We start from the raw sequence: 57671 nt of genomic DNA, 5'->3' as shown, positions 1-57671 counted from the left end.
AAAAAATTGCGGTGTTCCTGCGATCCCTGGAGTTTCTAATTGCTCGGACATAGCGTTAGCTCGCGATGCAGGCTTCCGTGAAGTTAAACTATTTCCAGCATCACTATCGGGCGGAGTCGCATTCTTGCGCGCTGTATCGAGTGTTTATCAAGATATGAGGTTTTGCCCAACCGGAGGAGTAAACCAAGACAACAAAGATGAATTTCTAGCTCTAGCCAACGTGGTAGCTGTTGGCGGTACCTGGGTTGTACAGAAAGAGTGGGTAGTCAACCAGGACTGGGAATCAATTACCGAGGCATGTCAAGCTGCCAATAAATAACGATTACTGGTTCTTGATATGTGGTTTTTAGCATGTTTAAGAGTTTAAAATTTAGATATGTAAGAAATGATTAATAGCGGATATATATTATCTTTCATGAAAATGAAATAGTGTTTCAAAAAAGTGTTTTATTGTGTTTTTATGGGTGTTAATATTTTTATGTGGGTATTGTTAAGCCTTTGTGTGATTTGGGCTTAGCAACACAATTTAGTCCTTAAATTCTGCTGGTTCGCTTGGTGGCAATGTTCAGTAGATACTTCCCGTTGTGGACCTGGCAGCGTCATTTTTTGGCGCTGCCATTTTTATTTCCCCTTCATAAAGTTCATGAACTTTATCGAACAGTGTAATGCCACTCCAATTTTATTTTTCCAAACAACCATCTATTAATTGTCTGTTTATAAATAAAAAATTTAGATGCTCGATTGTAGGGTGTTTAGCTCTCCAATGACTGTTTTCCTATGGCTGTTCATCTTACCATGACGATCGTCAGCGGCATCATTAGAGTGATGGGGTCATGAAAAATATTGTAATCTGTTGATGTTTCCACTTTTTTTACAGGTGACTTCTGAATTGAACCTTTCTTAAATGAAATGAGGGCACATAAAAATAATCGATCCAATGGAATAAAAACAAAACAATGTTTCATAAAGTTGTTTTTGATCACAACTGTCAACTTGTTAACTTTTTGTTGGTGTTTCGATCTGCTACTTTTGAATTCGTCCTTTTAGTAAGGCTATGGGTATTTCCGTGGGGGATGAACCATAAAAAATCTAACTTAGGGAGTTCAAGGTTTGAACATACAGCAAACACACACATTACCTATTTTCAAAAAAACACTACTGGGTACGATAATCGGTTTAGCCTGCTTCGGCGTAAATGCAGTTGAAAACGAAACTGATAAACCTGAAGACGTTGAAATCATATCCGTATCAGGAATGAGGGCATCATCTTTTAGCTCTATCAATGAAAAACGTTCAGAAGCCAATTTGGTTGATGCAGTTTCTTTGAAAGATATTGGCGCTCTGCCTGATAACTCGATTGCAGAGACACTTGAGCGTATTTCCGGGGTAACCGCTGATCGATACAAAGGTGGTGCCAGTGAAATTTCCATTCGTGGCTTAGGTCCATTTCTTGGGATGTCGACCATTAATGGCCGTGCTATCTCATCGGGTAGTGGTAACCGTAGCGTTGCATTTAGCCAGTTTCCTTCTGAGCTTGTAAATGGCGTAAAAGTCTACAAGTCGCAATCTGCAGAGCTGCTCGAAGGTGGCGTATCAGGTACCGTTGAGTTAGGTACCATTCGCCCGGTGGATTACGGTAAAGAACGATTGCAGGCAGAAGCAAAAGTTAGCTATTCGGATTACCAGGCCAAGCAAAAAGGCGAAGATGGCATTGGCCACCGGTTGTCGTTCAGCTATGTAAACAGTTTTGAAATTGCAAATGACCAACAGTTTGGTTTTGCCATTGGTTATGCAGGTGGTGAAAACCCTCGTCCAGAAGATTCATTTGTGGGCAGCTCGACATTGCGTCCTTGTAATTCAGACTATGCGGTTGATGGTGGCAGCAATTGTTCATTTAAAGACAGTAACGAAGCTGCAAATGGTGGAGCGCCAGAAGATGGTGATTACTATTTCATCTCCAACATGCAAAGTTACCGCCAGATGGAATCGGTTGAAGATATTGATGCCGTCATTACTGCGGTTCAGTGGCAACCCAACTCAGACATAGATATTAACCTTGATGCTCAATGGTCAGAGCGCTTCTTCTATGAAGATCGTCATGATTTGAGCTTCGATGATGGTCGCCGCAAAATTCACAATTGGACGGTCGATAAGAACAACGTATTGCAAAGCTATAGCGGTGAAACGCGTATTGGTAATACCAACGAATATCGCGAGCGAAACGAAGAATACAAAGGCTTTGGTGCCAACATTAACTGGCAAGTTACCGATGAGCTAAACCTAACTGCCGATGCTGCTTACTCTGGCACTGAGCGTTATCAGGATCGAACCTATGTTCGCTTCCGCAGCAAACGTAAATACTTTAACTGGGAAAAAGGATCGAACGGCGACTTTCCAAACATCACCGTACTCGATGGTTTTGGCGGCGCCCCGTTGGAATCATTCCCTGAAGATATTAAGTCACTGTCGTTCTATAACGATGATAGCGAAGCTCGTCAGTACCGCTTAGATGTAGAAGATGAAATCAAGAGCTTTAAGCTGGACGCAAACTACTTTATTGATGCGCCATTCATTAAGACCATCCGTTCTGGTATCGCTTACTCCACTCGCGAACACCAAAACTATCAGGAAGCACGAGCCTCGCTGAAGCCAGCGGATATAGAGCAGGCGTTAGCAGATACCGAAGAGCTGTGTTCAATTTCTTGGCCGCAAAAAGACTATGGTGATGACTCAAAAGCACCGTTCACTGAATGGGCTACTATCGATACCCGGTGTGGCCATGACATTGTGACCGGTGGCGAAGAGCTAGTAGCAGATGCAAAATCACCATCCGATGGCGACGTCGATTTGACTGAAGACATTACAGCATTCTACCTGATGGCTAACTTTGAAACTGAGATTGGAGACTATTACCTGACTGGTAATGTTGGTGCACGTTATGTGAAAACTGAAATTACCTCGGTAGGTGTATCACAAGCTTATACCTCTGAAGTCAATGGGGAAGGTTTCTACATTCTAACGCCCGTCGATGGTTTTGAACTGCAGCGCTACGACAACAGCTTCAATAACTTGTTGCCAAGTTTGAACATGACCTTGGAAGTGAACGACGATGTGGAATTGCGGTTTGCAGCCTACAAAGCAGTTTCTCGTCCGGATATGTGGTTCTACGGTGCCGGACGTGATGTCAATATTGATGCTTCAGATGAAGGTTACGAGTCAGTTGAAGACGCGCTCGATGACGTGACGTCAAAAGGCAACCCAAACCTTGAGTTGTTGGAATCTAACAACTTTGAGTTTGGTGTTAACTGGTACTTTGCGGACGAAAGCATGTTCTCCATCGCCTTGTACCATAAGGCGTTTGAAGCTCGAATTGGCGCATCTAACGTGATGGATACAGTGACTGTCGATGGTCAGAACTACGCAGCAGAAATCAAAAACACACCGACTATTTTTGACGATGAGTCTGATATCGATGGCTTTGAAGTTACATTAATGCACCAATTTGTAGACTTGCCAGCGCCGTTCGATGGCTTAGGTTTCTCGGGCAGCTATAACTACGCTGATTCCGACTACGAAACACCGGAAGCAGGTTCAAATATCCCTGAAGAAGTACAAGTTCAAGTTGAGCCTGGAAACCTACCGGGCTTGTCAGAACACGTAGCAAATGCCCAACTGTATTGGGAAGGTGAATCGGCTGCTGCGCGTATCGCTTACAAGTACCGCTCAGAATATTTGAAGCCATTTGGTTCGAACTTGGGTCAAACCAACCGTTATGTTGAAGATCAGAAGTCTCTGGACTTGAGCCTGAGCTACAATATCAATAATAACTTTACGGTCAAGGCCCAAGCCATGAATCTGACCGAAGAGCCTGCATTGCAATACCGTGTTGCCCCTGGCGCATACAACCAGGTTGAGCAGAGTGGCCGCACGTATTATGTGAGCTTGCGATATCGCATGTAGTTCTCGGTTCTTTCAATGACCGATGATAAACAGCCACCTGCTTCGCAGGTGGCTACATTCAATCGGTTGAGACTGGCCGTTTCCCCTATGCAATAGCTAATTACCCTTCATCAAACGATCTGCTTGTAAACAGCCTCTTAATTAACATTCAGTTAATTGAGCGGAACAGTGCTACTTGAAGAACGCTTGCAATGGATTGGTATTAATAATAAAAAACAATAAGTTAAGCGTGAATAGGACATCATGACAAATCCAACATTTAGTACAACCAGAATAGCAAAAAGTGCAATACTAGCTCTGATGATAAGTTCATCATTCGCCGCGTCGGCAGCAATAGTCGACGTATATGATGCCGCACAGCTGCAACAAGCTCTGAGAGCTGCTCAAGCGGGGGATGAAATTGTTGTAAATCCCGGCGTCTATGTTGGCAACAAGAGTTCAAGTACCAGTGGCAATTCGAAAGCACATTTCTTTAGTGATCGAAGCGGGAATGAAAGTGCTCCGATTGCACTCAGAAGCCTATCTCCCAGCAACAAACAGATATTGCAAGGGGAGAATGTCGATTCTGGATATGTGTTTTATCTGAAGGGTGATCATTGGGTCATTAAAGATCTTAAATTCTCGACCGCGCAAAAAGGCATCATGCTCGAAGGGGCAAACAACAACCAGATCGATAATGTCGAGGTCTCCAATATTGGCGCAGAGGCCGTGCATTTTAGATACTTTAGTTCTAACAATGAATTGTCGAACTGTTATATCCACGATACTGGTAAACGGGTAGGGGGAGAAGGTTATGGTGAAGGCGTGTATGTCGGAACTCACGATGGCCACACCTCAGAGAAGCTTGATAACAGCAATGACAATCGTATTGGTGGATGTACCATCGGCCCTGACGTTACTGCCGAAGCGTTTGATGTTAAATCGGGTACCAATGGTACCGTCATCGAGTCAAACTACATCTCTGCTAAAGGAATTGTAGGCATATCAGGCAGCCCCGCGGCAGATAGCTTTATTGATCTAAAGGGCACGGACAATATCATTCGCAACAACAAGATGGACTGGCAAAACGATAGCAATTTAGACCACGCCATTTTTACCTATCAAGAGCATCGCAACTCCAACGTTTACGACAATGAATTCACGCTGTCGAGCGGTAGTGCTATTTTCCACATACTTGAAGAAACGGTGCATAGCGTTAACAACGTACGGTTAGATGGCGGCAGCAAAATAGTTCAAGCCGATTACCAAAACAGCAGGTGGGATGACAACCTGGATTCAAGTATCGAAAAGCCAGCCAAGGTCTATAGCTGTTTTGATGAGCTGCCCAACGGATGTGGTACGGTTCCGACGGAACCTGATCCCGACCCAGAGCCTCCAACAGGTCCTTCTGGTTACACCTATGCAGCAGATGAAGATGAGATGGTTGTGGTCAGCGGGCAAATGGATATCGCTTATGGTGCCGATAGCCAGTTTAATTATCTTTACAATCAGACGGCTGGCGTAGAGTGCTCCAGTAGTGTTTTTGGCGACCCAATTGCCAACGTAAACAAAGCCTGCTTTACCAAAGCATCAGAAGTAACGCCGCCACCAAGTGGTGATTGTGCCGGTACTGTTGATATTGTTTGGAGTGAAAAAACAGAGGTTGATTTAACCAGCAACGATTGTATTCGCTTCGACCGAGATGTTGCCGGTGAAACCGTTCAAGCATGGGACAGTGACGCCAATAATTCTTGTGATTTCCGAGGAGAAATTGAGTCGCTAGAAAACAGCTCCGTTGTTGAAACAATGTCATCAAACTACCATGCGTTTTCGACACTCAGCGGTACTACTTTTAAATTGAGTGCTACCAATAATTGCAGTTATTTAAAAGTCAGAGCATACTAGCCTTCAAAACAGGGGAAACCCATTAAGAGCAGGGTTCCCCTCCATTCTTCGATTCGCAGAGAGTTCATGTTTAAGCTAGTTTGGACGGCCTTCAGGCTGACGTGTTAGCTGAATTGAAAATAGTGTTTAGCGTTGTAATAACAAATATTTTCGATAGTTTGCCGAAGTAATTCTTGGTCATGGGGGATTTCTCCTTGCTTAACCCACCGAGCCAACAAGTTACACAGTACCCGTCTAAAGTACTCGTGATGACTAAAAGAAAAAATGTTTCGGGAGCCTGTCAGCATACCGACAAAACGCCCCAAAGCTCCTAAGTTTTTTAGCGTCGTCAGTTGCGCTTCCATACCGTCCTTGTGATCGTTGAAGCACCATGCAGCCCCCAATTGAATTTTTCCGGCAGAGGCGTCGCTATCTTGAAAAGCACCCGCAATACAACCAAGGATGGCATTATCGTTGGGGTTGAGGTTGTACAGAACGGTATTGGGTAGGCATGAGTTTAAATCTAACTCATTCAGCAAGTTAGATATAGCAATGGCAATAGGCTGAGTGTTGATGACACTAAACCCCGTTCCTGGTCCGAGTTGATTAACGTTCACAAGCACGCCAACATGAAGTTGCATACTCCAGCCAAGTTCGAAGTAGCGTTTACCCATTTCATAAAACAATCGAGAGGAAATTTGAATCAACTCAGTTGGCGAGATTGGTTCGCCTTGCCGCAATATCTTGAAGATAACTTCCGCTTGTTCAGGGCTACATGCTTGGTAGTCGACATTAGGCAGACCTAGGTCTGATAGCCGACATCCAACATGATGAAAGTAACTGAGTCTCGATTGAATGGCAGCAAGGTAAGCAGAAAAGCTGTCGATGGATATGTCGCATAGTTCAGATAATTGAGTTAGGACATTTTGGAGCCGATGGACGTCATGAAAACAAAAAAACTCATCCGCTCGGAAAGTCCGCAATACCTGCTCGTTGAAGCCAGCGCTCTTTGAGCGCTAGGTGATATTCAAGATTTGATAGTGGCGAATCGGTCGTGCATAGCGTCTCCACATTTAAGTCAACTAGAACGCTACGAGTACTGTGTTTCTTGTCACGGAACTGGCGATTGCAATGTGACCAAATTGCTGCTTGATTAGTCGGATTGAGTAGTAAATCGCAATCAAAAAATCGTTTTAACTCCAGGTGAGACCATTGATAAAGGGGGGGGCCGATCAGGTAGGGCATCGCCTCACACCATTTTCTGAACTTTTCAATATCGCTTGCGTTGCCAGTTATGTAGTGCTCCGCGATGCCGTTGCTGCGCATCGCGGAGCCAAATGTAGTGATCACTGTGAAGCCAGACGCTGGCAAGGTTCTTATGGTGTGTATCTAGCCATATATTTTTTTTGCTTCAATGTGATTATGAAAATCAATGATGGGTAAATTTGCGGCAAATTCATGATACAAATGCTGAGCGAGACTAGAGCCCAGCAGAAAATTTTCGTGAATGTAACTTTGTTTCATGTTGTTGGGCTCATATGGGAGTTTTTAGCGCTAGAAAAGTTGTGCCTGATAAGAGAGCGCCCCCATCAATGAGCCCCATTATCCTATAGCGTCAATGGGTTTCGATATTAAACCAAAGCTCTTTGCGATCGAGTGGAGCCGATAAAGGAAGCTGTGGATTGTCAATATGGAGTATGTTTCTACTTCCGATATCTATCTTCGATAAGGCTTCTTTAATCATAGGATGATTATAAAACCATTGATCAAAGCTGCCATCATTAACGGCTAAATTAAACGCATTTTCTAAATGTTTTGCCAAAGCCTCATTTTCGCGAGAAGTAAACAAATACATGGCTGTCGGGTATACCAGCATTAGGTTTGGTTCTATCGCTAGGCTTAGTTCAGAGTATTGGGTTAACTCACTATAAATTTCGATGATTCCCCTTGGAAAGTAACCAAATCGCCCTCCGTCCAACATGTAAAATAAAGATTTGTATTTAGTTGGAGTAATGATTGGAATTCCTGCGTATCGGAAGACTGGGGTGCTACCCCAGAATCGGCCCTGGCCTGCGGTAAACCGCTTGAGATCGGCAAGTTTCTTGATGCCTTCAAAGCGGTGTTGTTCACCACTTCGGATCAGAAATATACGATGGCCTAACAAACCTTTGTAAATGGGAATTCGGATTGGACGAAGTTTGGCTTCTATCTCATTGGAGGTGGATAGCGCCGCAAACGACAGATTACCTTGCTGAACTTCTGAAATCTTTCGGCTGCCAACCATGGATTTTACTTCAATTGGTTGAAAGCTGTAATCGTGGTCAATCTTGCTCAGAAGGAATTGGACCAGCTCAAATGGGTATTTGTCTTTGGTCGCTTCAAACGGGATATAACTCAATTGAGTCGCTTGGGCGGTTAGGTGAGGAACAAGGGATAAAACAAATAAAGAGATGCATATTGATAGGTTAGGGTACTTCATATCGGTCGACCTATTGTATCGTTTTGACACACCTGATAGCGCGAAGCGCTAACTTTTCCCTGTGCATGGCTTTATTAATCGAGGTGTGGAAAAGCCAGCTCATTTGATGGCACTAAATGAGCCGGCTTACGCAGTTATGCCGCTGGTGCCTTACCACTTCGCGATAGCGCGAAGCCAATTAAAAATACTCCGAGTGCGCAGCCTGCGAAGACCAAACGTCCCCAAAGCGGGTTAGGGATCAAGGTCATCAACACTAATCCGCTGGACATCGCCATAATGAGGGTACCCAGCTTTTTGCATTGAGCTCGGTCCACTTCACTATGCTGCTGTTCAGCAACAACCTCGCGTTCGATGTCCTTGAAGAACTGTGTGGTTTTTTGGTGATTAGGATCGGTTTCTGGGTTGTAAAACAGCGTCGTTGCCCAGAAAAATCCGGTGGTAAACACCAAGTGAGCGGCGATCGTGATCATCGTTAGCAGCTCTGAGTGTTCCCTTGGTGTGATCTCTTCGACACCAAACCAGCCCATCACTACCAGCGGCGTGAATACATTCAGCACCGACCAAGAAACCAAAGCACCAAACACCACAGTTGCCCACGGTGCCCATTTCGGCGTGTTTTTAATGATCAAACCAAAGCATAGGGGGACCAAAATTGGACCTTGTAGCAGGGTCGTTACCTGCATCATCAGATCAAACAGGCTTAACTCTTTGAGATAGAGGAAATACTGGGCCATCAATATCACCGCAAGGCCATTGATGACGCACACTACCTGACCAGCTCTGAGTTGTTCCTTGTCGCTTGCTTTACCTTGGCGCAAAATGTTGGCGTAAAAACTACGAACGAAAATGCCTGAATTTCGATTGAGCGCCGAATCCATCGAGGACATGGTGGCAGCAAACAAACCGGCCATTAACAGGCCAATGGTACCAATTGGCATGGCTTCGCGAGCGAATACCAGATAAACCGCATCTCTGGCTTTAGCGCCGAGGCTTGAATATTCGGACGCCGCATCAGGGTATAGCGTTGCTGCGGCCCATGGCGGAATAAACCAGATGATGCAGCCAAACAACATCATCAAGCCGGCAAACAACGCCGCTTTCGATGCGTTATGTGAATCTTTTGCCGACAAGAACCGATATGCATCCTGCATGTTATTCAAGCTTTGAAACTGCTTCACGACAAAGAACAAAAATGAGCAGAATATGACCAAGGGGTAGTTCATATCCGGGCCAATCCAAAATTCGTTGGGGAAGCTGCTGACCAATTCCACGGGTCCGCCAACTTTTACCAACGCCACAATGGCACAGGCGATGGACACCATGGCAATGATTAGCGTTTGAATAAAATCGGAAGCCACAACGCCCCACGCGCCACTCAACAACGAAATCAGCAACACCACCAAGCCTGTTGCCCAAATCGTGGTGGAAATATCGGAACCGAATACTGCCGAAGCAAAGACACCCAATCCATTTAGCCAAACCGCAGCGACGACAACACTGAGTGGAATAATCATCCAGGTGAAAAATTGCTCGTTGGTCGCATCATAACGAGCGCGAATACCTTCGGTTGGCGTATCGACGCGCATCTGCCGAAAGCGCTTGGCGAAATATAGGTAAGCAACTAAATAACCAACAGCATTGGCAAAGAAAATACCGAGTACGGCAAAGCCATCACTAAATGCTTTGCCAGCTGCACCGGTAAAGGTAAACGCTGAAAATTGTGTCATGAATGCTGTGGAACCAACCATCCACCACAACATTTTCCCGCCGCCCCGGAAGTAGTCACTGGAGCTAGAGCTGGCCATTTTCTTAAAAGCTAAACTAATGGCCACCATGAGCAGGAAATAGCCAGCCATAACGATGTAATCAAAATTCACGCAACTACCTTTCAAATACAATACAACTTGAATGTGATGATATCGCACTAAAAGGAATGGTGTTAGCAAAATATCAAAACAACGTTTTATTAAATATGATAATATTGATTTTTGAGATGGAAATCACTTCTGGAGCGAGGAGGAGGGAGCAAAAACGTTGTAGATATTCCTTTAGGTTTACCAATCAGGCGAATAGAAAAGTATCGCCCACTTAAAAAGAGCACGCAGGTAAGCTGCTCTTTTTAGTTTGACTTGGAGTATAGATTAAGGCGCTATTGGGCTTTTTCGATATGTTGAAGATTGCCATCTAACGGGGTCATCTTCGGCATCATCAAATGCACTACGCCAAGGATGATTAGGTAGCTCGATCCCGCTATTAGAAAGGCATAAAAATAGCCTGTGTTGCCTGCCTGATCGAGCACAGATCCAAGTAGCGCATCAGCCAGAATGCCAGCAACTGCACCTACCATGCCGCCAATACCCACTACCGAGGCAGTCGCTTTCTTCGGCATAACGTCGGATACCAGCGTGAATATGTTCGCCGACCACGCCTGATGTCCTGCCGCACCAAGGCCGATAAGGCAGATTGCAACCCACTTACTGTCGGTAATTGCAACGAAACAAACCGGCAGGATAATCAAAGCACAAAATAGTAAGGTCACTTTTCGGGCTTTATTGACGGTCCAACCTTTGTTCATGAAAAAGCCGGAAATATAGCCACCAAAAACACTGCCTACATCAGCTAGCGCATAGATGACGAAAAATGGAATGGCGATGCTCTTGATATCTACTCCGAAGCTGTCAGCCAAAAATTTAGCGCCCCAAAACAGATAGAACCACCACACGGCATCGGTGATCTTCGCGACAGCAAATGCCCAAGTTTCCCGAGTTTGGGCTACACGACGCCATGGTAATTTTTCTTCAGACTCTTCTTTAATTTCAGAGTCAGACTGGATGTAAGCAAGCTCTTCTTTGGAAAGCTTGGGGTGTTTTTCCGGCTTTTCGTAAATACGCCACCAGAGCAGTACCCAAATGGAGCTAAGAGCTCCGGTAATCAAAAATGGAATTTGCCAGTTTTCACCGTCGACGGACACAATTGCGCCAACCACAAAAGGAGCTGCGATGGCACCAAAACTCGTGGCCGCGTTAAAAATTCCGGTGGCAAATGCTCGCTCTTTTTTCGGGAACCATTCGCCTACAGTTTTTACCGCAGCAGGGAAGTTGCCCGCTTCGCCGAACCCTAAGCCGAACCGAGCAGCAGCAAAGCCGATAACGCTGAATCCCGGGCGCACCAAGGCGTGGCACATGCCGAAAACGCTCCAAATAGCAATGGATAAGGTGTAGCCTTTTTTGGCACCCAACTTATCGATGATCCCACCCATATATAGCATACCTAGCGCGTAGGCAACTTTAAAAGAGATCATGATGTTGGCGTAGTCGGTATTGCTCCAGTTAAACATCTTTTCTAATGTAGGAGCCATCACGCCAATGATACTGCGATCAAAATAGTTGATGGTGGTGGCGAACATTAACAAGGCCAGAATCCTGAACCTATAATTGCCAATTTTGTGCTTATTCGAAGTCATAGTGAAAACCAGTTAATTTATTGTCATTCTAAATAGTTAGCTTAAATTTCTAGCGAGCTAGCCAACCGCCATCGACGGCAATGGTGTAGCCGTTGATGTAGTTGGATGCTTGTGAAGACAGGAAGACGCATGGGCCTGCGAGATCGTCAGGAGTACCCCAGCGACCAGCCGGAATACGATCCAAAATAGCTTGGTTTCGTTGGTCGTCAGACCGCAAGGCTTGAGTATTTTTGGTGGCCATATAGCCAGGAGCAATCGCATTCACGTTGATTCCATGGTGAGCCCACTCATTGGCCATGGCACGAGTTATTCCGGCTATGCCGCTTTTCGACGCGGTATATGAAGGCACATGGATGCCGCCCTGAAAGGACAACATTGATGCGATATTGATGATTTTGCCACCGCTGCCTTGGCGAATGAATTGGCGAGCAACAGCCTGAGATAAAAAGAATGCCGTTCTTAAATTGATATCCATGACGTCATCCCAGTCTTGCTCGGAAAATTCGATGGCTGCATTGCGCCGAATTATCCCTGCATTATTTACTAGAATGTCCATTTGCCCGAGCTTATCAACGGCCTGTTCAATGATGGATGGTATATCTTTAGTGTAAGTTAAATCGGCTTGTACTGAGATGAATTGGCGACCAGCTTGAGTCACTTTCTCCATTGTGTCGTCTGGGCTAGAAGTCGTCACTCCGACGATGTCGCACCCTGCATTCGCTAAGGCTAGGGCCATTCCCTGTCCCAGTCCTCCACCGCAGCCTGTTACAACAGCGACTTTCCCCGTTAACTCAAATTGATTGTTAGTCACTTCATTCTCCAAAGGGAGCCGTATACGGCATTGTTTACGCTTCAAAATTTTTCTTTGGGACAATACATCAGTGATATTATCACCCTTAAAACTATAATGAAATGACGTTTTATAATAATTAATACTTGGTTTTGATAATTATTGGTGTTTGTTACATCGAGGATTAAACTGAACTCTCAAAGTGATGGATTAGAGAGTTCAGCTGTTTGCAGCTTGGGGAGTTTTTACTAGTAAGTTTGTGGCAGAGATTTGAATGAATCCATTTGTGTTTTCATCTATCTCTAGAACCTATGATCCCTAAGGGAGGTCAAGTAAACGAAACAGTACTTGATTCGAAATCGATCTCGATATGATTGATTAATCCGCGATGATGTAGATTCAGATTTAGCAAATTGTTGTCCCATTTGACTTCTTTGAGTTGATAGCCCTCACTGAAGTCGTGCAGTACGACGTTCCTGAGAGCCTGACTGCGGCTCCGTACCAGCACATATTGCAGATCATTAACTGCTGGGTTGTCAGGTGCGTTTCCTGTAATCAACTGGTCTGCACCTTGATTAAACATTGTCTGGCGATAGGTTTTGCTGGCAGCTGTTTGGTAGTTAAATTGCTGAGCGTTACCGGATACTTCGGCGGTTTGGCATGAATGCATTCGAGCCAGAGGACCTTTCAATGGATTGGTTGTGTCGCGCAATTCAACTGAAGAACTATCGAGCTGACCGCGCACATGCCAAGTCAAATCAAGTTGTTGAGTGTGGGGGTTATCAATTTGATTAATTTCAATTGCGGCCGATCCTAACCAAAGAATGCTGCGGCGAAATTTGACACTTGTGTAACTAGCCGAATCCCAGGCGACTAGGGTATGGCTGTCAACGCTCGCTTCGGGCTCATTCCAATCCGCGACTGTATCGATCCAGCCAAAGCTATCTGTATTGGTATACTTGATTAGCTTTGGATTAATCGGTGGCTGATTCTGTTGATTTATTGCCAGGGTATTATGCGAGGCAGTGTTTTTGTAATAACCATAATGTAACTCTGCGCCATAACCTGTGGTGCCAAGATCCGGTAAAACTTCATGACCTTCCATTATGATAATTAGGCCCAGTCGATCGTAATGATCATGTTCTCCACCATAAGGCGAGTGCTTCAGCAGCAGGCTATTGTTGGAGCTATCGTCATTGAATATGGTAATGCCTGATTCCGCAGAGTGCAGGCTTGTCGCTTGCAAAGGAGGAAGAGCGGGCAGTTCATCTACGCCATATAGCAGTGCATCTATATTGTTGCGATCAGCCTGCTGATAAATACTGACGAGCGCAGAACCATAAAGATCGTCGCCAAATTCACTGTAGGCAAATTCAAATAATTGGCTGTGTTTCAACTTTTCTTGACCAGCAATGCAGTCGTTTAATTTGGGAAAGTCGCCTGTATTTAGAATTAGCTTTAGGGGAAAGCCAATCATGGCTCGATAATTGGCGTTGGCAGCCAAGCTATGTTCCGTTCCTCGTGCCAACTTTTCGAACGCTAGCAGTGCCTCGAGGGCATAATAGTGGTAGTGAACCGAGCCCTCGAACCAAAAGCCGTCAGCCCGAACGCCGTGGTTGAGCTGGTAGTTCATCGCGTATTTGGTATGAAGGGCAAAATCCAAATAGTCGATATCTTCCAAGATCAACCCGATAACACCCACTGTTGCGTTGATTTTCATCTCATGATTGTGCAACTGAGGCGTGCGATGGGCCATCAAAAAATCGGCGCCTTCGCGCAGTAATCTCTGTTCAATGTAACTTTGTTCTGTTCGACTTAACTGTTGCTTGACAAAGTCATATCCCAAAGCAAAATCCAAGTGACAATTGGCTTCGCATAAGGTTTGCGCGTTTGCTTTGCCCGGTCCGTTATATGGAATACCGCCATGTTCTTGGTAATCCGGATAGTACTTCGCGTACTGTATTAGGATTTCCCGAACTTTGGATAGATAGTTGATGTCGCCGGTTATTTGCCAAAGCAACCCTAGCTGCTTACAGGCTTTGGCATTTAGGCCATTCAGCCACCGCCACCAGGCTCCATCATAAGGTTCACCTGTAAATGCTTTATTGTCGACGGGGCAGCAATGCTCGCTCGGTTTGTTGCGATCCCATTGCAAACGAACACCATGATCTGGGCAAAAGTAATAAAGATTCCAAGTTGCTCTACCGTCGGGTGGAACCAGAACATTATGTTCTAGAACGACATTATTGTCTTGGATGAGTTGTTTGATAATTGTATCGGTGGCTTTACTGCGAATGCGCTCCAATTGCGCTGCTGTAAACTGGTGCGTGCCATTTTTCATCTGGGTTCCATCAAGCTAATTTTAAGTATCGTTTTTTAACCGCTGCTTTGGGAACCAAATCCCGAAGTAGTTAATCTTATCACCGGCAATTTAATCAATCAGTTAGCGAACGAGTCGGCGATGAGCAGGCCCGCTTTATCGCATTGCTAAAATAGCAAGTTGTGGATGTCTTCTTGTACCTTTTTATCGGCTTTTAATGCCGCAACCGCATCTCGGTACGCATCAGTTTGATAGGCTGCCTCCGCATAGAGCATGTTGCCGTATGCTTGATAAGGTTTGTAGCCGCCTTTCTCCTTGTAAGGCCAGGCTTTGCCAGTGGCAGCGTAGTCGGCAACAAAGCGATAGCCTTGCTCGAGAGAAATACCCCCCGTTTTGAAGTTCCAAAGATCAACCCCCAGAACGTCAGCATAGCGCCCAAGTAAGCTGTAGGCTTCTAAGTTGAAATTGACATAGTGCCAAGGTTTGGTGCGGGACAACTCTTCTTCTTGCTCGCCGTGGGCATCAAAGTGCGCTTGAATGCGAGTCGTGGTGATCTTTTGCAAACGTGTTTTTGCTTCTTCGGTGTCGCCAACAAAAATGGCAATAGCCACAACTTGGGCATCAAACCAAGTGCCATGATTGTTGAAATAAGCATCTTCTTCTTTGCCGTTTTTGCTGGTCAGCATCCAGTGTTTCAGCTCGGCAAACCATTGCACGATGGCGTTGTATTCTTCATCGGTCAGGGTTGGTCGAATGAGCTCTACGCTATCAATCACGCCAATGAGTAAGCGGCTATCAATGAGGCCAATGCCTCGGCCATCGACAAGACCCGGGATTGCTTGGGCATGATTCATATTAGGATTCATCCGGGTTGCCGGATTGATATACCAAGCCCGCAGTTGTGCTTTGGCCTTTTCGGCATACTTGGGGTCTTCACTGAAGTAATAGGCGAGTCCCAGCGCTTTGACCTCATGGGCCAACTTGATCATGCGCATTTTATCGGTTGCCGCAGTTTTCGTCGCCATGTTGTATTCGCCGTCTCGTTTGACATATGGCAAGCCATCTTCAGTGTCTGGATTCGGCCACCAATAAGGTCCAAAGCTAAAGTAATCATGCGGATCGCCACTGGCAGGAAGCAGTGTTTTGTTGGTGACCGGATCGATAGCTGATTCTAGCGATGCATCGGCTTTTTCGAGCAGCTTTACATACGCTTTATTGGACGGTCCAATGAGCTGTTTGTTTTTTGCAAGGGCAACTGAATCGTAGGAAATAAACCGTAATTGATCGACGTTGTTTGTTGATATACAGGATGTACAAAGTAGGGCCAGGAAAGCCACTAGGGACAGTAGACTTCTCATTTTGGGTTCCTCAAGTTAACCATTGGGCATTTGTTGATCAAAAGGACACAACTAACAATGGCTTTATTGGTGCGCCATCACGCGCGCCGTCAGAGCGATCGCGCATGGTTTTCTCAATTTTTATTATTCAATTAGTTAGCCAAGTAATTCGCGAACATATGCGGTGATCTCAGGCTCTTGGCTGTTGGCAAATAGGCATTGCTGGAAGAGCTCACCAGAAACCGCCGTTTTGACGAGTTCTTGGTCGATTGCGCGCATGGCGTCAAGGAAGCTGTCTTTGACAACGGCCGCTTTTACGTCGTTTAAAATGGACGCATTGCGCTGTTGTGGCTCGGCACGCTCAAGCGGATACCCTTGGCCGCGGTCGCCAGTTAAGAATGCTTTCTCAAAAATGTATCGCACATTGAGCTCTGCACCCCAACCGAACCCTTTGGCAAACGCTAACGATAGCGCGTTACCGTTGTTGATTTGGTTAAACAAGAAGGCATCAGAAGGATCAAGGCAATAGCCGCACACAACCCCGGGGTGGATGTTCAATGACATCATCGCACCTTGGCCGGTACCACAACCAGTGACGACAAAATCGACCGCTTTCGAGTTCAGCAACAGGCTCGCCATAATGCCGAGGTGAATATAAGTCAGGTGGTGGTCGGCCTCATCAGCCATACCGACGTTATAAACATCAGCCTGATCTGCCACTACGGTCTGGAGTTGTTCTAGGATAATCGGATTCTTAGCCGCTTGGCTGTTTTCCATCATCAATGCAATTTTCATATGATTTGTCCTGTGAGCATTTAATGCCCTGTAAAATGGTAAATGTTACTCAACAAAGTCTTTGCGCATTGGCGTGAAGGTATCGAGCAGGGTTCCTGCTTGAGTACAGACACAGCCGTGCATGATGTTTGGCTGTTTATAAATGGTGTCGCCAGCTCGGACGGTTTTCACTTCGTCGCCAACCGTAAACTTGAACTCACCGGACAATACATAAGTCAGCTGTTCATGCGGATGCGAGTGCATAGTGCCAATTGCGCCTTTTTCGAAGAACACCTCAACAGACATAATGTTGTCGTTATGAGCAAGAACTTTGCGGGAGATGCCGTCACCCAGATCTTCGAGTTTTATATCGTGATTAAATACAAACATTGTTAACTCCAGTTGGCTCTAATGTTCCATAGCGAGTTGTTGTTGCTGGCAGCGATTGAGGCGATAGATGGTCACCAAATTGACGCAAATGACCGTCGCTTCGAGCAGTATCCCGCCGATAGAGCCGATGATTAAATTGTTAATGAACCAACAGGTAGAGCCGAGCAGAAAAGCATATCGCATGGCCGTTCCCGTTAGCATAAATAATGCGTAAGTACCTATCATCGAACCTGCTATTGCAAACGCATCAAACCATGATGTTGCTAACCATGTGCCAACAACGAGATTGGTCATCATGAAAGCTAAAGCGACATAAATCGAAGATAGGTAGATAGAGGCATAGGTGCGAAACACCGATATCAATGCGCCAAACGCAGATACCGGAGCACCCATCAATAGGAAGTGAATGAGATGGTTCAAATTGAACACTAGCATCATTACTTTCAACCGACGTGTACGACGCTGAAAAAAAGTAGCGATTCCGAGTGCGAAGCTGATCAATCCGACACTCTGTGCCAAGGACAATTCGAAATTCATCTCATTCACTCAACCGGTTGAGTTAGCGTGCCAGCCATCCGCCATCTACGGCAATGGTGTAGCCGTTGATGTAGTTCGATGCCGCAGAGGCTAAGAAAACGCAAGGGCCGGCTAAATCTTCAGGTGTGCCCCAGCGATCAGCGGGGATGCGATCGAGGATGGCTTGATTGCGCTCTTTGTCGGCACGCAGTGCGGCAGTGTTGTTCGTTGCCATATAGCCTGGGGCGATCGCATTGACGTTAATGCCCTGAGCTGCCCACTCGTTTGCCATCAGGCGGGTGATACCCATTACGCCACTTTTCGACGCAGTGTAGGAAGGCACGCGAATGCCACCTTGGAACGACAACATAGATGCGATATTGATGATTTTCCCGCCTTCGCCTTGAGCTATGAATTGCTTGGCAACAGCTTGGGACATAAAAAATACGGATTTGACGTTGATATCCATTACGTCATCCCAGTCTTTCTCAGAAAATTCTAAGGCGTCATTACGGCGAATGATGCCAGCATTGTTGACCAAAACATCAATGCGGCCAAACTCTGCAACTGCTTTTTCAACGATACCTGGAATATCGTCAAGCTTCATAAGGTTGGCGCGGATATCGACAAACTTGCGACCTGTTTTCGCCATTTTTTCAATAGTTTCTGTTGGCTCAACAATGTTGACACCCACCACATCACAACCAGCCTGGGCCAAGCTCAGCGCCATACCTTGGCCTAAGCCAGTATCGCACCCGGTAACAATGGCAACTTTGCCTTGTAAATCAAATGAATTGAGAATCATTGGTTGTCCTTTAGATATTTTTCAGCGCTAAAACGAGCGTCTTCTTGTTAACTACGAGGGGACGATACAAAATTAAAGAACATTATACAATAAAAAAATGAAACCACGTTTCACAAAAAAGAGTTTATTGTTTCTTTGTTGGGATAGAGCTGATGTTTTTAATTTTATGAAATAGGTTTTTGAAATTACTTTCATATGAGTTATTCCTCAGTATAATGATCGTCAAAGAATGAGGTGGAAGATTTAAATATGGAAAAATCAACACAACCTGAAGCCGTCTCTTCGGTTCTGAAGGTTTTTAATATTTTGGTGGCGCTTGGGGAGCAAAAGGACATTGGCGTCACTGAGTTATCGCAGCGACTGATGACATCGAAAGCCACCACATACCGTTTCCTCCAAACCATGAAAGGGTTGGGCTTTGTGGCACAAGAAGGGGAAGATGATAAGTATTCGTTGACCCTAAAGTTGTTTGAATTAGGTGCCACGGCGCTTGATTATGTGGATTTGACAACGCTCGCTGATGAGCCGATGCGTTTGATATCAGAGCAAACCCACGAGGCAGTGCACTTGGGGGTGCTTGATGCAGACTCGATTGTTTATGTTCATAAATATGGTTCGAGCTACAACCTCTGTATGCAAACCCGAATCGGCAGCCGAAAACCAGTCTATTGCACTGCCATTGGCAAAATTTTAATGGCAGCACGCTCAGATGAAGAGATTGCTGAAGTTTGTCGAGATACACGGTTTGTGAAACGTACCGAGCGCACCATTAACAGCGTGGAAGAGTTTGTCGCAGATATGGACACGGTACGCCAGCAGCATTATGGCGAAGACAACGAAGAGCAAGAGCCAGGGTTGCGCTGCATTGCCGCACCGATTTATGACCGTTTTGGTAACACCATTGCGGGCATTTCAATCTCATTTCCAATGGTTCGTTTTGAAGACGGTTTATTCCAAAACTATATTGATCTGCTTCAGCAAGCAGGGAAGACGATTTCAGCCAAACTTGGCTTTCACGAATATCCAAGCTTGGGCTGACCTTTCTGAGTTAAGAGCATATTTCAAGCTTTACATCGATAAAGTTCGAAATGTGTTCAAACACTGTACAGGCTTGCAAAGCAGATTTAGAGGCATCTAATGTGATGCCTCTCTAATTTTGCAAAAGTTATTCGTATACATTTACCTTTACATTAAGGTAGGCCATATGGTGCCATTTTTACTAAAAATCAACCGATTAACATCATAATTCAAGTCCGGCCCCGGCACCATTTAAAATCAATTGGTTAGGTCACCTTAGTCATTTGATTTATCGCTTCCAAATTGATTTTCCGAATACTTTTCCGAAATTAAATGCTCTTGCTGGCTACCAACTGTCGGTACCCGTTTCACTATGAGTATGCTTGTACTGCAACAGAAGATGCATGTGCTGAGTTGATGTCAGAGACTGGATCAGAAGCGCAAAATGTAGATAGTGATGCTTTAAGTCAGGTTGATGCCTGAATCAACTTCAATGTAGTCAAAAACATTCGGTCGGGTCATGATTTGCGCATAGTGAATGCTTTCTCCCTCCAACTAATCTCTGAAAAGAGTGTAGTGGTACAACTCGCAGACAAGGTCGTTTAGGAGTGTTTGTTGAATGAGGTCTTATCAAAGCTCAGGCTCGCAACAACGTCCACCATTTATCCGCAGTAACCTAACACCTGTCTTATTTGACTGATTTGCTGATTTACCCATTGGGGATTAACGGCTCCCCAATGGTTGATGCGATAGTAGCCATCTTTGTTTGCTCCCACAAATTCGCATTGAATATCTAAATCAGCCATGGCGTTAATGGTGTCTTGCGCTGTCCGCCGCGGGATGCCAATTTCTGCTTCTAACTTTGGAACGGTATTGACACCTTGCTCAATCAAGTGAGCTAGGAGTAAACGCCGATAGAAGCTGGTTTTAGTGCGACTGGCTGACATGGTTATATCCTGTATTTAAGATCAGACTACGCTCAGTTTGACAACTGAGCGTAGCGAAAGCAAACCAACGCTAGTTCATGGCACTTTAATCCTCGCTTCTTACTGCACGATGACTTTGGCGCAAAGGCGGAACGCCGAAAACGCGTTTATAAGCTCTGGAGAATGCTGCTTCGGAGCTATAACCCAGCTCTTCTGCTAGATCGATGAGCGAAATGGGAGACTGTAAAATTCTCATTCGGGCAAGGTTCATTCGCCAATCGGTCAGGTATTGTTTAGCTGAAACCCCCATCACGTTGGTAAAACGGGCAGAAAATCCGGAACGAGACATTCCTGCTTTATTGGCCAACCGATCAATTGTCCAAGTGAACTCTGGTTGGGTGTGCATGACGGCTAGAGCCTTACCTATTTTTGGATCTTTGAGGCCAGCTAACCAGCCGTGACTTGCGCTTGGAGATTGCTCGATCCAATGACGTATGGCCTTAATGACGATAATATCGGCTAAGTTTGCCGTCACAGTTTCCCCTCCTGTTTTGAGTGAGACGATCTCTTCAGCCATCAGCTGTAATAGGGGTTGTAAAGACTTTGGTAATTGACCATTTTCATTGCCCATATGAATGACAGAAGGGAGCTGCGATATGAGTTTTTGCCCTGCCACGTGATCGAAACTAAGCACTCCGCAGGTGAGTAACGTTGTTTTGCCTCCGCCGCCGTAATGGATTAATTCAAATCGTTCAGACAGTTTTTTCACTGGGAGATCAAAAAACGATTCACAGGCTGTTGACGGTTCGGAGTAAAAGCAATGGCCTTCGCCCTTTGGTAATAAGGCTAAATCTCCTGGTAGAAGCTCGATAAGGGGATGATCTGTCAATCTTAAGTAGCAGCGGCCTTGGGTTACGATATGAAACATCATCTTGCCGGCCATTGGTGGCATATCGATACCCCAAGGCGCTGTCAGCTCAGATTTTGCATAAACAATGCCATTGAGACGAAGTGAATACAGGGTTTCACCCAGTACATCGGTCGATTTCGGAATGCTTCGTTGATGATTTTCTGGCGTCATAACACTCGTTTGGATTAGACGAACTGCAAAAAACTATAGATATATAAGCATTAAATATCAAAATTTGTCGCTGTACACTGCTAACCATTACCTGATTCAATCAGACATTTAGTTCTCATCAGGCAAAAACTAAGGGGTAGGCGATGAACAGTGAAATAACAGCAATTGTGGGGTCTACCGGCAAAACCGGAGCCCGAGTTTTGGCGACACTGGCGGCACAAGGTTACGCGACTAGAGGTTTATCTAGAGCAAGTGAGTACGTCTTTGACTGGACCGATAGAGACAGTTGGTCTGCGGCGCTAAAAGGAGTCAGCCGTGTATACGTAACGTACTATCCGGATCTTGCTTTGCCGCACGCTGCATCTGACATCTGCGCATTTGTAGATTTGGCCAAGTCGTTAGGCGTCAAGCACATCGTGCTGTTGTCTGGGCGCGGAGAAGAAGGGGCTCGTCGAGCCGAAGATGTCGTAATTAATAGCGGGCTGCAATGGAATGTGGTTCGAGCAAGCTGGTTTATGCAAAACTTCAGCGAAAGCTTCATGTTAGATGGTATTCAAGCTGGGCAACTATTGCTGCCCGAGACTCGGGCTGAAGAACCATTCATCGATGTCAATGATATTGCAGATGTTGCAGTGGCTGCATTGACTTGCGATGACCTTAGAAATCAGTTGTTGGAGGTTACTGGACCAGAGTTATTGACTTTTGATACTTGTGTCAATGCTATTGCGAAGGCAACCCACCGCCACATTGATTTTCAATCAACTGATATCGATCAGTATTTAACTGTTGCAGTAGCGCAGGGCTTACCCGATGACCTTGCTTGGTTAATCAACGAATTATTTGTCAATGTACTGGACGGTCGTAACGAAAACACCACTCATACCGTAGAGCAGATCCTTGGCCGACCGGCTAAAAGTTTTCTGCAATATGTTGAAACCACGCTTCCGACTGGGGTCTGGTTAGCGCGCGAAGCACTCCAGTTAAAATAGCGCAAAGGAATTCAATTATGATGGTACTGCTTGTGGTTATAACCGGACTGATGGCTGGGACCTATTTCGCGTTTTCCATTTTCATCATGAAATCCCTCGCCGAATTACCGCCGTTGGAAGCGGCGAAAGCCATGAACAAGATTAACGATGTCATTGTGACTACTTTGTTCCTCCCCATTTTTTTCTGCTCAACAATTTGGTTTTCGGGGTTGTTTATTTGGTCTGTGATCAACTGGCAGAATGAACAGTCGATGATGTTGAGTATTGCTGCCGTAATTTATGTGGTGGGAATGCTCGGAGTGACTGTATTTGGCAACGTGCCACTCAATAACCAACTCAAAGTTGGTGCCTTAGATGATTCATCTTTGGTTGAAATATGGCAATTTTACGTGCTGCGCTGGACACGTTTTAACCACATTAGAATGATCAGTTGCATCGCCAGTTGTGCGTTGCTGACTATGGCTCAAGCCGTTTCGGGGCGGTGAACTTCTTTAACTGAAAATATACCAGAACGCTAATACCGTTTCACACATGTATTGTTATGTTGTAACATTGCGCAATATTTAGGGTGTAATATAAATCTAAATGAACCAGTTTGGTTTTAATGGATTGATAACTAAGAAGTAATAAATGAAAAAAGACGTAATTGTGGCCTCGTCATTATGTGTTCGCTTTAACAATCAGACAGTGCTAGATGATGTCAGTTTTTGCGTTGGTGAAGGGGAGGTGTTTGCATTGCTCGGTGGTAACGGTGCGGGAAAATCAACAACGTTAAAAACATTGCTAGGCACAGTGTCTCCCGCAAGCGGTAATGCCTCTGTACAGGGGCTGTCAGTTAATAAAGCTATTGATAATATTCGTCGAAAAGTCGCTTATTTACCTGAGTCGGTCATGCTATATGGGCATTTAACCGGACAAGAAAATATAAAATACTTTTTATCTCTAGCCAATGTCGCACGATCAGATTCTGAAATAAGACAAGCGTTTAGCCGTGTTGCGCTGCAAGAAAAAGCGTGGCATCAACCTATGTCAAATTACTCGAAAGGAATGCGCCAAAAAACAGCGATCGCACTGGCACTGCTGCGCGATGCACCTATCTTGTTTCTCGATGAGCCAACTTCAGGCCTAGACCCAAATGCAATCGATGAATTCAATCAGCTTATTACTGCGTTAGCAGCTGAAGGTACGACTGTTTTCATGGTCACTCATGATGTTTACGGCGCGTGTCAGGTTGCCCATCGAATTGGCTTGTTAGACAACGGAAAAATTGTCGGCATGTTCGAACGAGGTGAGCAGTCAAATATTGACACAGAGGAAGTCCACTCTGCCTTTTCCGCGAGACACAAACGATGAATGTCATCCATCAAATAATGCGCGATGAATGGCGCTATTGGCACAGGACTAAACTTGCGGCCACTATAATTATAATGGGTACTTTGCTCACCGTTGTCGCTGCGATGGTGAATTCAGTGAGTATGCAGCATACGGCGCATGAACGTGAGCACCTTCAGCAGGCTTCTGAATCTCAGTTTTTAGACCAACCTGACCGACACCCCCACCGTATGGTGCATTACGGCCATTACGTGTTTCGCACTCCATCGCCTCTGAGCATTATCGACCCAGGTGTTGATCCTTATACGGGCACTTCTATTTTTTTAGAAGGGCACAGGCAAAACAGCGCGATGTTTGCGGATCAGCGCCAAGCTTCGGGCATGACTCGTTTTAGTCGTTTAACGCCTAGCTTTTTATTGCAAGTGCTCGTTCCACTTTTCATTATTTTGATTGGGTATGCCAGTGTCACCCGAGAAAAAGAAGCCGGCACCATTAATATAATGATCACTCAAGGAGTCAATGTATGGCACCTTTTATTGGGCAAATACGCTGCATTAATCGGTAGTGCAGTATTGATGCTATTACCCTTAATCATCGCTGCGATATGGGCAATGCTACAAGGCGAGTCAATACTGGTGACCAGTGGCTTTGTGGGAGGCTATTTTCTTTATATTTTAATTTGGTGCGGCATTGTTTTAGCGGTGTCGACGTTGAGCTCTAAGAACAGTGCAAGTTTTGCAATCTTATTGGGCTTGTGGATATTGTTTTGCATTTTAGTGCCGCGTATCGGTAGCTCCAGTGCTGCAGCCATCTCACCTGCACCCGGCAAACTAGAAGCGGATTTTGCCGTCCTAGCAGAATTGCGAAAGTTAGGTGATGGGCATGATGCGGCAGATCCTGCATTTGAACAGCTCAAGAAAAATCTATTCACAAAGTACCAAGTCGACAACATAGACGACTTGCCGGTTAATTTCCGTGGCGCGGTTGCACAATATTCGGAAAAAAAATTAACGGATGTACTCAACGTATTTGCAGAAAAGCGGATGCAAGAAGAGTTAACTCAAGCGCAAATCTCTCGTGAATTTGGTTGGCTAACTCCAACAACAGCCATACGTTCTTTTTCGATGACAATTTCAGGTACAAGCCTAGAAACACACCATAGATTTCTGCGTGAAGCTGAAGACCTTAGGTTTGACTTTGTTCAATCGCTTAATAAAGCCCATCGAGACATTCTTAACTATCAAACGGATATGAATCGCAGCAATAGTGAAGCTGATAACAAAGCCGCACGAATTGATGCAACAAACTGGCAGGTCTTATCCTCATTTTCATTCAAACCAGATACAGCTGTAGAGCGCTTAACTCGGAGTTTACCTCACGTATTTCAGTTGCTGTTTTGGGCTGTTGGAATCGGACTTTTGTTGAAGTTTGCAATACGGAGGATTCGCGAATGAGGTTTGTTGCCAATGTGGCTCGAGAAGCTAAGTTTTTTTCTAAACAGCGCCACTTAATTGCACTTTTTTGCATTGCTTTTTTTGTTATCTGTGTTCGCTGTTTGGTCTGGCATTAACGAGTCAAGTCACCAAATAACGACCATTGAAAGCCTGCTAGAAAAAGACAGTATTGATCGGCAAAGTGTACTTGCTAAGCAATCTGATTACGGCAGCGCGGCTTACTATAGTTTTCATTTAACCTATTCAACACCATCGGCGTTCGCTTTTTCCGCGATGGGGCAGCGTGATATTTACCCGTGGAAACATCGAGTTCGAATGTTGGCAATCGAAGGGCAAATATATGAAACGGATGCTGGAAATCCAGAGTTGTCATTCTTGGGGCGGTTTGATTTCGCTTTCCTTGTGAGCGTATTAATGCCTCTGTTTGTCATTTTTCTTCTCCATGATCTGCGTTCTGCTGAACGAGAAGCGGGTCGTTATGACTTACTTGTGACCACCGCTGGGCGACAGCAGAGTTTGTGGATAGCCAGAGCATTCATTTTGTGTTCTACATTAGGTGTCGCGCTGCTGATTCCTTTAATTATCAGCGCCTTAATCACTCAGGTATCGCTGGTTTCGATGTCTCAAATAGTACTCGTGGTGATTGGACACCTGATATTTTGGGCGCTGTTAGCTTTCGTATTTTCGGCAAGCAAATTAGCGATAAAGCAAAGCTCTGCTCAAATTGCGTCAGTGTTACTTTCCATTTGGCTCGTTGTAACAGTGCTTGTGCCGGTAGTGAGTGACCTGGCAATTGACGAAATGGTTCACAGCCCAAGTGGAGGTGACATCGTATTAACCCAACGTGAAGCGGTTAACGATGCTTGGGATCTGCCATTCGCTGCAACATGGGATGAGTTTTTGAAGGTTCATCCTCAATGGAAAGATAACACCGAAATGAGCTCTCAATTTGAATGGAAATGGTACTACGCCTTTCAACAAGTTGGCGACCAAAAGGCGAACTCACTATCACAGGCTTACCGCTCAGCTACGCTTGAAAAAGATAGGTTAGCTGGCCTGTTCGCTTTCGTTTCGCCACCCATGCTGACTCAAAGACTAATGTCGTCCATTGCCGAAACGGATACGCTTGCGGCGATGCGATATGAGCAAAAAGTGCGAGACTATCATCAAGCGTTACGCCTGTTCTATTACCCATTACTGTTTACCGAATCGGATTTTGACTTAGATGAAATGTCTGAGCTACCGCAATTTTCTAACTTTTGAAAACACACACATACATAAAAATATACGGAAAATGAACAACATGAAATGCCATACAAACAAACGACCGATAAAGCTATTAAGTCTGTGCATTGCGGCCGCTTTGTCTGCTCCTGCAGTTACCTATGCTGCAGATAAAGAAACATCAGCCAAAGATGACGTAGAAGTCATTGAGGTCACGAACCTTCGTCAAGCTTATCGTGGAAATGTAAAAGCGATCGATCTGCCGCAATCCGTGGCAACGGTAGATTTTGAAACGCTTGAATTAACAGGCACAACCACACTACAAGATTCACTGGCACTTGTTAGCAGCGTCACTCGACAGAATGACTTTGGTGGCCTTTGGGATATGTTTGCAATCCGTGGCTTTGCCGGCGATGAAAACTTACCTTCGGCTTACTTAGTCAATGGCTTCAGTGCGGGTAGAGGATTTAGCGGCAATCGTGATGTTTCAAACGTAGAATTAATTGAAGTTCTTAAAGGCCCAAGCTCGGCACTTTATGGCAGAGGAGAGCCCGGTGGTACGGTCAATATAACCACCAAGAAACCGCAGTTTAACCAAGATGGATATATTAAGCTTACTGGGGGAAGCTTTAACACTTACCGAGCAGAAGGCGATTATACGAACGCACTGTCAGAAGACTTTGCATTTCGTGTGAATGGAGCATACGAAGATGCGGAAAGTTACCGCGATACGGTTGAAAAGAAAAAGGCTGTGTTGACTCCTTCTTTTTTGTATCGAGTGAATACTGACACGGTACTAAGTTATGAGCTTGAATACCTAGATCAAGAAGCGGACATGGATCGTGGCGTGGTCTATGTCAAAGATAAACCATTTTCAGATTCTAACTTTTATGGTGAACCTGCTGATGGCCCGGTAGAAATAGAAGCAATTGGTCATCAATTGCAACTTCAACACGACTTGTCCAACGATTGGTTCTTTAACGCAGGGCTTAGCTACCGCGATTCATCTTTTGAAGGGAGTGTCACTGAGGCTCGTTGGTACGATCCAGACGAAAACTATGTGGTTCGTCAACGTCGCTACCGCGATTTTGATGCTGAAGATCTTTCAGGGCGTTTAGAATTTAGTGGCTCTACCGAGCTATTTGGTTTAACACACAACCTATTGATTGGTGCTGATGCTTACGAATACGAACTAGACCGTTTAATATTGCGTTACCGCCACTCAGGCGAAGAAGGTGATGGTGCAGACGCTTATGCTATCGACTTTGATAACCCTGTTTACCGCAGTACCTTGCCAAGCATGAAGCAGAATACGTCTGACGTAGAAGAACAAAGCGGGCAAGGCGTTTATATACAAGATCAAATAGACCTTTCGAGTAATTGGAAAGCCATGTTTGGTGTTCGCTATGACCATTTCGAGCAAGACATCACTTACCGGTTAGACAACAATCGTAAAACGAGCACGTCAAACTCCTATGTTAATCCACGCTTTGGTTTAGTTTACTCTTTGTCTGATGATGCTCGCCTTTACGCTAGCTATTCTGAAGGAGCACGCCCTAATTCAGGTGTTAGTGCAGATGGCAATGGTCACGATCCTGAAGAAAGTAAGTCATATGAAATTGGGGTGAAGTGGGATTTGTCTGATCTAGGCTTCAGTGGTTCAGCAGCTATATTCACCACTGAAAAAAAGAATATCTTGGCAAGCAGCCCGAATGGTGACGGCACAACTGAAGCGATAGGCGAAGCAGAAAGCGAGGGCGTTGAGTTAGATATGTCGTATGATCTAACGCCAGAGACTGTCATTTCAATGTCTTATGCTTTTACTGATGCACAAAACTCAAAAGAAATTACACTTTGGGATTGGTATGTAATTCCTGAAGGCGCGCGTTTAGGTAACGTGCCGGAGCACAGTGGCAACATCATGCTTCGTCATTTTGCAGAATATGGCGCGTATAAAGGTAACGGTGGTTTTGTTGTTCAATATGTTGGCACGCAATTGGGTGATTTCCTTGAACAAGATTTTGACTTACCTAGCTATACCTTAGTCAACTTATTTGCCAATGTATCGCTGTCTGACAATATCGAATTAAACTTAAATATTGATAACTTGTTAGGTGAAGAATATTACTCAAATTCATATTTTGAAGCTTGGACAATGCCGGGCGCTCCGCGTTCAGCGAAGGCCAGTGTGAAGTACTCATTCTAGTGTTCGTGTAGATCGAGTTTAACTAGCCCAAACACTCCGGCCATAGCCGGAGTGTATCCAGCACAAGAACTCCATCAAGTTTCATTTTGGAGGGTTAGGTTGAGCGCCTACCCAGCACAATTAATGAAGAGCCATATACTGGACAGTTTTGAAATGAATATGAAAAGCAGTACTTTCAGAAGCTTGAAAGAGTGTAGAGTTCTGGGGTCTTACCAAAGGCTCTTTAAGTTAAACCGCTACAACTCATGCTTAACTAGGCCCATTGGCTCGGTTTTTTCACTTTTAATGGGGGTTGTGAGATACCTTAAAAGCCAATAAAAATAGTGCTAGCTAAGTCGGGCAGGGTGGTACTCATATTGAATAACCAATATCATTGCCGCATAAACCAATGTTGGGCTTCACCAATGGAGCCGTTTGTAATCCCGCTGAGTGTTTTTAAATCAGTGGTGTTGGGCAAATAAACTACAGGATTAGACCATGCCAAAGGCGAGCGAAATAAAAAAAAATCAAAGCATTATATTTCAGGGTAAAAGTTGCATCGTGAGAGATATCGAACGCTCGGTACCTCAGGGCCGAGCAGGCGGTAGCATTTACCGCATGCGCATGTACGATTTGGTCAGTGGGGCAAAGTTTGATGAATCTTTTAAAGATTCAGATATGCTCGATTTTGCCGATGTTGCTAAACGTGCCGCCACATTTTCTTACATCGATGGTGAAGAGTATGTCTTTATGGACAAAGAAGACTATACCCCTTATCACCTCAACAAAGAGAACATTGCCGATGAAGTGTTGTTCATCAATGAAGACACTGATGGCATTCTCGTAATGCTTGTAGATGAGGCGCCGGTGTCGATAGAGTTACCCATGAGTGTTGAACTTGAAGTGGTTGAAACAGACCCTTCAATTAAAGGCGCTTCAGCCACATCGCGGACTAAACCCGCAACCCTTTCAACAGGCCTTATTGTTCAGGTGCCTGAATACATTAGCACGGGTGAGCGGATTAAAGTAAATACCGAAGATCGAAAATTCCAAAGTCGCGCATAGGAATTAGTGTTCGAATATCGCGGCTGTAAGCCACATACGAATTGGCTAAGTTCATGTCCCCAATGATGCAGCTTCGTAATCAAGCCAGTTCTTTCATAGTTGGAACTGGCTTAATTTTATCAACTGAAATTAGGTACTAAAAACACTCGCCCATAGATGGAAGCCTGTTGTTAATGTGCCGTCACACTGACTGGCTTGAGTCGGGCATTTCATTTCCGTTCGAACAGGTTGACGCTCAGGACTTCTGCACTGTTGCGGTTGGGCTTGATGCCACCTAAGCGACGCAACAGGCACATATAGATTTGGTGTTCTCTCAATTTACCGAGCTTTTTGTTAATCACGCCAATCGATTCTAAACAAAACAGTCTCATACGGCATTAATTTGCGTCCTTGTTAAAAGTTTCGATTAAAACTTGTTTGATAGGCGGCTATACTACTGCGCTGATTTTCCAAATTGATCGATAACAAGAGTAGCATTATGACAATCAAGCGTATTGGACACTGTTATAGCGATGCTAAAACAGGTGCAACTTTAGATGTGTGGTTCCCAAAATCAAACAAAGAGATTGCACGTCACTGTTTAGCCGCCAAAGCTGGCATTATCAAAGGTGATTTTGTCACGGTGGAGATTGCTTCCGTTGATGATGCACCTAAGTCCGCAGAAGAGGCTTACCTGCGTCTGCACCTGATCTCAGAGCGTGCTTACCGTCCACACACCATCAATTTAGACGGCGTTTTTGGATTGCTCACGAACGTAGCTTGGACTTCTGCGGGGCCAGTTTTGCCAAGCGAAGTAGAAAACTTGCGCGAAGCCATCGCTGAAGACGCTCTGCAACTGAACATCACATCCATCGACAAATTCCCACGTATGACTGACTACGTGATCCCTGAAGGGGTTCGCATCGGTGATGCTGACCGTGTTCGTTTAGGTGCTCACCTTGCGTCGGGTACCACGGTTATGCACGAAGGCTTTGTAAACTTTAATGCCGGCACATTGGGCAACTCGATGGTTGAAGGGCGCATCAGTGCGGGGGTTGTGGTTGCAGAAGACACTGACATTGGCGGTGGCGCTTCTATTATGGGAACACTTTCGGGCGGTGGAACGCAAGTCATCTCAATGGGCCAGCGCAACTTGCTCGGTGCGAATGCCGGCTTAGGTATCTCTTTGGGCGATGACTGTATTGTGGAGTCGGGCCTGTATTTGACTGCGGGTACTAAAGTGAAGTTACCTGACGGATCATTGGTTTCAGCTCGTGAGCTTTCTGGCCAATCTAAGTTGTTGTTCCGTCGTCACAGTCAAACCGGTGAAGTTCAAGCGATTACTACCGATGGCACATCATGGGGTGGATTAAACTCTGCTTTACATAGCAACGACTAATCCATGATGATCACCATAAGCTAAGTCTCGTATGGTACTTGGCCGAATATTAAGGACCGAACGGCAAAATGCTCGGTCCTTTTTTATGGTTGAATTTTTTGTTAAGCCTTTTTGTAACAAGCTTGAGCTAAAGATTCGAGATGCAAATTAAGCATTTTATGCATTTTCAATATACGCGGTATTTTAATGATCAGACGGAGCACAATGAATCCGGCTGCCACACAAAAACCGAACATCACTGGCTCAGGATTCGACACCGCACGCCAGATTGGGTTGAGAATGTTATTTGCAGCATCTGCTGACAAAAGGGTAGATAGACCACTGTATCCAGCACTTAAAGAATACGCTGTGATATCAGACAGCTGCCTGCTTGACACTTGTGCAATGGCCCACCACAATGCGCCCGCTATCAATATCGATTTTCCTGTTGCCTGATAGATTTTCAATTGCTTATTGAGTGCTTCAGCCTTATTTAAAAACCAATGTTCATTGGCGTGATGGTTCACTAATACAGAATAGTAACCTGAATCCTTTCCTTTCATACCTGCACTAATAATCGTTATTCTTTGACCTGGACGAAGCGGTATGTCATGACCCGAAAGTTGTATTGATTTTTCACTTCCATCACTTTTCTTAATCCAAAATTCATGGTTTGTGATGGTATTTGAATGAACATTGGGTGGGCTAACATGGCCGCCATCTTTTCCAACATAGCCTCCACCACCGCTCGAATGTACATGAGTTTCAGAATACTTATTCTGGCTCAATATTTCGCCGGTTATACTCCAGAATTCAACTTCTTTGCGCTTGTACTTGAAGTTTTTCATCAACTACCCCTTGCTCCAATTGACGCTTAACGCTTCGTCGGTTTAGACAGTATCGATACTGTATATTGGGTAAGCTGTACCTCTCATGAACGCTTAGTGTTCAAACAAGCTTGAAATCCAATTTGTTCAAATTTTTGAGGCTGACTTTGAAAAAACTAAAGCAACTATCTCACTCTGCCAATCACCTTATTTTTACCCTTTCACATCATGTCCCAAGCTAATGCATTAAAAGCAAGGTTATTTTTATCGGTTTGGGTCCATTCGGGGTATCAAATTATGGCACTGACGCCTTTTCTTAATAACTCACCACAAAGCCAGCTCTATTGGGAGCTTCACCTCAATAGAACTGGCATAAAAACGATTGCTCGGTGCAACGTAAATGTGAAATAAAAATGGAATAGGAGATTTGATGTTTAAACAAATATCAGGGGCGATGCTGGCGCTATGTTGCCTTCAGTCTTGTAGTCAAAGTGGCTCAATGGCTGAACCAGCAACACGCCTGAGCGATAACTCTCGGTCGCCGAACATTTTGATTTTCTTAGTGGATGATCTGCGGGTGGATTTAGGGATCTACGGTTCGAAGCATGTGCTAAGCCCGAATATGGATCAGCTCGCTGCTGAAGGTCTTTCATTGGTGAATATAGAAACCCAGATTAGCTCTTTTGCGGTTCAAAAGTATGAGATTCGTTGGTGAATGGGCAGATTGTTCATTTCGCTTATTGCGATGACTAAATCACGAACCCGCTCTTGTTGCTTCGAAAGCGGGTTCATTGTTGTCTTGCGGGCTTAGTCTGGCTTTGCTATGACCTGAACATCATCTATTGCTGCGTCGACCATTTGTCCCTCGCTGTTCGCGAAGGTGACGCGCAATTGATAGAAATGACCTTCTGGCAGCTCGTTGCTCGGGGTTAATCCGTCCAGCGAGAAGCGCATTGATGACTGGCCTTCTGTCGTGCGTAACACTGACGTATCAGTATGAACGATGTCTTTAGCGGGGATCCATTTGTACATAAAGTGGCGCAACCAGAAACGCATACCGCCTTCATCCGAGGCGATGACAGTGTTTCGACTACCGGCATGATAGTCAATATCCACACTAATGGTGTCGCCCACATTGATGACTTTGAGATCCTCCGCGTTCTTAATGATGATATGCGGCTCTATGTAGGGAGAGACGTTGATCTCAATGTGTTGCGAGAGTGCTTCATTCGACGTGGCTTGAACCAAAATAGAGGCTGTGCCGCTGCCCACTGCTGTGGCAATGCCTTTCGCGTCAATTGTGATCACATCTGGGTTGCTAGATTGCCAAATTAAACTCCTATCGTCAGCATCATCGGGAACCCAGTTGATATCAAATGTTAGCTGGTCTCCAACCAATAAATCTGAAGTGGAGGAACTAATGTCAAAGGCCTGCAGCGGTTTTGGGTACCAGTCATTAATCGTTAAAGTGGAGTGAGCTGTTAAGCCATTTGCTGGGCTGGTTGCCACAATGGATGCAGTTTCATTGGCTGCACCTACCGCAGTGACGCGGCCCTGCTGGTCGACCGTTAATACAGAATCATTGTTCGATTGCCAATGCAGTCTTGCGTCTGCTTTGGCTGGACTGATCTTCACGGCCAATTGCTGTGTGGAGCCGTGGCGAATAGTATCGCTGACCTTGTCGAATGCGATAAGGTGTGGATCGAGCCGATCGGTGTCAAACACTTGATTGACGGCTTTATCGAATAATTCGACGGTTTCACCATTGCGCCAGCGTACTGAAATTTTGGCGATTCTTTCTGCATCAGCAAGACCAAAATGTACAATATTCAACAAACTTTGTGAGAACACAGCCCCGGCTGAACCGACTCGCTTGCGATAGTGTCCAGTATCGGTCTCGATCACCACTTCTGCAGATATTGGATCAATGTTCGAATCTGGAGAATACCCTACTCGAACGAGGGCGTAGTTGCCTGCCGCGCTAGTGTTGTTTTGGTAAAGGTACCATTCACCGCCTTCGCTGCCGCTGAGTAGGTCGAGCTTGCCATCAAGGTCAAAATCGAATGCTTGGCCCATATCACCATTGCCGGGGCCACCAACGTCGGCTGCACCATGCATTGTGACTGTATCGAATTGCCCTTGGCCATTATTCAGTAACAAATAGTCTGAAATACGGCCGCTGATTAAGCCCCAGCGATAAACGAAAAGATCTTGGTGAGTATCGTTGTTGAAGTCACCGGTTGTTACGCCAAGGGAATTACCCATCGGCATAATGCCCCACTGGTTGGATACGTCGACGAAGCGGTCGCCATCATTGCGGAGTAAATAGTCAGCTTCGTTGCGGTTTTGTAGCTCAAACTTGGGTTCAAAATTAGTCACGCCAGTCAAGCTGAACTTGAAGCCCCAAAACCGGATTTCGTCTCGGACTAACGCCGCGCGCCATTTACCGTTGCCGAGGTAGCCGAGGTAGATACCGTCTTCGGATATGTCATCTGGCCAACCTGCAGCTGTAGCGGCAGCGATTGACATGTCGCCACCGGACGAAAGGACTGTGCGCTGTTTTTGACTGCCGAGAAAAATTGGATATTCTCGGTTCCGAAACATACCAACAGGCAAGAAATAATAGTTGTTGAACTCGATGGTGTCGTCTGCGCTGAAATCAAACTGATCGACGCCTTTGAATCCCCTAGTTTTATAAGAGATAACGTGTCCGATAGGATCAAAATCAGCCCAGGGTTTCTCTCCTCTGCCATTTTCAAACTCTTTGCCGCGGGCTAAATAAAGATCCTGATCACCATCATTATCGATATCAATATCGACGATGGCTGAGATTTGTCGGGTATCTTTTAGCGCGCTTGGCACCAGACTAGACACATTGGTAAAGGTTGAGTCGCCGTTACCTTGCCAAAGTTCAAGGGGAGCATACATCACTAAATCATCGATATGATCACCATTAAAGTCGGTGACGAGCACTCGGGACTGATGAATATCTTGAACACCGTCTACCGATTTAAAGGCGAAAGTGCCGTCGCCCAAGTTTTCATAGAAAAAGTGTTGTGGTTTACTTTGGGTGAGGCTTGTTTCGTTAATCAACAGCAGGTCTAAGTCGCCGTCTAAATCCATATCTAACCATTTCGCACCTCGGCCGCGGCCACCCCGGTCAATACCCACGTCACCAGTGGTCAGCACCAACGTGCCGTTTTTATTGGTGTAGAAATTGGTTTTAGAGGGGTTGGTACCGTTGCCGCCACCCTGTGTGACCACCAAATCGAGTTGGCCATCATTGTCGTAATCGCCTGCGGCAGTACCATGAAGATCATGCATAAACCAGCGGGCAAGATCATAGTCATGACGTGTCACAGTGCCGTTGCCGTTATTCCAGTAGAGCTTACTACTTTCGGCATTATGGTTGTTGACGATAAAGTCATAGTCACCGTCGTTGTCTATGTCTGCAATGGTGGGGCCGCCATACTTAATAGAGCTGATCTTGTCGAGCCCTGCTTGCACTGATATATCGGAAAATGTGGGGACGGTAATGTCACTGAAAGGCTCAAAGCTTAGGTTTTTAATTGCTAGGTTGGCATTATTGCTTCTTATCTGAAGCGTAACTTCACCTTCATTTTTAAATGTGACCAGAGCGCTAAGGGTTTGATGTCCGGTGGTTGGAATATCCAAATGGTCGATGAGCAATTGCTCGCCACTATACAAGCTTATATAAGCATATTCGGAAGGGTTATCAACCTCGATGACCACCCGCTTAGTGCGATCTCCAGACACTTGGTATTCAAAATTAAATGGCTGGTGAGGAGGGACTATGGTGGAAATTTGGCTTGTGTCGGAGGGGTGGCAACCAGTAATGAGAACGGCGGATAATGATATGAGGGCAATATTTTTGATTATTTTTTTCATTTGTTTTGGTACACCATGGCGGCCAGAAAATTGAAATCAAAGAAAAGCCGGCTCTCTGGTTTAACAGTATTCAAGCACAGCTTTCTGCATCTGGGCAAATCAAAGGGTTGAGCGGTGAATGTACCTACTTCATCCAAACCACAAAGCTAGAATTTGAAATAAGGGCTTCGACGGTTCATTGAACACTTACCTTTAACCGCATTAAGCTACTTTGGTAGATTGTTCACAAAAGATTGTTGTCCAAACTTGGGGCTATTGTACACCGACAATTCTTGAAGTACAGATTCCAACAGTTGCAGAGGGGGGGCAATTGTTGTTGTCGATCATGATTTCGACCTATTGCCAAGTGCTTAAAACGCACCGGCGAGATTGGATCGAATGCATAAACATACGAGGGCAGGAGATGTTGGGACGGAGCACGATGTAAGATAGCACGGCCTTCACCGTTGCTATCTCACACTCAATTCAAAATATTAATGGCTTGGGCGAAATTTACCGTCGTGCCAGAGATACAAGCGCTGAGAGGCTCCCTTTTTAATATTTAGGATAACAGATATTGTTTCGCCTGAATCATCCCTCACCGAGTTCATTTCAATGCGAGCCTTGGCAACACTGAGGTGCTTTTGTTCAACACGCCAATGTTGGTCATTTATGCTTTGTCGTATCGCCGAAGCGAATACTGAGTTATTGCTGGAATCTTTGTAGAGCACCATGGCTTTCTTGGAATTGTCGCCTGTTCCTAATACATCTAGTTTCACGATGTTATAGATGTTGTTACTTGCCTCATCGAGAAGCGTTCTATTGTCCGTATTGGGAAGTGGTTGGCTGTGCTGCCAGTGGTCGTTAGTAAAGGATGTCATTCGCCATTCACGGATGCCTGGTGCTCTTACTTGGTAGGCCACTGCTGGTTGCTTAGATTCAAGCTTTAGTGGTCGGGTACTAAAGCTTGTTTCTCCGGACTTTTTTGAGTCATAAGCTAGGATATTTGTATTCGCAGAAGCAAGGGTGATCGGTAGCGTTAATGTTTGGCCTTGGGCGTTATAAAACGTGTCATTTGTAGTATTTAACTTCATGTAATAGACATTGAGTCGCCCATAATTAGTCTTGTTGTGTATTTCATTGAAATTACAAGCGTGCCACAGGGCGCTAATGGCAATTTCTGTGTCTGAGACCTTCTCTGGGTTTATATAGAAAGTGTCCACCGTAATGGGATCACCTTTTTGTGTAGTTGGCCAAGTTATCATGACGGGGGGATCGAAGGTTTGGCTACCACTTTTCATTTTGTAATAGACCCACGGAGACTTATGCGTACCTGCGCGTGTAAACAAGTAAATGTCGCCATTGGCCATTTTCTGACTATTGGTATACGAGGCAAATGGAGTGATGTCGTTGACTTGTTTGAATTTGCTGATGTCATTAGGTTTCTCAGAAACAACGTGTAGCATTCTTCCGCCGGCATGTGGAGTATCGAACGACATAGGATTAAGTCCGTCTTCACGTTCCCCTCCGTGGCCACCGTAAACGATATGAAAATGACCAAGTGTGTCTTGTTCGATGATGGGGCGACCATGGCTATCAATTTTGCGTTCTCCTTTTGACAGCGTACTTTGTGCTGCTTTAAAAGGGCCATCCCATATTTGGGTCTTTAGGTCATAACTTGCAATGTAGGGATCTGTGAGTTGACCTTGATAAACGACATATACCTTATTTGCGTTTACGTCATGCCAACCTGTGTGCGGGTTGCCGGGCAAATTATCGGTGAAATAGCCTTTGGGCAATTCAGGTTGGACCGAAGAGGGCAATTTTTTTGGTCCCAAATTTTCTTGGGGAAGAGCATAAATATCATGAAATCCTTTTCCCTGTGTGAAGGCATCGTATATCGGTTGATATTCAGGGTATTGGCCATAGAGATACTGGTCGATGCGCCAGCGCCAGTATTCAGCACTTTCCGAATCATTGTCCTTTATACGGTCTTGTAACGCTTCAAATGTACTGTCGTTATGTGCGTGTTTAATGATCAACGCTGTACGTTTGTCTAAGAATGTTTGCTCGTTGATAGCAACTGGAGTGAGCGGTTCAGCAACGACTTTGGTTGGGGTTGAGCAAGCCGTTGTAATTAATACTGCTGTGAAACATAAGACCGACCCTAGTAGGGGGCGCTTTGTGTTGATGCGTTTGTTGGTTTTACTGCGGAACATCTTGAGAACCTTTATCAAAGTGTTGATCTTGGTTTAACTAAACAGCGTCTGCCGATAATTTGTCGAGACTGTTAGTTTAGGTCGGTTGTACTGAGCGCTATACGCAACTTCATCAAGCCTCATTGAACTCTCCAATAGCCACTCAGTCATGCCGATATTGAACTTGTATTGAACGAAGAAAACGATTTATGAAGCGCGATCAATCAAAGTGTCATAAATGACATCAAGCGCCGGGAAACGAGAGCAGATATTAGAGTTCTATAATCTCAATTTTTCGAAATTCCAATAACCCGAATTCTCCTTGAATACCTATATGCCCATCTAGATTTTTAATGTTAGTCGCTGTGCTAACGACTTCACCATTCAGCACAATTGAGAAGGTTTCACCTTGAGCAGTGATTTGGTAGGTATGCCATTGTCCGTGTGGTTTATAAGCTCGTTTGAGTGCTTCTAGATCGAAGGTGTGTTGAAACTCAGGGGCGCCGTAAGGAATAAGTTTTCCTAGAGCATTACCTTCGAGCGTGTCCATCACTTGTACCTGATAGCCGTTATTTGGGTACCCTTTTTCGTCTTCATGCATTGTGCCTTGGGTTCGAATGAAAATGCCGCTATTCGCGCCTTCTTCCATAAATCGAAATTCGATGGTTAGCACATAGTCTGAAAATTTGTCGTTTGAGCGTAACCAGCCCGTACCTCGGTTTAATTTGATGACCCCGTTTGACACATGAAATTTACCATTACTTTCAATAGTCCAGTTGGTTAAATCAGAGCCGTTAAAAAGTTCGATAGGTTGATTTTCCAAAATGGCATTGGTTGATTGGCATCCAGTCAAAGCAATAGTTGCTGCAAGTGCAAAAGTAGAGAGCAATTTCATGATTATTCCTTATTGTATACAGACATTAGCGGCTTTCACGAAGCGTTAAATTTTGATTAACGTATCAGTATTTTAAAATCTCGGCAATCAGGTTTAGTCATGTTGGGTCGTTATTGGTCATGATTGTGAGCTGAGCAACCCGAAATGACTAAATACCAACCGTGATAGGAAAAATAGAGAGTGTTGTAACGAGTGTTTTCAAGGCGCATTGTCTTGAGAGATGTTTCAAATAGCTCGATAACGGATGCTCTAAAACACGATTATGACTGAATTAAACGATAGTGAAATTTAGAATAGGAGGACGGACAATATGAAATGCTATCGCTATTTTTAATCTATTTTAATGGATTAATTGGATGGGCCCAAGCGACATGTTGTTTCATTGTTAATTATCAATTTCATGCGTGTGCCCCCTGAAATCAGCGCTTATGCGTTGTGCAATCGAAGGGGGAAGTGTCAAATTCTGGCATCTTCCACACGTGTGAAATGTGTACGAGTCGTCATGCTCAGCCCTTAGATCTACCTTCATCGCTACTGCCATAACCAGCACCGCTGCTCACCTTACTTTCAGTTGAATCAACCTGATGGAAATCACAACTATGCAAATAATTGGCATAAGTGGTCACATTTGGTCGAATGTGGTCTTTTGGTTTCTCTTTAGGTTTGTTAGTTTCTGCATAACTTCACGATTGGCCCATAGTAAGTTGCATTTTGAACCTTTTGGAATTGTGAAGAAATTTCAATGCAGATGCGCTGATGTTGGCGACTGTATCGTTTCAAAAATATCTGGTTCCCAAGGTAATCTATGAAAACTAGTTTTAAAATTAGCCTGATCGCTTCATCCATTGCCGTGATGTTGTCCGCTTGTTCTTCAACTGATTTGAACAAAACAGAGAAGCAAACTGCGGCTGTGGATACAGTTTGGCCCACAGACACAGTTGCTTTTTGCGATGCTGCTTTAGATAAAGCAGCGACGCAATATGGCTACTTCAGCACTGACTATCCCGATCCCACCAATATTCCACGTTCATATACCAACGGCTCAACCCGAATGGCGGGCAAATTAGATTGGACGAGTGGTTTTGTCGCGGGCAGCTATTGGTATTTATATGAACATACCCAAAGTGATCAATGGCTTAACTTAGCGTCGAAGTGGACAAAAGCGCTCGAAGACCAGCAGTTCAATCGGAGAACCCACGATATCGGTTTTATTATGAATAACTCCTTTGGCAATGGTTTGCGGTTGACCGGTGATCAATCATACTCGCCTGTCATTCTAAATTCGGCTAAAACGCTTATGGAGCGATATAATCCGGACTTAGGGCTGACTTACTCTTGGAGTTGGGGAGCGTGGGAGTTTCCAGTGATCATCGACAATATGATGAATCTAGAGTTACTTTTTGAGGCCGCTAAGGCATCCGGCGATAAGCGATTTTATGATGCTGCTGTGAGTCACGCTACTGTGACCATGAAGCATCACTATCGCGAGGATTACAGCTCATATCATCTAGTGAATTACAATCGAACAACAGGCATTCCAAATTGGAAACAAACTTTCCAGGGGATTGCAGACGATTCCTCATGGGCTAGGGGGCAGGCTTGGGGAGCGTATGGCTACACCATGGTTTATCGGTATACCCAAGACGAAAAATTCCTAAACCAGGCAAAAAATATTGTGAATTATCTACTGACTCACAAAAATATGCCTGACGATTTAGTGCCGTATTTTGACTATAACGCGCCAGAGTATCCTGAGGTTGATAACGTCCGAGATTCATCGGCAGCCTCTTTGTTAGCAAGTAGTTTGCTGGAGTTAGCCACTTATGTTGGTGACCAAGAAGCTCAGCGTTACATAGATGCAGCGACGACTATGTTACGCAGTTTGTCTACGCCAAGCTACCTTGCTACAAAGGGAGAAAACGGGAACTTTCTGTTAAAACAAGCGACGGGACATTATCCCGCTGGTGACGAAGTCAACGGAGCCCTTAATTATGGAGACTACTATTACCTAGAAGCCCTGAATCGCTGTAAGGCCACCTTATAAACCATCATGGAATTCGATCAAAGGAGAGGGAGAAGACATTTGTGTTTTCTCCTTCCTTCAAAGTTATCCTACCTGAACTGTTCGATACTCACTTTTCTCGCTAAGGGCTACTGGTCCCCACTATTTATCTCAAAAACATGATCTAGTGACTGTTTTTAACTTAATGTGATTGTGTGTGACTGGTAATTATTGGTTATGCGTGAGAGCATTGTGTTAATGCAATGTAATAGTTCGGTGGGCGCAACGAGGAGCGGCCATGCATCTCTGTTGCATATCCGGCTATTCACTATCTGAAGAGAAAACACAATGAAGATAAAACAAGCTGTTGAACGGGTGCCAGGTGGCATGATGTTAGTTCCTTTGTTTTTGGGAGCGGTGATCAATACTTTGGCTCCGGATTCTGCAGATTATTTTGGTGGATTTACCAAGGGAATCATGACCGGAATTCTGCCAATTCTAGCGGTCTGGTTTTTCTGTATTGGTGCTAGTATTGACTTAGGATCAACAGGAACTGTCTTAAGAAAATCGGGTACCTTGGTGATTACTAAAATTGCAACAGCTTGGATTGTCGCAATTTTTGCTGCCTCTTTATTGCCGGAACACGGCATTGAAGCCGGCTTATTTGCTGGTTTATCGACGTTGGCGATCGTGTCAGCGATGGATATGACCAATGGCGGGCTATATGCCAGTTTAATGAATCAGTATGGTTCGAAAGAGGAATCTGGTGCATTTATCCTAATGTCGTTGGAATCCGGCCCCCTGATGACCATGCTCATTTTAGGCTCTGTGGGGGCTGCCTCATTCGAACTGCATCATTTCATTGGCGCCGTGTTGCCTTTCCTTGCCGGTTTTATTTTAGGCAACCTTGATATCAACTTACGCCAATTCTTTAGCCGTGCAGCTTCTATTATGATTCCATTCGTTGGATTTGCGTTAGGGAATACAATCAATTTAGGCGTGATATTCGAAACTGGAGTGTTAGGGGTTTTATTAGGTGTAGCGGTCATTATTATCACCGGTATTCCTCTGATATTTGCCGACCGTTGGATTGGCAAGGGTAATGGAACCGCAGGTGTAGCGGCTTCATCTACAGCTGGCGCGGCTATAGCTAACCCCGCAGCAATTGCGGCTATTGAACCCAAGTTTGCAGTTGCGGCTCAAAGCGCAACGGCTCTCATTGCAACGAGCGTGATTGTGACGTCAATTTTGGTTCCAATTATCACATCTCTGTATCATAAGCGTTTTGGAGACCCAGCGGATATAAATCACGATTTAGACTCCGATGTTTCAGGCGAACAGGCTGAAGCTCATCATTAGTATTTTAAATACGACAAACACAGAGGGTGGCTTTGATTGAAGGGCCACCCTAATTTATACGCCGTTGATCAAGCGGCCATTTCCATTTACTGAGTCACACTTTTACACAAAACCTCCCTGTTAACTTTATGAAACAGTTGAAACGAACGACGCTTACTTTTTCAATGAGCGCCGTGGTGCAACCGAAAATTCGGTTGCTCGTGTTGTGATGGTCAACGAATGTTTAACATTTTCTACGACACATACACTAGACCAACCGATCAACTTGTTAATAAAGCATGATCAACCACATGTTTTCAGTCAAAGTGCGTCACAAATTATCACAATAGGTCTTTTTCGGTCTGTCTTAATTGTGTAGGATTCATTCACTATAAAAACAGGTTACTAGCTTTGATTCGCTACTGGCATTCTGTGTGCCGCCATTAGTCAAAACAAGGACTGATCATAGTTATCATCAGGGGAATACATGAAATTTACTAACGCTAAGACGTTTAAGGGCATCATTGCTGGTGCTCTGTTCGCAGGGGCATCTTCATTTTCTTTCGCAGCAGACAAGCCTAACATTATCTTTATCCTAACTGATGACCTGGGCTTCAATCAGGTTGGCGCCTATGGCGATACACCGATCAAAACTCCAAACTTGGACGCTATGGCTGAAAAAGGTATTCGTTTTGATCAGGCTTACGCTGGAAATACTGTTTGTTCTCCTTCTCGTGTGTCACTGTTCACAGGCCGCGATGGTCGCTACATGACCAATAACTCAAATACGGTTGAGCTAAACCATAAAGATGTGACTTTAGCGCATGTATTAAAATACGCAGATTACGATACAGCCCTGTTCGGAAAATATTCTATCGGCCAGCAGATGGGTGTCACTGACCCGCTTGCAATGGGCTTTGATACTTGGTTTGGACTCTACTCAATTCTTGAAGGGCATCGACAATACCCTCAAATCGTTTGGCGAGACGGTCAGAAAATTCGCGTTAAAGAAAATGAAGGCGGACGCAAAGGCGCTTATGCTCAAGAGATGTTCACTGAAGAAGCCATTAAGTACATCGAGCAAGATCGCGACAACCCATTTTTCATCATGATGACGTATACGTCTCCCCATGCGGAACTTGGTGTACCTGAGCGCTTTAGTGACCAGTATGATCTAGAAGAAACGCCATACTTTGGCATACAAAATGGTAATCCAACCGACAAGTACGCATCTTATTATCCTGAACCTGTTGAGAAGCCATTTGCGACTTTAGCTGGCATGGTTACAGCGCTAGATGAGTATGTAGGTCAGATCGTTTCGACACTCGAAAAGCAAGGCGAGCTTGACAATACCATCATCTTTTTCACATCTGATAATGGCCCACATGACGAAGGCGGTGCCAATCCATTAACGATGAAAGCTGCCGTGCCTTACAAAGGTCAAAAACGTGATCTATACGACGGAGGTATTCACGTCCCTATGATTTTGCAATGGCCAGACAAAATTAAGAAGGGCCGTGTTGACAGTACACCTTGGCTATTTGCCGATGTGTTGCCAACCCTGGCAGATATTGCAGGCGTCAACTTAGATATAGTGCCTCGGGTTCATACCAATGGTGTGTCAATTAAAAGCTTGCTGAAAGATTCTCCTGAGCCAATGGAAGAGCGAACTTTGTATTGGGAGTTTTCCAAACAAGTGGGTGACCCAAATTCTGGCGTGATTGGCGATACCTACCAAGCTGCACGAATTGGTGATTGGAAAGCGGTTCGCTATGGTTTTGACCAAAAAGTAGAGCTTTACGACATCATTAAAGACCCAGGTGAATCTAAGAACCTGGCCCGTCAGAACCCAAATATGACTCAAGAGTTTTTTGAGTTGTTTGAGCAATATAAGTAATCGGAGCGAGATTTTTAATATGTTGAAGTTCCTCCAAATCAAAAATTTATTCGTCAATCGCATCGCGGTTGCAAGTACTGTTGTGCTTGTTGCAGCAACACTTTCAAGCTGCGCTGGTGATATGCAAAATGCAGGTGCAGCATCACTCAAGTCAAACAGTTCAATGGTGAACTATTTTGCTGACAACGGTACTGGTAATCCATTAGCAGTCGTTCAGCATCCGGCAGGTGAATACCATGAAGGCATTACTTATGTAGCTTATCAGGGGCCTTTTGAAGATCCATATGTAGCTGCTTACAATCACGATACTCAGACATGGCTTGGACCGTTTCGTGCGGGAACGAGTGAGTTAGGCCGAAGAGCTGAACGCACCAAATGGGATAATCATGGTAAACCGACGCTGTTGATTGATAACGACGGGTACATCCATATTTTCTATGGTGGTCATGGAGGAGATAAACACCACGGCCAAAACACCCTTGGCAATGTGCATCACGGTGCGAACAAGCATTCTATTTCTAAGCAACCGCTGGATATTAGTGGCTGGGATGAAGTCGATAATACTTCTGTGTTTGGTACTTACAATCAAGCGCTCAAAATGGATAACGGTGACATCTATTTATTTTATAGGCACGGCGCTCATCGAAGTGATTGGGTGTATCAAAAATCGACGGATAACGGACGAACATTTGAAGCGCCGGTGTCATTTTTGAAGCACAAAAGACGTGACGATATAGAAGCGGTAGATAGCTGGTATGCTTGGGTTGGTCACGGCAATGGCGACGACCTTATTGTTAGCTTCGATTACCATGTTTGTTGGGATGGAAGTGCGAATGAACGCGGCCATACCACTGAACGTCATGATGCACATTTTATGGTGTTCGATACGAAGACAGACACTTGGACCAATGTTATTGAACAAGAGTTAGAGATGCCTCTGACGCGGGAAGCCGCCGAGAAGCAAACACTCGCAATGGATACCGGAGATCACTGGACCTTTAACGGAAGCACCTACCTTGATGATAAGGGAAACCCTCATTTAGCAATCAATGTTGGGGTTGATTTAGGCCAAAAGACAGGTGGTCCAAAGCAGACGCGTCATGTTCATTGGGATGGTCAGGCTTGGCAAGTTGGAGCGTCAGTTAACGGTCAAACAACAGGGGTTTCGCGTGGTGACTTTAAGCTCGATGCAGCGAATGGAATTACATACTTCCTGGTTGATCAGGATGGTAAAGAAGGCGTACTTGCAACCTGGAATAGCCAAGACAGCGGCCGTTCGTTTACTAAACAAACTGAATTACTTCGCGCTCACAATGGTAGCTTCTCAATTACGTCTTTGATTAAAAATGCACATCCAGATGCTCAAGTACTTGTGGCTGAAAAGGCGCGTGGAAAAGCGGACAGAAAAATATATCTAGTGGGCGAAAAGGGGCCCGTTCAACGACCTCTTTTGCATGCAACACTAGACAAAGATACGTCCACATTTAAGAAAAAATAACAAAATGATTTGCGCCTTCAGACTGTCGGCGCAATTAAGGTGAATTTTATGTTTAAAACCCTGACGAAATATGCAGCATTGCCGCTCGCGATAGGCTTCGTGCTTACTGGCTGCAACGATAAGGCCTCCAACTCTGCGCCTTCGATACAAGCTCCAATACAGAACACTGAGTCAGTTCAATCATCCTCACTGAGTATTCCTGAATCGGCATATGATATTGCAACGCGCGCAGGCCAGTGGCAGATCGAGCAGTTTGGAAATCTTGAGTATATTCCACAGTCGCACCGAGAAAAATCTGAGAATCCCAAATTCTGGATTCAAGCAGCCTTCTATATTGGTTTAACAAAATGGACGGAAACCGCAGGAAATAGTGATTTTCTGTCTTATATGGATAAAGTGGCAAAGGAGCAGGAGTACGGGTTATTGACCGAACGCCCGTATCACGCTGATGATCATACTATTTCTCAAACCTACATTTGGTTGGCAGAACAAACCGGTAACAAGGCTGCATATGAGCCGACTCAAAAACATTTTGATTGGATTTTGGCACATAAGCCAAATGTTGGATTGGAAATGTTAGATGCCACTGCGAGTGGGCATGGGGAGCAACACCAAGAAGGAAACTGTCAATTACGTTGGTGCTGGGCTGATGCACTATATATGGCTCCGCGAAGCTGGTTAATGCTGAGTAATGTGACCGGAGAACCGAAATATTTCGAATATGCTGATAGCGAGTTTTGGGCATCTGCAGACTACCTATTTTCCGATGAATATGGGCTGTTCTTCCGAGATAGCCGCTATTTCGATATGAAGAGCGACAACGGTCAACCTGTGTTCTGGGGGCGAGGAAACGGCTGGGTCTTTGCTGCAATACCGTTAATTATAGATGAGCTTCCAGAAGGGCACCCATCTCGAGACCGGTACATTGAGCTTTATAAAAAGAATGCAGCGGGCTTACTTAAGCTTCAAACAGAGGAAGGTTACTGGCCTGCCTCGCTGATGGATCCCGACAAAGTTAAAACTCCTGAAGTCAGTGGTACTGGTTTTATTACTTACGGTTTAGCTTGGGGTGTAAATAACGGTTTTCTTACTGATGCGAAATCCAAAGAAGTGGTAGAGAAAGGTTGGGCTGCAATTGAACGCGCCGTTTCACCGAATGGGCGTGTGAACTGGGTACAGCATGTGGGTAAGTCACCAGATCCAGTGAAGGAAACTGATTCGCAACTATATGGTGTGGGTGCTGTTCTCTTAGCTGCTTCTGAAATGTACAAATGGAAGAAATAACCATTCGAATTTGATGTTGAATGGCTGGCTAACTTCGGTTAGCCATTTTTTATTCCAGTACACAGCTATTTTGGTAATAAAAGCTACTCTCCTCTAAATAAGCCAAATCTTCCATCTAAGTGTTGCCTCACTCCCGATTGCTTGATTTACTACTGTGGAGCTATAAGAAAAGCGCTACGTGCTCTGTAGGGGGGATATTGATTTTTTGACAATGTAGAAACCGCAAAATACCGCCCTCAACGCTGCTGTTTAGAATGTTCCGGAACAAAATGGTTTTAGCGACGAAGTGTTGTGCATATAGGTCTTTATTGACCACAAAGTTTCACCCTTTCCCAAGTCTACGAGAATTGTCATCCTTGTGACTGCTATTAACTTTTAATGTCGAATAAATGATTGAACATGATTGATTATGCTTCCATGTGTTGCTTTGATCGATGTTTTAGCACCAAAGTCATGTTTTTTTGTGACTTGTGACTGAAACTGATTGTTACTGGTTGCTAGGTGGTGTTGCGCTGTTATGATGTTTGTTAATCCGTGGTTAACGCTGCGTATATAAAAAAATAAAGACTAATGTACATACGTGAAGGGGGATGACATGGTCGTAGCAGGAAAACAAAATACAAAACAGGGAAGTGTTGCTGTTTGGTCTGGAGTGGCGAGCGTAATATTGGCAATTAGCTCGCCGAGTGTTGTAGCGCAAGAAGTGAGCAAAGCATTAACTGCTGATGAGAGAGAGGCTGTCGAGGTTATTGAGGTTTCTGGTGTGAGAGGTTCTCTCGAAAGTGCCTTGAACACCAAACGAGCGGCAAGCTCAATTGTTGATGCGATTGATGCGAAAGACATTGGTGCTCTGCCAGCATTAGATTTAGGTGAGGCGCTTCAGGTTATTCCGGGAGTACAGGTGAACCGTGAAGGTGAGCGTCGTACTTCGGATATTAACTTACGCGGTTTGCCCGGTAGCTTTGTTAAAACAACTGCGAACGGTCAATCATTTGCTACGCCAAGCCGAAGCGCTTCTGCTGTAGGTAGTCCTAACCCATTTGGATCTTTTGATGCGAGTGTGTTTGATGGTGTTACTGTGATCAAATCGCCAACTGCTGCTCATCAGGAGGGTGGTATTGCTGGTATCGTTGATAAGAAGTTGCAACGAGCTTTGTCTAAAAAAGACGGTCGCTTCTTAGTGACTGCGGGTGCGCGTTATGAAGATCTTAATGACAGTTACGATCAAGAATACAAGTTCCAAGCTAGCAAGCACTTAATTGAAGATGTATTAGCGGTTGCCTTCAAAATTGGTTATTCAGACCAAAATTTCCGTCGTGACTCGGTCCTATTTGCTCGTAAAGAAATATTGAACGGTAATGTCTATTCAGATTATGACACTTGGTTTGCCGATCAAGTCGCTGCTGGCAACGTTGAGCCAAACGCAGTGGTTAAAGCATCATCGACTATGCAGCAGTTATCGGAGCAAAGCGATGGTGACCGTATGTCGTTCACGGGTAATATTGAATGGCAAGCGACTGATGAACTCAAAGTCGGTCTTGACCTGCTGTATACGCAACGTGACTTAAAAGACGGTAACTTCCAACAAGTGAGCTCTGAAGTTCGAAACCGTGGTGCGAACACCTGGTATCAGCAACAGATCGTACCGACAGCTGGAGAAGTGCCGTTCTTGACCGGTTATAACGATGTTGATAATGATGACGGGACTACAGAACGAGTTCCTGTGTATGCTCTGTCTCGTGTAACGCTTGAGAATGCAACTTATGTACCGGCTAACCGAGTGTTCGGTTTCTTCGAAGAGGCAAAAGGCGCATTTCTAAACTTTGATTATGTTTCTGATGATTGGAGCCTCGACGGTATCTTCTCAACGTCAGAATCTGAAAACGAATACAACCAAACTGGTTTTGATTTCCGGTTGCAAGGCAACAAGAGTCAAAATATTGATCCAACCGGCATCACAACAGTGATCGACACCGGACGCGGTAACATGAATAACATGTTTATGTCGGTCGATGGTTGGGATACGATTAACTACGATCAACCATTCAAAGCGGGTAACCCACTGAACCTTAACGTGGGTGACGTCAGTGACCCTAGAAAACTAGATTTCTATGTTCTTGGCCGTTTTGACAACCCCAAGCGTGATATGGATTCTGCTGAATTGAATTTTCACCACGCACTCGACTTGAGTATATTTGATGATGCGTTTGCATTGACCACGGTCCATGTTGGCGGTCGTTTCTCTACTGAAACTCTAGAAAATAACGATTTTTCACCTGCATCTGGTTTTATTAACCACGAAGCGATTGGTTCACATTTCCTCACAGACCAAATTCAAACTGAAACAGACAACGCATGGTTTAACGGCGAAATTAAGAATGCTCTGAATTCACAAACAGGTTGGTTAACGCTAGATACGGAATATGTGTCTGGTCTCTTACAAGAAGGAATGGACGAGAAAGATACTGAAGGCTTTTATCGCTTGCCTACCGGATTTTTTGGTCGAACTGAACGCAATACCGACAACGTACTTGACCGTTGGGAAACTAACTTCGAAGCCGAAGAAGAAATCACAGCAGCATACGTGATGACAGATTTTTACGGCGAAGTGGGCTCAATTGTTTATAACGGTAACGTCGGGGTTCGTTACGTTGATACTGATATTACAATTGATGGTAATGCTCAGGAATTCTACGATGGCAATCAATACCGAGTATTGCCAACAGAATTCAACAAGTCTTATGACCATTGGTTGCCGTCATTCAATATTTCATTTGAGTTGGCTGAAGATTTGATTTTACGTGCTGCTGCAAGTAAAGCGATTGTTCGTCCGAATTTACGTTCACAAACACCTGTTCTGGCTGTCAACGAAGGTGAGGGCAACGTAAAAGTTGACTTCCCGAAAGCTGATGTAGACCCATATGAAGCAGATAACTACGATCTGTCCTTAGAGTGGTATAACACTGAAGGTAGTGCGATTAGTGTCGGTGTGTTCAAAAAGAACATTACGGGACTATTCCAACAAAGAAAAATCTGTCCTGAGCCAGGCGAACAATATGCAGACCAACTGTTCCAGTATACAGGTGATCTTGATCGCGAAGATTTTGATGATGGTACATTCAACTGTTATCAAGTGGATGAATATGAGCAAGAAGATGGTGACATCGTTAATCGAACTGTGAACGCCAATATTTCTTATAACAGCGATGATGAAATTGAAGTCACAGGTTATGAGCTAGCGATTCAACAAAACTTGAGCTTCTTGCCGTATCCATGGAATGGTTTCGGTGGTGTTGTGAACTACTCGCATGTAGACAACGAAACCGACGGCGAAGATGGTTTGGTGGGTATTTCTCCAAATTCATACAACGTGATTGGCTACTATGAAAATGACGGCTTTAGCTTCCGTTTGGCTTACAACTATCGTGATGAGTACTCGTTAGCCGGTTCTTCAAACTTTAACGGTCCGGATCAAAAGAACGTGAAAGCACGTGGGCAATTGGATATGTCAGCATCATATCGAATTATGAAGGGCCTTAAGATCGACTTTAGAGCTTATAACTTGACCGACGAGCAACGTTACGAATATGTAGGTGAAAACGAAGATAACGTCAGCCGGATTAACTACGATGGCAAAACGTATGTAGCAAGTCTTCAATACCAATTCTAAACAGCCTTTTCAATGTATGTTTATCCAAAGCGGTCTCTACTTGAGACCGCTTTTTTTATGATCCGCAAATATCATTTTTATCCGCTAGGTTTTCTACTAATACCGCGGTAGCCGCATATCAGTCAGGAAACCTTTGAACCAAATTTTCTATGTGATTTGTATTCTGGATCATGGTCGAACTAACGTGACGCTTTGTTCAATCCATGCATTCAAAGTATAAGGTCGGAGTTTGTATCAAATGAAAATAATCATACTCTGCATGTTGACGCTTATAAGTACATACTTAACTACAGCATGCTCACCCAGTTCCGATGGCACGACACAGGCAAACTTAACGTCCAAACATGATGTGGTTGCCAATCAACCTCAGCGCCCTTTTATATGGGCGAGAGCCAGTGAACGCTCTGCAATATTGGACAAAATTGAACATAGTTCATGGGCAAGAGAGCTATTTCAGTCGCTAAAATCAAGAGCCGATGAAGGTACTTCAACGAACCTAAAGCAGCGCAAAGAAAAGCTGTTGGCATTGCCACTGGTGTGGTCCGAAGAGCTGGATAAAACGCCAACTTTATTAGTGTATGGGCGCTCACAAGGAAATCATACCGAAGGAAACATGCGCTGGGGTCACCCGCGTGAACCACAGATTGCAATGCTAAAAGGTTTACAAGACGCGGTGGATTGCAGTGTTATTTTTTATCTGACGCAACAGGAAAATTATGCTCAATGCGCGGCGGATATGTTGTCGGTGTTTATAACATCTTTGAATCAAACCAAATTAGGAGAGATTGAAAAAGGGAAAAACGTCCAAAATAACGGGTGGCTGTACCCTGACAATCATTTGCTTGAGGCGCGCATTATTGGCGCACAATTACCTATTATCTATGACTTCATATACAGCTGGCTGAAGCAAGGAGGGCAGATCTATGATTTAAAATCTGACATGCTTAAGGATTTCGATTTTGACGCGGCGCAGCAGGTATTCAAAACCTATGTCGAATTAGCTTTGAACCGTGGGTTACTTGATTCAAACTGGCCGGTACTTGAATCGGCAAGTCTACTCCACAATATGCATGCGCTCGATGATGGCGACGAGATAGTCAGATTGCTTCCTTTCTATTTGTACAAAGATACTGCGCATCAAGCTTCGCTAAAAAGGATCTCTAAGAACTTTGAAAAAACTGGTGATATATGGCCAGAATCTTTAAGTTACTCCCGCCATGTGACAAGGTTAACGATTTATCTTATGACGTTAGTTGATCGGATCTATCCGAATTTGAAATTAGGTCAAGAATATCCGAATATCACGCAGTCGCTAACGGCCATGTATAATTTACAGTTTCCGAATGATGCTTATCCATACAATGGTGATACACATCGCTATATGGCAACGGAATATCTCACCTATGAGATGGCTCTGAAACTTGCAAGCATAAATGGGAATGAACAGCAATCCCTCCAGTTTTCAAAACTATTAACTGCGAGCATGGCTAGTGGCGATTATCATCGAGGTAAGCTCGAACCGCGCCATTATGATCCCAGCCCTTACGTACTGCCGCTGCAGTTGTTATGGTCAATTGATAATCTCGATGAACCTGCAGAAATTGCCGCTGCCCCAACGCGCCCTCGGAGTAATTATCTGCCATATGCTGGAATAACAGTGCAGCGAAACATGGCCTCCAAAAATCCAACTAAGAATAGCCTCATGTCGGTTGTTTCTGGGGGCAGCTATATCCATGGCCACGCGACAGGTATGGACCTAGAATTATATGGTCAAGGATATGTATTGGGTATTGATGGAGGGAAGTGGACCTATGGAACCGACATTCATGAGAACTACTATCGTTTGTTTGCGGCTCACAATTCAGTCATTAGCAACGGGGCTTCGGCTTCTCATGGTGGTTGGATTAATTTAGGAATCAATACCGTTGAGACTCAAGCAATTGAACCTGAGTATGGCAAGGTGGCGGTGTCAGATACGTTTTCATTTGCTACAACAACATTTGATGATAAATTCAATTTAATAGCGCCGGCACAGCATGAGCGCACTGTCGCATTAGTTCGTTTGTCTGGTCACCATGCTTACTATTTGGATGTATACCGAGCCCGCTCAGATACACCTTCACAGTTCCATGACTACGTTTACCACAATGTGGGTGATGATGTGTCGATTGAGTCGAATGGCGAATTTATTGCAATGAAGGACGACCCCTCGCGGTATCATGATTCGTCAACGCTTCCTTGGACATATCACAGTCAGTATCGTCATCCGGGATGGCATTTTTTTGAAGAGGTCAAATCTACTGCTCCTTCGCATAGACCACTACTCGCAACATTTACTGCTAAAGAGCTGACAGAACATCCAGTTGTGATGCGTGCGTTGATTCCCGGTGGATTGAATACAGAAGTGACAAAGGTTAACGCGCCTCAATCTAAAGCAGCTCCGCCACCATATGACAAGAAACCGTTGCCGACCCTACTGCTCAGGCATCATGGCGAAACTTGGTCAAATCCGTTTGTTGTTGCTTATGAATCCCATACTGAGAACGTTGGCAATAGCCCTGCGTTAATTTCGGTGGAACGACTTATATCGAAGGGAATATTCAAAGGTGTTCAAGTGACAGCTGAAGTAGACGGGCAACGCATCACCCAATACATTGTGCTTCAAGAAAAAGATAATGATGTGTACGAAAATGAGGAGTTAGCTTTGCGGTTTGAAGGGCGCTTTGCAGCGGTAACAATCGGTCCCAATGAGCGATTGAAAGAGCTCTATATTGGCAGGGGGCGCACATTAGTGTTCAATGGGAAAACTCTTTCCCTTGAGTCACCTGCCGTGGCAGCATATAAACGCTATGACTAAAAATACCCGCAATATTAGGTTTGTATTATCATTATTTGAACTTCGAGATTCGAAAAACTTGTGCTGAATTTAGTGAAGTGGATTATTAAGGTGTGTGCTGCGTCAAGGTATAAAAAGGGCCTCAACTCGGTAAGGGCTGAGGCCTAAAACTTCTCGGGGAGAGACAGCGCTCCGGTCGACGTATTATTGTTGACCAGTCTGGGCTATCAAACGGTAGCCCTTGGGATGTTATAATTTATGTGTTTATCAGCTGATTGCTTTCTGACGTGCCAACAAATATCTATTTCGCGTCTGTGTTTTCACCTTCCACATAGCCAAAGTTTGCTAGGATTCCGCCGTCAACGTACAGCACTTGTCCGTTCACAAAGTCTGCTGCTTTAGAAGCTAAGAAAAGGGCGGCTTTACCAATGTCATCGGCTTCACCCCAGCGATTGGCTGGTGTGCGGGTCATTACAAGGTCATTGAACGGGTGGCCACCAACGCGAATTGGGGCAGTTTGTTCTGTTGCAATGTACCCCGGGCCAATGGCGTTAATCTGCAAGCCATATTTGGCCCACTCACAGCACTGGTTTTGAGTCAGCATTTTTAAACCGCCTTTTGCAGATGCATAAGCTGAAACGTTTTGGCGGCCATATACGCTCATCAATGAACACATGTTGATGATCTTACCTTGGCGTTTTTCAATCATTTTAGGAGCAACGCGTTTGGATACGATAAATTGACCGACCAAGTCGATATCGATCACTTGACGATAATCTTCTACAGCCATTTCTAAAATAGGTACGCGCTTAATGATGCCAGCATTATTGACTAGGATATCGATTGGGCCAACTTCATCTTCAATTTGGCTGATGCCGCTGTGAACTTCGTGCTCATCTGCAACATTGAAAATGAGAGTATAAACGTCGATACCTTCTTTAGCGTAAGCTTCTTTGGCTTTCTTTAAATTGTCTTCGAATATGTCATTGATCACCAACGTTGCGCCGGCTTTGGCAAGCATCTTTCCGCATGCCATACCAATTCCATGAGTACCGCCAGTAACTAAAGCTACTTTACCTTTCAAATCAAACAATTCGTTAATCATTGTACTTTTCCTGTTGTATGAATTTCGAATATTGCCAAGCTTACAAATCATTTATGGAATAATTTTCATACGGCTCTAACAAATCCCAATCTATCATAATAGTTCGTTGTCGATTGAAATCAATCAATATTGGTCATTTGGTTGTTGAATTGTGACGGGATATAGCTTTTTTGTTCATCAATATATTATATGGGAGGGGGAGATTGATGATCTATGAAGGAAAAACTTATATAAAAAAGGCGCTGAGACAAAGGAGCTCAGCGCCTAATATTAGAACAACTGTTATTTTAACTTAAGCTAGCGGTTCAGATGCGTTTTCGGTTACCGACGCTGAGCGATTGGTCTTCGCGAGGTAGGCGTAGGTTGCTGTTATGAAGTAAATCAGAGTAGGTGCAATGAGCCATTGTGTAACGTTTGCAATATCACCCGTTGTATATGCATGAAGGCCCATATACAAGCAGCTGGCTAAGGCCGCCCAAGAAGCGTACTTAGCCATTGTTGCAAGTATTCCTGCGGTCTTTTGTTGTTCCGCTTCGCTGCAAGCAGGAGACGCTAAGTATTGCGCTTCGCTTGCCTTGCGTTGTAACTCTATACGTTCAGCTTCAACTGCTTCAGGGTAGGATTCTTTGGCGCCGGACAGAGACGCCAAGCTAATGTACATAACGGTAGAGAATGTCCACAGTGGAATTAAAATGAAAAACAGGTGTAGCAAACCGGCCTGTTCTACAACTATTCCTAATGCCATTGATACGATCCAAGTTGCTAGTGCAGGTAAATTTGTGGTGTTGCCTTTGTATTTAGACCAGTAACGAGTCAGGCCTATTTTTGGAAATACCCAATGTTCGGCAACGATGATAGCGCCTACCGGTGCTAGTAGTAGCCCCATATAGCCAACAAAGCCCAGTAGACCCGAAAACACGAATGGTGAACATGCAATAATTGTTGTAATAATACCAACAACGATGGTTACTTTAACACGGCCCCAGCGATGATTTAGAGAGCTAAACGCTAAACCAGCGCGGTAGATTGTTGGGTTAGATGTCGTCCAACCTGCGATAATTACGGCTAAAATCCCTGATGCTCCCAATGCTGTATAAGCTACGGAACCTGGGTCAATTGCAGTAATACTCGTTTTGAGTAGAATTGCGGCGCCAGCCCCCATGATACCCGCACAGATCCAAGCCATGTAGTGTCCGATAAACATACCGAGAGCAGAGAAATAACCGTATTTTGGGCTTTTGGCAAATCGCAAAAGGGTCATATCACCCAAACAACCGTGCATTGCAAGATTGGCAATCCAGGCAAAAGCCACCACGTGCCATATGCCTATGTCACCTTCGGTATCTTTCCAAATTGATTCGCTGGCGACAGTCAGAAAATCACTAAAGCTACTGATCCCTTCAACCCCCGACGTTGCTGCAATTGTTGTGGGCATCATGGTTAAAGCGCCCACCACAAACATGAGTATCATCCAAGGCGCACAGATCTCCGCAAAAGCTGCAAGCTTCTTAAAGCCCTTAACCGCCATATAGACGACAACAGTGCCCACGCCAAGTACAACAAGAACAAATCTAAAGTCGGTGGGGAAATATCCAACTTGGTCGTCAATGCCAAAGAGCACTCGGACTGCAGATGCTGATACGGTGATCATTGCACCGGCAAGAACACAGAACAACATACCATTAATGATGCTATACAGCTTAATGGTGCCAGGACCGGCAATTTTTTCTAAATATGCATAAAGCGTCAATCGAGTATCGGTAGCGATAGGAGCTGTCACCAAGCCCCATGTTAGCACTGCTAGCAGGTTACCAAATAGTAACCCGATAATAATATCGGACGCGCCAACCCCCCACGACACGAACAGAGCTCCAATGACGAACTCGGTGCCGGCTACATGCTCTCCCGCGTAACTGGCAGCAAATGTTTTACCGCCTTGTAATTTATCGGCAGAGACCGCTTGAGTTTCAAATTCTTCCGCTGTCGACATGTGTTCCCCTGTGAATTAATTTTATTTATATTTTTAAAGTCGTGCGATACCGCATCAAACACGTTTCAAAATCTAATTGTTGTTGTGCAGTTTTACTAAAGCTGATTGGTGCCCCGTAGTGGTGATTACTCAATTATGCTGAGTAGCAGGCCAATGCGCACCAGTCGTCTCTGGAATACGCTTACCAATTATGTTTCAAAAATGTCGGTATCGAGCCCAAGACTAATGACATGCTAACTCTCAAAATGTCAAAGTAAAACATAATCAGTCACTATCGGTCGTTTTTGTGACTTGTGAAGGGTTTGTTGAGATATGTTCTAATTTAGCAAACTCTTGAATGTTATTTAACCTGCTGAAATATATCGGTTATTCTATTTTTTTAACGCTATGAACTACTCAAGTTCATGAACCGAGAACAAAATCATATTGAGATATATTTGTGATGGATATCAAATTTTAGATGTTTGACTGAAGTGGGATTGGTTATGTATTTTAATAAATACAAAGACTTAACTATTTTTTGATTCGGTGCTATGGAGGTTTTCACTTGCGTATTTGGTCATATGTGTTCAAATATCGTCAAATTGTTTCTTTTGTTGCCTCGGTCTAATCGTATAGACACAGGAAAGTGACTTCAAAACAAGCTGCCATTCAATGTATGTGAACAGGTGCAGCGGAGCTAAATACAAATGATGAATAATATTTATTTAATGGGTGAGTGCATGGTTGAGCTTTCCCTAACGAGTAGTGGCCTGTTAAAACAATCCTACGCTGGTGATGTTTACAATAGTGCTGTTTATATGAAACGCGCATTCAGTGATATCAACGTGAATTTCTTTACAGCTGTAGGCGAAGATACCCTAAGCGATGACATGGTTGAAACGTTTCAACAAGAAGGCGTAGGCACTGAGCTGGT

General features: G+C 44.6%; 40 protein-coding genes and 1 pseudogene (2 of these 41 cut by a window edge). 21 read left to right on the top strand and 20 right to left on the bottom strand.

Annotated elements, in window-relative coordinates:
- The 3 genes from eda to NAF29_RS13815 form a co-directional block, all read left to right on the top strand.
- Positions 1-319: the 3' portion of a bifunctional 4-hydroxy-2-oxoglutarate aldolase/2-dehydro-3-deoxy-phosphogluconate aldolase gene (gene eda / locus NAF29_RS13825; RefSeq protein ID WP_251262224.1), read on the top strand. The gene continues 299 nt to the left of window position 1, outside the view; 319 of the gene's 618 nt are visible here — the last part of the coding sequence; its start codon lies off the left edge, out of view; the stop codon is at positions 317-319.
- 791 nt (positions 320-1110) lie between these two features.
- The gene (locus NAF29_RS13820) at positions 1111-3960 is read left to right on the top strand and encodes a TonB-dependent receptor (protein WP_251262223.1); all 2850 of its coding nucleotides are present in this window, start codon (positions 1111-1113) and stop codon (positions 3958-3960) included.
- 243 nt (positions 3961-4203) lie between these two features.
- Entirely contained in the window at positions 4204-5844 is a 1641-nt protein-coding gene (locus NAF29_RS13815) for a right-handed parallel beta-helix repeat-containing protein (RefSeq protein WP_251262222.1), read from the top strand.
- 104 nt (positions 5845-5948) lie between these two features.
- On the opposite strand, the gene NAF29_RS13810 is transcribed toward NAF29_RS13815, so the two are convergent.
- From NAF29_RS13810 to kduD (NAF29_RS13755), 12 genes and pseudogenes are all read right to left on the bottom strand, one after another.
- Positions 5949-6806, bottom strand: coding sequence for a glucuronate isomerase (locus NAF29_RS13810; protein ID WP_251262221.1), 858 nt, complete (start codon positions 6804-6806; stop codon positions 5949-5951).
- Positions 6784-7347: pseudogene (locus NAF29_RS13805) on the bottom strand (glucuronate isomerase). The gene NAF29_RS13810 and the pseudogene NAF29_RS13805 overlap by 23 nt, the downstream one beginning before the upstream one ends.
- A 91-nt stretch (positions 7348-7438) precedes the next feature.
- Positions 7439-8302, bottom strand: a complete 864-nt coding sequence (locus NAF29_RS13800) for a diguanylate cyclase (protein WP_251262220.1) — start codon at positions 8300-8302, stop codon at positions 7439-7441.
- Positions 8303-8436: 134 nt separating this feature from the next.
- Complete coding sequence (locus NAF29_RS13795; protein WP_251262219.1) at positions 8437-10179, bottom strand: sodium:solute symporter family transporter; 1743 nt, start codon at positions 10177-10179, stop codon at positions 8437-8439.
- A 272-nt stretch (positions 10180-10451) separates the two neighbouring features.
- A complete protein-coding gene (locus NAF29_RS13790; protein WP_251262218.1) occupies positions 10452-11765 on the bottom strand; it encodes an MFS transporter in 1314 nt (437 codons plus the stop codon).
- A gap of 49 nt (positions 11766-11814) precedes the next feature.
- Positions 11815-12576: a 2-dehydro-3-deoxy-D-gluconate 5-dehydrogenase KduD gene (gene kduD, locus NAF29_RS13785; protein WP_251262217.1), complete on the bottom strand. Its 762-nt coding sequence runs from the start codon at positions 12574-12576 to the stop codon at positions 11815-11817.
- A gap of 307 nt (positions 12577-12883) precedes the next feature.
- On the bottom strand, positions 12884-14896 hold the full coding sequence (locus tag NAF29_RS13780) for a heparinase II/III domain-containing protein (protein WP_251262216.1): 2013 nt from the start codon (positions 14894-14896) through the stop codon (positions 12884-12886).
- Between the two features lie 146 nt (positions 14897-15042).
- Entirely contained in the window at positions 15043-16233 is a 1191-nt protein-coding gene (locus NAF29_RS13775) for an alginate lyase family protein (protein WP_251262215.1), read from the bottom strand.
- Between the two features lie 135 nt (positions 16234-16368).
- The gene (locus NAF29_RS13770; RefSeq protein WP_251262214.1) at positions 16369-17007 is read right to left on the bottom strand and encodes an RpiB/LacA/LacB family sugar-phosphate isomerase; all 639 of its coding nucleotides are present in this window, start codon (positions 17005-17007) and stop codon (positions 16369-16371) included.
- A gap of 45 nt (positions 17008-17052) precedes the next feature.
- The gene (locus NAF29_RS13765) at positions 17053-17376 is read right to left on the bottom strand and encodes a cupin domain-containing protein (RefSeq protein ID WP_251262213.1); all 324 of its coding nucleotides are present in this window, start codon (positions 17374-17376) and stop codon (positions 17053-17055) included.
- 18 nt (positions 17377-17394) lie between these two features.
- A complete protein-coding gene (locus tag NAF29_RS13760; protein ID WP_251262212.1) occupies positions 17395-17913 on the bottom strand; it encodes a YgjV family protein in 519 nt (172 codons plus the stop codon).
- Positions 17914-17935: 22 nt separating this feature from the next.
- On the bottom strand, positions 17936-18697 hold the full coding sequence (gene kduD / locus NAF29_RS13755) for a 2-dehydro-3-deoxy-D-gluconate 5-dehydrogenase KduD (RefSeq protein WP_251262211.1): 762 nt from the start codon (positions 18695-18697) through the stop codon (positions 17936-17938).
- A 249-nt stretch (positions 18698-18946) separates the two neighbouring features.
- Here kduD (NAF29_RS13755) and kdgR point away from each other — a divergent pair, with 249 nt between their 5' ends.
- Positions 18947-19735: a DNA-binding transcriptional regulator KdgR gene (gene kdgR / locus NAF29_RS13750; protein WP_251262210.1), complete on the top strand. Its 789-nt coding sequence runs from the start codon at positions 18947-18949 to the stop codon at positions 19733-19735.
- Positions 19736-20376: 641 nt separating this feature from the next.
- Here kdgR and NAF29_RS13745 read toward each other — a convergent pair.
- Both NAF29_RS13745 and NAF29_RS13740 read right to left on the bottom strand, forming a co-directional pair.
- Entirely contained in the window at positions 20377-20661 is a 285-nt protein-coding gene (locus tag NAF29_RS13745) for a helix-turn-helix domain-containing protein (protein WP_251262209.1), read from the bottom strand.
- 85 nt (positions 20662-20746) lie between these two features.
- Entirely contained in the window at positions 20747-21721 is a 975-nt protein-coding gene (locus tag NAF29_RS13740; RefSeq protein ID WP_251262208.1) for an AraC family transcriptional regulator, read from the bottom strand.
- Positions 21722-21864: 143 nt separating this feature from the next.
- On the opposite strand from NAF29_RS13740, the gene NAF29_RS13735 reads away from it, so the two are divergent.
- The 8 genes from NAF29_RS13735 to NAF29_RS13700 all read left to right on the top strand — a co-directional run bounded on the left by NAF29_RS13735 (position 21865) and on the right by NAF29_RS13700 (position 31348).
- A complete protein-coding gene (locus NAF29_RS13735) occupies positions 21865-22710 on the top strand; it encodes an NAD(P)H-binding protein (protein ID WP_251262207.1) in 846 nt (281 codons plus the stop codon).
- Between the two features lie 17 nt (positions 22711-22727).
- The gene (locus NAF29_RS13730) at positions 22728-23195 is read left to right on the top strand and encodes an anthrone oxygenase family protein (protein WP_251262206.1); all 468 of its coding nucleotides are present in this window, start codon (positions 22728-22730) and stop codon (positions 23193-23195) included.
- Positions 23196-23340: 145 nt separating this feature from the next.
- Complete coding sequence (locus tag NAF29_RS13725; RefSeq protein WP_251262205.1) at positions 23341-24063, top strand: ABC transporter ATP-binding protein; 723 nt, start codon at positions 23341-23343, stop codon at positions 24061-24063.
- Positions 24060-25496 (top strand): ABC transporter permease, encoded by a 1437-nt coding sequence (locus NAF29_RS13720; RefSeq protein WP_285817775.1) that lies wholly within the window; start codon positions 24060-24062, stop codon positions 25494-25496. The genes NAF29_RS13725 and NAF29_RS13720 overlap by 4 nt, the downstream gene beginning before the upstream one ends.
- A gap of 90 nt (positions 25497-25586) precedes the next feature.
- Positions 25587-26759, top strand: coding sequence for a DUF3526 domain-containing protein (locus NAF29_RS13715; RefSeq protein ID WP_251262349.1), 1173 nt, complete (start codon positions 25587-25589; stop codon positions 26757-26759).
- 40 nt (positions 26760-26799) lie between these two features.
- Positions 26800-28926, top strand: coding sequence for a TonB-dependent siderophore receptor (locus NAF29_RS13710; protein WP_251262203.1), 2127 nt, complete (start codon positions 26800-26802; stop codon positions 28924-28926).
- A gap of 477 nt (positions 28927-29403) precedes the next feature.
- Entirely contained in the window at positions 29404-29970 is a 567-nt protein-coding gene (efpL, locus tag NAF29_RS13705; RefSeq protein WP_251262202.1) for an elongation factor P-like protein EfpL, read from the top strand.
- A 478-nt stretch (positions 29971-30448) separates the two neighbouring features.
- A complete protein-coding gene (locus tag NAF29_RS13700) occupies positions 30449-31348 on the top strand; it encodes a DapH/DapD/GlmU-related protein (protein WP_285817773.1) in 900 nt (299 codons plus the stop codon).
- 101 nt (positions 31349-31449) lie between these two features.
- On the opposite strand, the gene NAF29_RS13695 is transcribed toward NAF29_RS13700, so the two are convergent.
- Positions 31450-32175, bottom strand: a complete 726-nt coding sequence (locus NAF29_RS13695; protein ID WP_251262201.1) for a hypothetical protein — start codon at positions 32173-32175, stop codon at positions 31450-31452.
- A 409-nt stretch (positions 32176-32584) separates the two neighbouring features.
- Between NAF29_RS13695 and NAF29_RS13690 the strand changes: the two genes are divergently transcribed.
- Entirely contained in the window at positions 32585-32869 is a 285-nt protein-coding gene (locus NAF29_RS13690) for a hypothetical protein (RefSeq protein ID WP_251262200.1), read from the top strand.
- Positions 32870-32961: 92 nt separating this feature from the next.
- Here NAF29_RS13690 and NAF29_RS13685 read toward each other — a convergent pair whose 3' ends face one another.
- The 3 genes from NAF29_RS13685 to NAF29_RS13675 form a co-directional block, all read right to left on the bottom strand.
- Positions 32962-36063 (bottom strand): FG-GAP-like repeat-containing protein, encoded by a 3102-nt coding sequence (locus tag NAF29_RS13685; RefSeq protein ID WP_251262199.1) that lies wholly within the window; start codon positions 36061-36063, stop codon positions 32962-32964.
- Between the two features lie 473 nt (positions 36064-36536).
- The gene (locus NAF29_RS13680; RefSeq protein WP_251262198.1) at positions 36537-38261 is read right to left on the bottom strand and encodes a hypothetical protein; all 1725 of its coding nucleotides are present in this window, start codon (positions 38259-38261) and stop codon (positions 36537-36539) included.
- Positions 38262-38511: 250 nt separating this feature from the next.
- On the bottom strand, positions 38512-39135 hold the full coding sequence (locus tag NAF29_RS13675) for a 3-keto-disaccharide hydrolase (protein WP_251262197.1): 624 nt from the start codon (positions 39133-39135) through the stop codon (positions 38512-38514).
- An 805-nt stretch (positions 39136-39940) separates the two neighbouring features.
- Here NAF29_RS13675 and NAF29_RS13670 point away from each other — a divergent pair.
- The 7 genes from NAF29_RS13670 to NAF29_RS13640 all read left to right on the top strand — a co-directional run bounded on the left by NAF29_RS13670 (position 39941) and on the right by NAF29_RS13640 (position 53681).
- Positions 39941-41179: a glycoside hydrolase family 88 protein gene (locus NAF29_RS13670; protein ID WP_251262196.1), complete on the top strand. Its 1239-nt coding sequence runs from the start codon at positions 39941-39943 to the stop codon at positions 41177-41179.
- Between the two features lie 306 nt (positions 41180-41485).
- Positions 41486-42496 carry a 2-keto-3-deoxygluconate transporter gene (gene kdgT, locus NAF29_RS13665; RefSeq protein ID WP_251262195.1) on the top strand — a complete coding sequence of 337 codons (1011 nt, stop codon included), beginning with the start codon at positions 41486-41488 and terminating at the stop codon, positions 42494-42496.
- A gap of 466 nt (positions 42497-42962) precedes the next feature.
- Positions 42963-44372, top strand: a complete 1410-nt coding sequence (locus tag NAF29_RS13660; protein ID WP_251262194.1) for a sulfatase-like hydrolase/transferase — start codon at positions 42963-42965, stop codon at positions 44370-44372.
- Between the two features lie 19 nt (positions 44373-44391).
- The gene (locus NAF29_RS13655) at positions 44392-45870 is read left to right on the top strand and encodes a BNR-4 repeat-containing protein (RefSeq protein ID WP_251262193.1); all 1479 of its coding nucleotides are present in this window, start codon (positions 44392-44394) and stop codon (positions 45868-45870) included.
- Positions 45871-45918: 48 nt separating this feature from the next.
- On the top strand, positions 45919-47154 hold the full coding sequence (locus NAF29_RS13650) for a glycoside hydrolase family 88/105 protein (protein ID WP_251262192.1): 1236 nt from the start codon (positions 45919-45921) through the stop codon (positions 47152-47154).
- Between the two features lie 595 nt (positions 47155-47749).
- Positions 47750-50824 (top strand): TonB-dependent receptor, encoded by a 3075-nt coding sequence (locus tag NAF29_RS13645; protein ID WP_251262191.1) that lies wholly within the window; start codon positions 47750-47752, stop codon positions 50822-50824.
- 238 nt (positions 50825-51062) lie between these two features.
- Positions 51063-53681: an endo-acting ulvan lysase-like protein gene (locus NAF29_RS13640; protein WP_251262190.1), complete on the top strand. Its 2619-nt coding sequence runs from the start codon at positions 51063-51065 to the stop codon at positions 53679-53681.
- A gap of 280 nt (positions 53682-53961) precedes the next feature.
- On the opposite strand, the gene NAF29_RS13635 is transcribed toward NAF29_RS13640, so the two are convergent.
- A complete protein-coding gene (locus tag NAF29_RS13635) occupies positions 53962-54765 on the bottom strand; it encodes a gluconate 5-dehydrogenase (protein WP_251262189.1) in 804 nt (267 codons plus the stop codon).
- A gap of 292 nt (positions 54766-55057) precedes the next feature.
- A complete protein-coding gene (locus NAF29_RS13630) occupies positions 55058-56755 on the bottom strand; it encodes a purine-cytosine permease family protein (RefSeq protein WP_251262188.1) in 1698 nt (565 codons plus the stop codon).
- Between the two features lie 689 nt (positions 56756-57444).
- Between NAF29_RS13630 and NAF29_RS13625 the strand changes: the two genes are divergently transcribed.
- Positions 57445-57671, top strand: partial view of a sugar kinase gene (locus NAF29_RS13625; protein ID WP_251262187.1) — the 5' portion only. It continues 730 nt past the right edge of the window; the window shows 227 of its 957 coding nt (coding positions 1-227); the start codon lies at positions 57445-57447; its stop codon lies beyond the right edge, outside the window.

Origin of the sequence: Echinimonas agarilytica (assembly GCF_023703465.1) — a bacterium.
Lineage (GTDB): Bacteria > Pseudomonadota > Gammaproteobacteria > Enterobacterales > Neiellaceae > Echinimonas > Echinimonas agarilytica.
Note: the sequence above shows the minus strand (reverse complement) of the source record. Positions and strands in the feature narration are given on the sequence as shown.

What these genes read in the sequence shown, in the direction of transcription:
- NAF29_RS13815 (WP_251262222.1), top strand. Translation starts at nt 4,204, where the DNA reads ATGACAAATCCAACATTTAGTACAACCAGAATAGCAAAAAGTGCAATA.
- NAF29_RS13800 (WP_251262220.1), bottom strand. Translation starts at nt 8,302, where the DNA reads ATGAAGTACCCTAACCTATCAATATGCATCTCTTTATTTGTTTTATCC.
- NAF29_RS13790 (WP_251262218.1), bottom strand. Translation starts at nt 11,765, where the DNA reads ATGACTTCGAATAAGCACAAAATTGGCAATTATAGGTTCAGGATTCTG.
- NAF29_RS13780 (WP_251262216.1), bottom strand. Translation starts at nt 14,896, where the DNA reads ATGAAAAATGGCACGCACCAGTTTACAGCAGCGCAATTGGAGCGCATT.
- NAF29_RS13775 (WP_251262215.1), bottom strand. Translation starts at nt 16,233, where the DNA reads ATGAGAAGTCTACTGTCCCTAGTGGCTTTCCTGGCCCTACTTTGTACA.
- NAF29_RS13770 (WP_251262214.1), bottom strand. Translation starts at nt 17,007, where the DNA reads ATGAAAATTGCATTGATGATGGAAAACAGCCAAGCGGCTAAGAATCCG.
- NAF29_RS13765 (WP_251262213.1), bottom strand. Translation starts at nt 17,376, where the DNA reads ATGTTTGTATTTAATCACGATATAAAACTCGAAGATCTGGGTGACGGC.
- NAF29_RS13760 (WP_251262212.1), bottom strand. Translation starts at nt 17,913, where the DNA reads ATGAATTTCGAATTGTCCTTGGCACAGAGTGTCGGATTGATCAGCTTC.
- kduD (WP_251262211.1), bottom strand. Translation starts at nt 18,697, where the DNA reads ATGATTCTCAATTCATTTGATTTACAAGGCAAAGTTGCCATTGTTACC.
- kdgR (WP_251262210.1), top strand. Translation starts at nt 18,947, where the DNA reads ATGGAAAAATCAACACAACCTGAAGCCGTCTCTTCGGTTCTGAAGGTT.
- NAF29_RS13745 (WP_251262209.1), bottom strand. Translation starts at nt 20,661, where the DNA reads ATGTCAGCCAGTCGCACTAAAACCAGCTTCTATCGGCGTTTACTCCTA.
- NAF29_RS13740 (WP_251262208.1), bottom strand. Translation starts at nt 21,721, where the DNA reads ATGACGCCAGAAAATCATCAACGAAGCATTCCGAAATCGACCGATGTA.
- NAF29_RS13735 (WP_251262207.1), top strand. Translation starts at nt 21,865, where the DNA reads ATGAACAGTGAAATAACAGCAATTGTGGGGTCTACCGGCAAAACCGGA.
- NAF29_RS13730 (WP_251262206.1), top strand. Translation starts at nt 22,728, where the DNA reads ATGATGGTACTGCTTGTGGTTATAACCGGACTGATGGCTGGGACCTAT.
- NAF29_RS13725 (WP_251262205.1), top strand. Translation starts at nt 23,341, where the DNA reads ATGAAAAAAGACGTAATTGTGGCCTCGTCATTATGTGTTCGCTTTAAC.
- NAF29_RS13720 (WP_285817775.1), top strand. Translation starts at nt 24,060, where the DNA reads ATGAATGTCATCCATCAAATAATGCGCGATGAATGGCGCTATTGGCAC.
- NAF29_RS13710 (WP_251262203.1), top strand. Translation starts at nt 26,800, where the DNA reads ATGAAATGCCATACAAACAAACGACCGATAAAGCTATTAAGTCTGTGC.
- efpL (WP_251262202.1), top strand. Translation starts at nt 29,404, where the DNA reads ATGCCAAAGGCGAGCGAAATAAAAAAAAATCAAAGCATTATATTTCAG.
- NAF29_RS13700 (WP_285817773.1), top strand. Translation starts at nt 30,449, where the DNA reads ATGACAATCAAGCGTATTGGACACTGTTATAGCGATGCTAAAACAGGT.
- NAF29_RS13695 (WP_251262201.1), bottom strand. Translation starts at nt 32,175, where the DNA reads ATGAAAAACTTCAAGTACAAGCGCAAAGAAGTTGAATTCTGGAGTATA.
- NAF29_RS13690 (WP_251262200.1), top strand. Translation starts at nt 32,585, where the DNA reads ATGTTTAAACAAATATCAGGGGCGATGCTGGCGCTATGTTGCCTTCAG.
- NAF29_RS13685 (WP_251262199.1), bottom strand. Translation starts at nt 36,063, where the DNA reads ATGAAAAAAATAATCAAAAATATTGCCCTCATATCATTATCCGCCGTT.
- NAF29_RS13680 (WP_251262198.1), bottom strand. Translation starts at nt 38,261, where the DNA reads ATGTTCCGCAGTAAAACCAACAAACGCATCAACACAAAGCGCCCCCTA.
- NAF29_RS13675 (WP_251262197.1), bottom strand. Translation starts at nt 39,135, where the DNA reads ATGAAATTGCTCTCTACTTTTGCACTTGCAGCAACTATTGCTTTGACT.
- NAF29_RS13670 (WP_251262196.1), top strand. Translation starts at nt 39,941, where the DNA reads ATGAAAACTAGTTTTAAAATTAGCCTGATCGCTTCATCCATTGCCGTG.
- kdgT (WP_251262195.1), top strand. Translation starts at nt 41,486, where the DNA reads ATGAAGATAAAACAAGCTGTTGAACGGGTGCCAGGTGGCATGATGTTA.
- NAF29_RS13660 (WP_251262194.1), top strand. Translation starts at nt 42,963, where the DNA reads ATGAAATTTACTAACGCTAAGACGTTTAAGGGCATCATTGCTGGTGCT.
- NAF29_RS13655 (WP_251262193.1), top strand. Translation starts at nt 44,392, where the DNA reads ATGTTGAAGTTCCTCCAAATCAAAAATTTATTCGTCAATCGCATCGCG.
- NAF29_RS13650 (WP_251262192.1), top strand. Translation starts at nt 45,919, where the DNA reads ATGTTTAAAACCCTGACGAAATATGCAGCATTGCCGCTCGCGATAGGC.
- NAF29_RS13645 (WP_251262191.1), top strand. Translation starts at nt 47,750, where the DNA reads ATGGTCGTAGCAGGAAAACAAAATACAAAACAGGGAAGTGTTGCTGTT.
- NAF29_RS13640 (WP_251262190.1), top strand. Translation starts at nt 51,063, where the DNA reads ATGAAAATAATCATACTCTGCATGTTGACGCTTATAAGTACATACTTA.
- NAF29_RS13635 (WP_251262189.1), bottom strand. Translation starts at nt 54,765, where the DNA reads ATGATTAACGAATTGTTTGATTTGAAAGGTAAAGTAGCTTTAGTTACT.
- NAF29_RS13630 (WP_251262188.1), bottom strand. Translation starts at nt 56,755, where the DNA reads ATGTCGACAGCGGAAGAATTTGAAACTCAAGCGGTCTCTGCCGATAAA.